Raw genomic sequence first — 44,233 nt, 5'->3', positions numbered from 1 at the left:
TGTAGGGCCGGCAGGGCCGGGTAGGGCCGGCAGGGCCGGGTAGGGCCGGCAGGGCCGGGTAGGGCCGGCAGGGCCGGGTAGGGCCGGCAGGGCCGGGTAGGGCCGGCAGGGCCGGGCGGTTTTAGGCTTGGGTGCGGGACTGGGCGAAGGTTGCGAAGGCGTTCAGGGACTCGGGGTTCGCCAGCGCACCCTTGGCCGCGGCGCGGTCGACCGGGACACCGGTGAGGATTTTCTTGACCGGGACTTCCAGCTTCTTCGCCGACAGGGTGCGGGGCACTGCGCGTACCTGGTGGATCTCGTCGGGCACGTGCCGGGGCGAGAGGGCGGTACGCAGCTCGCGGCTGATCTTTGCGCGCAGCGCGTCGTCCAACTGCAGACCCTCGGCCAGCACCACGAAGAGCAGCAGCTCGCCGGCGCCGCCCTCGTCGTCCTCCAGGTGCACGACGACCGAGTCGACCACCTCGTCGAGCCCTTCGACCACCGAGTAGAACTCGGCGGTGCCCAGCCGCACCCCGCCCCGGTTGAGGGTGGCGTCGGAGCGGCCGGTGATTACGCAGCCGCCCCGCTCGTTGATGGTGATCCAGTCGCCGTGCCGCCAGACGCCCGGGTAGACGTCAAAGTACGCCTCGGAGTAGCGGGTGCCGTCCGGGTCGTTCCAGAAGCCCACCGGCATGCTCGGCATCGGCTCGGTGATGACCAACTCGCCCAGCTCACCGATCACCGGGGTGCCGTCGGCGGAGCGGGCCTCCACCTTGGCGCCGAGCGCCCGGCAGGCGATCTCACCGGCGTACACCGGCAGCAGCGGTACCCCGCCGACGAAGCCGGTGCACACGTCGGTGCCGCCGGAGAGCGACTGGAGTTGGACCTGGTCGCCGACAGTCTCGTACACCCATCGGAAGCCCTCGACGGGCAGCGGCGCACCGGTGGAGCCGACGCCGCGCAGCGCGGACAGGTCGGCGAAGTCCCGGGGCACCAGGCCGGCCTTGCGGCAGGCCAGCAGGAACGGCGCGGAGGTGCCGAAGTACGTGGTGCCGGTCTCGGCCGCCAGCCGCCACAGCCCACCGAGGTCGGGGTGGCCCGGATTGCCGTCGAAGAGCACGATGGTCGCGCCCACCGCCGGGCCGGAGACCAGGAAGTTCCACATCATCCAGCCGGTGGTGGTGAACCAGAAGAACCGGTCGGCCGGGCCCAGGTCGTGGTGCAGGGCCAGCATCTTCAGGTGCTCCAGCAGGATGCCGCCGTGGCCGTGCACGATCGGCTTCGGCAGCCCGGTGGTGCCCGAGGAGTAGAGCACGTACAGCGGGTGGTCGAACGGCACCGGCGTGAACGTCAACGGCTCGGCGGTGGGCGCGGCCAGGTCGGCCCAGCTCAGCGCGCCCTCCGGCGGGGGGCCAGCCGGGTCCAGGTAGCCGATGCTGACCGTGTGCCGCACTGACGGCAGTGCGGCGCGGATGGCGGCGACCTCGGCGCGCCGGTCCACCGGCTTGTCGCCGTACCGGTAGCCGTCCACGGCGACCAGCACGGTCGGCTCGGTCTGCTGCCAGCGGTCGGTGACGCTGCGGCTACCGAACTCCGGTGCGCAGGACGAGAAGATCGCGCCGAGGCTGGCGGTGGCGAGCAGCAGGACGTACGTCTCGGGAATGTTCGGGGCGTACGCCGCCACTCGGTCACCGGCCGTGACGCCGAGCCGGCGCAGCCCGGCCGACACCCGGCGGACCTGCTCGCGCAGTTCCCCGGCGGTCAGGGTGACCGGCGCGCGGGTCTGCCCGTGCGCGATCACCACCGGGTCGTCGTCGGCGCGCCCCGGCATCCGCAGCACGTTCTCGGCGTAGTTGAGCGTTGCCCCGGGGAACCAGCGGGCTCCGGGCATGCCCCGCTCGGCCAGGGTGGCGGTCGGCGGGGTGTGCGCCACGACCTCGAAGTGGTCCCAGATCGAGCGCCAGAACCCGTCCAGGTCGGTGACCGACCAGCGCCACAGCGCGTCGTAGTCGGCGAAGTCCAACCCACGGTGCTCCCGCAGCCAGCGCAGGTAGCCGCCGATGCGGGACCGATCGAGTACGTCCGCCGGCGGCGTCCACAGCACGTCACCCACTGCTCAACCCTCCCCCTGGCCCGGCACGCCAATGTGTTTGGGCCGTGGCGCCATCTTGCCCTACCTCGAAGCGTCATTCTTCGCAGCGGGTACGGTCACCGACGCGTGCCCGGCCCACACTCCAGCCCAGCCGCCCATGTGGATCAGCTGGCGCGGTGGGCCTGGATGGCGCGGCGGCGGGCGAGACGGTGCGCGCGACGGATCTCGGCCTCCTTGTAGCGACGCTCGTCCTCGGGTGTCTCCGGCAGCACCGGGCGGACCGTGCGCGGCGCGCCGCCGACGTCCACGCCGACGAAGACCAGGTACGCGGTGGCCACCCGGACCGGCGCGTCCTCGGCGGAGTCCCAGCGCTCGGCGACGACCCGGACGCCCACCTCCATCGAGGTCTGGCCGGTCCAGTTGACCTGGGCGTGCGCGTGCACCAGGTCGCCGACCCGGACGGGCTCGGAGAAGACGATCTCGTCGATCGCCGCGGTCACCGCTGTGCCGCCGCTGTGCCGGGCAGCAGCGGCGCCCGCCACGTCATCGACGAACTTCATCAGAACCCCGCCGTGCACGGTGCCATGGAGGTTCACGTCGACGGCGGTCATGATCTTGCTCAGGGTGACCCGCGAGTACGAGGTCGGCTTGCCCGTCGGAGCGTCGGAGAGGTGCTCGGTCATGCCGGAAACGGTACGGTGCGCGGATGCGACATCTCTGGAGCTTCCTCGCCGGGCTGGTGGTGGCACCCATCACCTGGGTGCTCGTCACACTGGGGCAGGACGGGTCGAGCCGGACGGTCGACCGCTGGGTGGAGATCGGCACATTCAACACGGCCAACCTGATCGAGCCGGCCGTGTACCTCGGTGTCGGCGGGGTCCTGCTGGGCCTGCTCGGCACACTGCGCTTCTCGCCGGCCGGCCCGCTGGTCGCCGGGCTGCTGCTGGCCACCCCGTACGTCGGGATGTTCGTGGCGCCGTTCGAGGTGCGCGACGCCATCCCGCAGGGGTGGAAGGTCTTCGGTGACCCACTGCCGCTGCAACTGCCGGTGGAGAACGGCACGCTCTTCCTGATCGGCCTGCTGCTGCTGATGGCGACGTTCAGCGGGCAGCGCTGGCGGCCCTGGCCGCAGGCGGCGACCGCACCGGCCACGGTGACGGCACCGGCGGACGGCCCGCGCAACGACGACTTCACCCTGACCGACTGGCCGGCGCCCGAGTCCGCGGAGCGCGACACCGCCCCGCTGACCCTGGGTTACCCGGCCGATCCGACACCGACCGAACCACTGCCCCGTCGGGTGGGCGGCGAGTCACCGTGGTCCGCCCCGCCGCGCGGCCAACCGCGCCCCGAGGACACCACCGAGATCCGCTGATCATCGGGCGGGCCGGTCACCCGGCCCGCCCGACCAACCCGCCGTCCGCGCTAGTGCAGGCCGACGGCCAGGTCCGGGTCGACCGTCTCGTTGAGGGCGGCGCGGGGCACGACCAGGAGCATGACCGCCAGCGCCGCGGCCATGCCACCCGCGATGACGACCGCCATCGGTACGGCTCCGGTGCCGAACAGACCCGCCAGGGGCGCCGAGAACGCGCCGATGCCGAACTGCACGGCACCGAGCAGCGCCGCAGCCGTTCCGGCGGCCTCGCTGTGCCGGCTCATCGCCAGCGCGGGGGCGTTCGGCATGGCCAGGCCCGTCGCGGCCAGCACCAGCCACAGGATCGCGAGCAGGGCACCCAGGCCACCGAAGCCGGTCGCCGCGACCACGATCAGCAGCACGCCGAATGCCGTTCCGGCGATCAGGGCGCTGGCCAGGATCTGCTGCGGCGTGAACCAGCGCAGCAACCGCACGTTGAACTGGGTGGCCGCGATCAGGCCGACCGCACCCGCACCGAAGGCGATGCCGAACTCCTGCTCGTCGAGGCCGTACTGCTCCTGCAACACGAAGGACGACCCCGAGACGTACGCGAACAGGGCGGCCATCGCCAGCCCCGCGACCAGCACCAGACCGACGAAGGCCCGATCGTTGAGCAGCCGCCGGTAGTCGCGCAGGGTCGCTCCCACCCCGCCGCGGCGGCGACGAGCGGTGGGAAGGGTCTCCGGCAGCCGCAGCGCGGCGACGATGATCAGCAGCACGCCGAGCACCGCCAACGCCGCGAAGACGCCCCGCCAGTCGGTCCAGCCCAGCATGGCGCTGCCCAGCGTCGGCGCGAGGATCGGCGCGATCCCCATCACCAGCATCAGCCGGGAGAAGATCCGGGCGAAGGAGGAGCCGCTGAACAGGTCGCGCACGATGGCCGTGGCGACCACGGCGGAGGCGGCGACGCCGAGCCCCTGCAGGACGCGCAGCACGCCGAGCACGGCGATGTCGGGTGCGAAGACGCACAGCACGGAGGCCACGATGTGCAGGACCAACCCGGCCAGCAGGGGCTTGCGCCGGCCGATCACGTCGGAGAGCGGCCCGAGCAGCAACTGGCCCAGCGCGAGGCCGACCAGCGTGCCGGTCAGCGTCAACTGGACAGCGGTCTCGGTGGTCTCCAGGCCGGACGTGATGGCGGGCAACGCCGGCAGGTACATGTCGATGGTCAGCGGGCCGATCGCGACCAACGCGCCGAGCACCAGGACGAGCTGCGCCCGCTGGCGATTGGTCATCAGGTCACCCGGCAGGACTTCTTGCTCGGCGGCGGTCTTCTCCACCAACTGCTTCATCATCTCGATCTCTCTGCGGGTGTTCGTACGTCGTGGTGCATGCCCGACGGTGGGCTGCGAGGGGACGAGGCAGGGCGGTGGTGGCGGGTGGGTGTCCTGTGAGTCTGCCTATCCAGCAACGTCGCGGGCCCGTCCGCCATCGCGACTGTGCGCGGATTCACGCGCAGACGCCGGCTGCCCCACCGCCGGGTGGCGATGGGGCAGCCGGGTTCGATCAGGTGACGGTCAGACCGTGTCGGCCAGCAGCTGACGCGCCATGACGATGCGCTGCACCTGGTTGGTGCCTTCGTAGATCTGGGTGATCTTGGCGTCCCGCATCATCCGCTCCACCGGGTAGTCGCGGGTGTAGCCGTAGCCACCGAGCAACTGCACCGCGTCGGTGGTGATCTCCATGGCCGCGTCCGAGGCGAAGCACTTGGCCGCCGCGCCGAAGTAGGTCAGGTCGGCGTCGCCCCGCTCGGACCTGCCGGCGGCGGCGTACGTGAGCTGCCGGGCCGCCTCCAGCTTCATGCCCATGTCGGCGAGCATGAACTGGATGCCCTGGAACTCGGCGACCGCCTTGCCGAACTGCCGGCGCTCGGCCACGTACCCCTTGGCGTAGTCGAGCGCGCCCTGCGCGATCCCGACGGCCTGCGCGGCGATGGTGACCCGGGTGTGGTCCAGGGTCTTCATGGCGGTCGCGAAGCCGGTGCCCTCGGCGCCGATCATCCGGTCGGCGGGGATCCGCACGTTGTCCAGGTAGACCTCGCGGGTGGGCGAGCCCTTGATGCCGAGCTTCTTCTCCGGCGCGCCGAAGCTCACCCCGGGGTCGGACTTCTCGACCACGAAGGCCGAGATGCCCCGGGAGCGTGCAGCCGGGTCGGTGACGGCGAAGACGGTGTAGAACTCGGACACCCCGGCGTTGGTGATCCAGCGCTTCACGCCGTTGAGCACCCAGTGATCCCCGTCACGCACCGCGCGGGTGGTCATCGACGCGGCGTCGCTGCCCGCCTCGGGCTCGGAGAGGCAGTACGAGAACATCGCCTCGCCGGCGGCGACCGGGGTCAGGTAGCGGCGCTTGATCTCCTCGGAACCCGACAGCAGCAGCGGCATCGTGCCGAGTTTGTTGACCGCCGGGATGAGCGAGGACGACGCGCAGGCGCGTGCCACCTCCTCGATCACGATCGCCGTGGCCAGGGCATCCGCGCCCGCCCCGCCGTACTCCTCCGGGATGTGCGGCGCGTGGAAGTCGGCGGCCCGCAGCGCGTCGTAGGACGCCTTGGGAAACTCCCCGGTCTCGTCCGCCTCCGCGGCGTGCGGAGCCACCTTGGCGGCACAGACGTCGCGTACGGCTTCCCGGATCGCCTCGTGCTCGTCGGGCAACCGGTAGGCGTCGAAGGACTCCCCTGCGGCCATGTCGACCCTCCCTTTCACCGCTATCATGCGCAGTCTGTGACTTCCCCTGACCGCCGACCGCGCAGACTGAAGGATAGCGACTGCAGTTCAGGTGATGTTACCGGCGCGTAGGTACGGGCATGACGGAGCACCCACGCCGCCGGACGATGATGGAATACAAACAGTTGAGCCACCCCTCCGGTGCCCGCCAGGCGCCGTAGCAGAACGCGACGCGACGACGCGCCGCCAGCGCGAGTGGAGAAGACAGGCGTGACGATCCCCTACCCCACCATCCAGCCGAGCCCCGCCATCGCCGCGGTGACACCGCCGTCGGGCGCGCCTCGGCCGCGGGTGACCTTCCTGGGGACCGGCTACCTCGGTGCGACCTACGCCATCTGCTACGCGGAGCTCGGGTACGAGGTGCTCGGGTACGACGTCGACGCGGACAAGATCGCCAAACTCAACGCCGGTGCGGTGCCGATCCACGAGCCCGGCCTGGACGAGCTGCTCAAGCGCAACCTGGCCGCCGGCCGGCTGCGGTTCAGCACCGACATCGCCGAGACCGCCGAGTTCGGCGACGTGCACTTCATCTGCGTCGGCACCCCCCAGCGGGCCGACGGGATGGGCGCCGACCTGTCGTACGTCGAGGCGTCGGTGACCAGCCTGGCGCAGCACCTGACCCGCAAGGCGCTGATCGTCGGCAAGTCCACCGTGCCGGTGGGCACCGCCGAGTGGGTGGAGCAGCTCGTCGGCAAGCACACCCCCGACAACCTGGGCGTCGAGGTGGCGTGGAGCCCCGAGTTCCTCCAGGAGGGCTTCGCCGTCGACGACGTGCTGCGCCCCAACCGGATCGTGGTCGGCGTCAAGAGCGAGTGGGCCAACGGCATGCTCTACGCCGCGCACAAGGGCGTCTTCGACCTGGCCGCCACCGAGGACCGCGAGGTGCCCCTGGTGGTCACCGACTTCGCCACCGCCGAGCTGGTCAAGGTCGCCGCGAACGCCTTCCTCGCCACGAAGATCTCCTTCATCAACGCGATGGCCGAGGTCTGCGAGGCCTCCGGCGGGGACGTCACCCAGCTGGCCCGGGCAATCGGGTACGACCCTCGGATCGGCAACCGGTTCCTCCAGTCGGGCCTCGGCTTCGGCGGCGCGTGCCTGCCCAAGGACATCCGCGCCTTCCAGGCCCGCGCGCAGGAGTTGGGTGCCGGCGAGGCGCTGCGCTTCCTGCACGAGGTCGACCTGATCAACCTGCGCCGCCGTACCCGCGTGCTCCAGCTCGCGGCGGACCTGCTCGGTCGCCGCTCCGGCCCGGCCGGTCCGGATTTCTCCGGCACCCGCATCGCCGTGCTGGGCGCCACCTTCAAGCCCAACACCGACGACGTCCGCGACGCCCCGGCGCTCGCCGTCGCCGCGCTGCTGCAGAAGGCCGGCGCCGACGTGCACGTGTACGACCCGCAGGGCACCGAGAACGCCCGCCGTGCGGTTCCGGAGCTGACCTACGAGACCGGCATCAACGAGGCGGTCACCGGCGCTGACCTGGTCTGCGTCCTCACCGAGTGGGCGGACTTCCGCAACGCCGACCCGGTCGCCCTGGGCGAACTGGTCGCCGGCCGCAAGGTCGTCGACGGGCGCAACTGCCTCGACTCGGCGCTGTGGGCCCAGGCCGGCTGGGAGTACCGGGGCATGGGCCGCCCCTGACGGTCCCCACCCATCGGCCGGTCGCGGAGCACCCCTCCGGCGGCCGGCCGATGACGTTGTTTGCCCCGGACCCGCCGACAAGAGTCGAAATCCGCGCCAGCTTTGGGCATGCTGCGACAGTGGGAGTCCACAGTGCGGGTGGAGGGGTGTCGTGGCGACCTTTCAATGCTCCTCGTGCGGCCGGGAGATCAAGCCGGCCGTCCGCTGCCCGCACTGCGGTGCCGACCAGCCACAGTGGTCCGAGCACCTGGCCAACATCGAGCGCTCGATCGCGGAGATGAAGGCGCGCGACGCCGCCATCGCCCGCGAGCAGCGGCAGATCGCCGCCAAGATGCAGGCCGCCCTCTTCCAGCGGGACATCCTCGCCCACGCCGGGGAGGAACGACTCAAGCAGGCCACGCGCCCTCGCCGGGTGCTGCGCCGCCGCCCCGGTCGCCGCCCGCCGACGGCCACCACTGGCGCCCCGCCGCGGGTCCCCCGCCAGGGCACCCCAGCCGCGCCGGAGGACCCGCCACCGCCGCCTCCCCCGCCGACCTGGCTGGACGCCGACGACCCGGAGCACCCCCCGGAGGCGTCCTCCCGGGAGGTGCAGAACATCCCCCTCGGCCTGGGTGCATTGCTGCTCGGCGTGGCCGCCGTGGTCTTCGCCGCAGTGGCGACCAGCTCGATGGACGCGCTGGCCCGCCTCGGTGTCCTGCTGCTCGCCACCGTGCTGATGCTGCTCGCCCCACCGGCGCTGGCCCGGCGTGGGCTCACCTCGACCGCGGAGACGATCGCCGCGGTGGGTCTGCTGCTCGTGCCACTGGCCGGGTACGCCCTCTGGGCGGTGGACCGGATCGGCGACGGCGGCACCTCCGGCGCGATCTTCGCCGGTCTGATCTTCACCGGCACCGCCGCCGTTTCGGTCGGGTACGCCGCGTGGACCGGTCTGCGGGCACCCCGCTTCGCCACCGTGCTCGCCGCACAGCCGGTGCTGCCGCTGCTCGCGTACGACTGGCTCACGGGGCCGGGTGGCTGGGCCCTGGTGGTGACCCTGGTCGCCCTCCTCGACCTCTGGCTGGCCCGCTCCGGGCTGATGGTGGAGCGGCCCGTCCGGCAGGACCTGCCGGAGCCGAGCACCCCGGCCCCGCCCCGCCAACGCGACGCGGAGGGCCGGCCGGAGGGCGACCCGGAGGAGGCCGGCGAACTGATCGACGCCGGCGTGGGGACCGCCCAACCCTCGCCGGCCCGTCCGGTGCCCGGGGTGCGCGAGCTGACCTGGTCGCTGCACGCGGTGGCGGTCGCCGTCGCCCTGGCGTACGCGGTCACGGCCCTGCTCCGGGCGCAGACCGTGCCGACGGCGACCAGCGCGGGGCTGGTGCTGGTGCTGGCCGCGGCGGTCGGGTTGGCCGGCGCGCTGGTGCTGCGCCGCCCACCGCTGCCCGACGTCGGGGCCGGCATCCTCACCCTGGCCGTGATCGGCGCCCTCGGCCGGATCGCCTCCGTGGCCCTGCCCGGCCAGTCGTTGCTGCTGATCGCCGCGGTCATCACGGTGACCGGGCTGGCGGTACGCGCGGTCCCCGAGGCCGCCCGGCGTGGCCCGCAGGTCGCGTCGGCGGTCGCGCTGACCGTCAGCGGGATAGTGGTCGCCGGGGGCGCGCTGCGCGCCGGCGTCGCCCCGGTCCGGGCGGCGCTGCCCGCGTGGGGCGCCGACCTCGACGGGTACGCGGCCGAACTGGCCGCCGCCGTCGGCCCGAACACCTGGCAACTCGCCGCCGCCGCGTTCCTGCTCACCATCGCCGCGGTGCTGGCACTGCCACCGGACATCCGCCGTGAGTTCGCCGTCGCGGGAGCCGCGCTGACCGCGCTCGCCGTACCGGCCTCGTTCGGCCTCGGCTGGGCGGCGGCACCCTGGCCGATGGTGCTCACCGCGATCGGCATCGGGGTGATCGGCCTCTCCGCGCGGACCTCCCGGGCCGCGTTGGCACACGCCGTCGGCGCCGCCGTGGTGGGCCTCTTCGGCGTCGGGGCGGGCCTGTCCAGACCAGCGCTCACGGCTGCCGTCCTGCTCACCATCTTCGCGGCGACCGCGCTGGTCGCGCTGGCCCCCCGCGTCCGGATCGCGTCCGCCGCCGCCGACACGGTCACCGACTGGGCCGCCGGTGGCGCCGCGTTCGCGCTGCCCGGCGCGGTGGCCGCGTTCGTGGCCGCCACCGCATCCGTCGACCCGACGCCCAACTCGGCCAGCCTCCGCGAGGTGACCGTCCCGGTGCTGGCGGCGAGCTTCCTGGCGGTCTGCGTGACCCTCGGGTACGCCGCCATGGTGCAGGTCTCCCAGCGGCGCATCCCGGCGCCCCTGTCGGTCGGCACCGGGCTGGGCGCGCTGGTGGTCACCGCCGCCGCCTTCGGAGCCCCGGGGGCGACCGTCGCCGACGCCTGGGTCGGCGCGCTCCTGTTGGTCGCCGCGGTGCTGCTCTACCTGGCGCCCTCGATCGACGCCGGCCGCCGATCCGACCTCACCCTGGACGGCTCCGACCTGGCCGCCGCGGCGGTCACCACCGCGCTGATCGCCACGATGGTCCGCATCGGCGCGGTCCTCGCCCCCGGCGGGCAACTGGCGGTGGCCGCCGGCCTCGTGCTGGTGGTCGCCGTGGGTGCCCGTGCCATGCCCGAGGAGTGGCGGCGCGGGCCGATCCTCGGCATCACCGTCGGCGGCGTACTCATCGGTGTGCTCGCCGGTTGGTCGGCGCTGCGCGGCGGGGTGGGCGTGCTGGCCACGCCCGGCCCGATCTGGGACGGCGACCTGAGCGGTTGGCCGGCCGCGCCGACCGGCGGGTCGACCTGGCAGGCCCCGATCGCGCTGCTGTTGCTGGCCGTCGCCGCCGGCATCCTGCTGCCGCCACCCTGGCGGTGGGACGTGTCCGGCGCGGCCGTCGTGCTCGCCACGATCGGTGCCCCGGCCGCGTTCGACCTGCCCTGGTGGTCGCCGGTGCTGATCGGCGGCATGGTCGCCACCGTGTTCGGGATGGCCTCGGTGGCCACCGAGGAGGCCCGCGCCGGGCTGTCCCGGGCCACCGTCGCCGGGGTGGTCGCGCTGCACGCGGCCGGCGCCGGCCTGGTCCGCCCGTGGACCACCGCGTTGGCGCTGGGCAGCATCGCGCTGATCGGCGTGGTCGTGGCCGCGGTGGCCCGCGTACTGGCCGGGCCGCAGGTGACCGACCTGGAGTCCGAGGGGATGCCACCGCACCTGGCCCAGATCGGCGGTGCGGCCGCCGGGGCCGCGCTGCTGGCCCTGCCCGGCGCGGTGGCGGCGCTGGCCGTCGAGTTCCAGCACTCGGCGCAGGTGGTGCTGACCGCCGCGCTGGCCGCGTCCAGCCTCGGTCTCGCGGCCGTGGCCGCCGTTCGCCGGCACGTGCCGCAGTATTTGCCCTGGGTCAGCGTGGCAGTGGTCGGTGGTGCCACCATCAGCGCCCTCGCCGCCATCCCCACCGGCCTCCCCGCCGGGGTCTACGCGGCCGCCGCCGCCCTGCTCGGCGTCCTCGCCGAACTGGTCCGGGCGGCGACCGCGCCGCCCACCGACTCGGCCCAGCCGGTCCGGCGGTGGGCCGTGCTCCTCGACGGTGCGCTGCGACGGTTGCCGGACGACCCGGAACGGCGGCAGTGGCGGGTCAGCCCGTCCGCCGGCGCCCTCGCCGCAGCCGCCCTGCCGACCGTCCTGGCACTCGTGTCGATCGGGCCCGCCCTGTACACCGCCCTCGTCGAGCCGCACCGCACGTTGACCCGGATCTGGCAGGGCCCGCCCCCAGAGCTGCTCACCCCACCGTCAGACGTGGTCAACCCGACCCACGTGCTTACCGCTCTGCTGCTCACCGCGACCGCCGCGCTGGCCGCCACAGGGTTCAGCGGCGGGCGGCGGTCCCGTGCCGTGCCGGTGGTGCTGCCCGGCGCGGCCGTCACACTGCTGATCGCACCCATCGCGCTGGGCCGGGGCTGGCCCGCGAGCACCGTCGCCGCGCTCGCCGTCTTCACCATCGCGATACTCGGCCTCGCGCTGACCCCACCGCCCGCGCTCGTCGAGCCGGCCCGTTCGCTGCGGCTGGCCCGGGTGCTGGTGTTCGTCATCGGGCTGGCCGGCGGCAGCGCCGGGCTCGCCGGCAGCCTGGCCGATCGGCAGCTGACCCTGTTCACCCTCGGCAGCGCCGTCGGTGTGGGCGCGGTGGCGGCGCTGTTCGGCATCACACAGCGGGCGCGCATCCTCGGCTGGCTCTTCGCATCGCTGATGGCGCAGCTCTTCGTACTCACCGCCGGCCTGGTCGCCGGGCTGGCCCCGGTCTGGTCCGCGTTCGGCGTCCTCGCCGTCGGCGCGGTCCTCCAGGTGCTCGCCGCGACCCTGCCCCGGCTGCGCCGCCCCGAGGCTCAGCGCGAAGCGTCCACGGTGGAGTGGAGCGGGTACGCGGCGGCACTGATCGCGCTGGCCCTCGCCTTCGACTCGCCCCGCCACATCGCCGCCCTGCTGGCCGCATGGGGCGCGGTCCTCGGCGTGGCGGCCACCCGGCCCGGTCGCCGGCCGGTGGAGCGCCGCATCCTCTTCTGGGCGGTGGTGTTCTGCGAGATCACCGCCTGGTGGATCCTGATGCGCGTCGCCGACGTGGCGCTGCCCGAGGCGTACACGCTGCCCTTCGCCGTTCTGGCCCTGCTGGTCGGGGTGCTGGAGTTGCGCCACCGTCCGGACATGAGCAGTTGGGTGGCGTACGGGCCGGCGCTGGTCGCCGCGTTCGTGCCGACACTGGCGATCGTGCTGGCCACCGACACCAGCACGCTGCGGCAGATGCTGCTGCTACTCGGCGCGGTGGCGGTGCTGATCTTCGGATCGTCCAGCCAGCAGCAGGCACCGGTGATCGTCGGCGCGTCGGTCACCGCGATCACCGCGATCCACGCGCTGTTCAGCTTCGGCCCGTGGCTGGCGCTGATCCCCGTGGGCTTCCTGCTGCTCGTCCTCGGCGCCAGCAACGAACGCCGCCGCCGCGCCCAGGAACGCCTACAGACCGCCCTGCGCTCCATGAGATGAATCTGAGGAACAAGCGGCGTGAGTGAGTGGGCACGGTGAGCGTGCCGGGTCCGCCCGTCCCCTCCCCCGCGATCTTGCACTTCCTGCCCGGACTAAAGGGGCACATCTGCCCCTATCGGTGACCGAAAGTGCAAGATCGCCTGGGGGTGGGGGCGGTTACAGGGTTTCTTGGAGGGCGGCGTCCTTGGTTTTGATGAGCTGGTCCAGGTTCTGCTGGTAGGTCGTCATTCGGGCGCGCAGGGGCTCGTCGCTGGCACCGAGGATTCGTACGGCCAGCAAACCGGCGTTGCGGGCGTTGCCGATCGACACGGTGGCGACCGGGATGCCCGCCGGCATCTGCACGATGGACAGCAGCGAATCCATGCCGTCGAGGTGCTTCAACGGCACCGGCACGCCGATCACCGGCAGCGGCGTCACCGAGGCCACCATGCCCGGCAGGGCGGCTGCCCCGCCCGCACCCGCGATGATCACCTTGAGGCCCCGGTCGGCGGCGTCCTGGCCGTACTCGATCATCGCGACCGGGGTCCGGTGCGCCGAGATCACCCGGACCTCGTACGACACACCGAATTCGTCCAGCACCTCGGCCGCGGCCCGCATGGTCGGCCAGTCCGAGTCACTGCCCATGATCAGCCCGACCGTGCTCACACCGACCCCCTCATCGTTCATGTGGCTCACTCGTGCCCCTCGCGCAGCCAACGCGCGGCCCGCGCGGCCCGCGCCCGTACGTCGTCCAGGTCGTCACCGAGCACGGTGACGTGCCCCACCTTGCGGCCGGGCCGGACCTGCTTGCCGTAGAGGTGCACCTTCGCGCCCGGCTCGGCGGCGAAGAGGTGGTGCAGCCGCTCGTCGATCGACATTCCGCCCGGCTCGCCGCCGAGCACGTTCGCCATCACCACCACCGGCGCGGTCAGCGCGGTGTCGCCCATCGGGTAGTCCAGCACCGCCCGCAGGTGCTGCTCGAACTGGGAGGTCCGGGCGCCCTCGATGGTCCAGTGCCCCGAGTTGTGCGGCCGCATCGCCAGCTCGTTGACCACGATCGCCGGCCGTCCGGCCTCGTCACGCACCTCGAAGAGTTCGACGGCGAGCAGGCCGACCACGCCGAGCGCGGTGGCCAGGTCGATGGCGAGCTGCTGGGCGGCGACGGCAAGCTCTTCGTCCAGGCCGGGCGCCGGGGCCAGCACCTCCACGTTGATGCCGTCCCGCTGGACCGTTTCGACCACCGGGTACGCGGCCACCTGGCCGAACGGCGACCGGGCCACCTGCACGGCCAACTCCCGGCGCAGCGGCACCCGTTCCTCGACGATCAGCGGGGTGCCGCCGGCGAGCAGCATCTCTGCCAGCTCGGTGGCCTGCGCGGCGTCGTCGACCATCCAGACGCCCCGGCCGTCATAGCCGCCCCGGGCTGCCTTGAGCACCACCGGCCAGCCGACCTGCTCACCGAAGCCGACCAGGTCCGCGGGTTGACCGACCGGCCGCCACGCCGGGTTGGGCGCACCCAGCTCGGTGAGGCGTTCCCGCATGACCTGCTTGTCCTGGGCGTGCAGCAACGCGTCCGCCGGCGGGTACAGGGTCGCCCCTTCCGCCGCCAGAGTGCGGATGTGCCCGGTGGGCACGTGCTCGTGGTCGAAGGTGACCACGTCGCAGCCCTTGGCGAAGGTACGCAGGGCGGCCAGGTCGGTGTGATCGCCGTACTGGACGTCGGCGGCGACAAGCGCCGCACCGTCCTCCGGGGCGGTAGCGAGCACACGCAGTGACTGGCCGAGGGCGATCGCGGCCTGGTGGGTCATCCGGGCCAACTGGCCGCCACCCACCATGCCGACAACAGGCAGTCCGGTACGGGAATCCATAGCGCGGCCAGCCTATCCGGGCCGTCGGCGGGCCCACCCGGAGGGCCGGCGCCCACGCTTTCGCGAGGCGCCGACCACCACCGGGCCCGGGTCGCGGGCAACTACCGGGCGCTACGTCGGCCGTTGCGCTCAGGCGAGCTGGGCGACCAGCTCCTCGACGGAGGTGACCGGCCGTTGGCAGACGAAACCCCGGCAGACGTACGCCGCAGACCGCCCGTCGACCAGCGGCCGGTCGGCGAGCAGCGGCACCCCCGGCTGGTCCGGGGCCCCGGCGACCACCACCGCCCCGGGCGGGGCGTGCCGGCGGGCCGCGGCCACCAGCGGATCGCCGGCCGGGTCGTCGGTCACCACGGCGATCTCGTACGGCCCGGACAGCAGCGCCTCACCGACCGTGGCCGCGTACCCGGTGAACCGGGCGTGCCGCCCGACGAGCGGGGCCACGGTGGCCAGCGCCGCCTCGGCGGCCTCCCGGTACCGCGTCTCGCCGGTCAGCGCGGCGTACGCCACCAGCCCGGCCACCAGCGCCGACCGGCCCGACGGGGTGGCGTTGTCGGTCGGGTCGGCCGGGCGGGTGACCAGCTGCTCCGCATCGTCAGCGGTGTCGTAGTAGGCGCCGCCGGACGCGGCGAAGTGCTCCAGCGCGGTGTCCAGCAGCCCGCCGGCCAGGGTGAGCCAGCGGCCCTCGCCGGTGAGCTGGTGCAGCGCGCAGAACGCCTCGGCCACGCAGCCGTAGTCCTCCAGCACCCCGACCGGCTCGCCGACCTTGCCGTCGCGGGAGACCCGGCGCAGCCGGCCGTCCACCAGGTGCACGGTCGCCAGGTGCTCGGCGGCGTCGCGCATCGCGCCGTCGGCGACGATGGTCACGCCGTCCATCAGGTTGGCGTCCTTGTCCTGCGGCGACGCGTACAGGGCGGCGACCTGCTGGAACTCGGCGATGGCGGTGATCGCCAGGCCGTTCCACGCGGCCACCACCTTGTCGTCACGGGCCGGCTGGGGACGCGCGTCCCGGGCGGCGAGCAGCTGCCCCACCACCTGCTGCCAGCGGGCGCGGACCTCGGGCGCGGCATCGTCGACGTCCCGGGCGAGCCGCAGCACGCTCATGCCGTGCTCGAAGGTTCCCTCCTCGGTCACGGCGAACAGGTCGGCGGCCCAACGGCCGTCCTCCTCGCCGAGCACCTCGACGAGCTGGGCGGGCGTCCAGGCGTAGGTGAGCCCCTCGACGCCCTCCGTGTCGGCGTCCAGCGCGGACGCGAACCCCTCCCCCGGCCGGTGCAGCTCGTCGGCGAGGAACCGGGCGGTGTCCCGGGCGATCCGGCGGGCCAGCGGATCGCCGGTCAGCCGCCAGAGCTGCGTGTAGACCCGCAGCAGCAGCGCGTTGTCGTAGAGCATCTTCTCGAAGTGCGGCACCGTCCAGTGCGCGTCCACCGAGTACCGGGCGAAGCCGCCGGCGAGCTGGTCGTAGATGCCGCCCCGCGCCATCGCCTCACCGGTGTGCCGGGCGATCTCCAGGCTGCGCGGGTCGCCGGTGCGCTGGTGGTGGCGCAGCAGGAAGAGCAGGTTCATGTGCGGCGGAAACTTCGGGGCGCCCCCGAAACCGCCGTTCGTCCCGTCGTACTCACCGGCCAGGTTGGCGGCCGCGGCGTCGAGCAGCGGGGCGTCCAGCGGCGCGGTGGGGCCACCCACGGCCTGCGCGCCGCCGATCGCCTCGACCACTGCGGCACCCTGGCGCAGCACCTCCGCACGCTGGTCGCGCCAGGCGGTGGCGACCGACTGGAGCAGCCGGACGAAGTTGGCGCGCGGGAAGTAGGTGCCGCAGAAGAACGGGGTGCCGTCGGGGGCGGCGAAGACGGTCATCGGCCAGCCGCCCTGACCGGTCATCGCCTGGGTGGCGGTCATGTAGACCGCGTCGACGTCCGGGCGCTCCTCGCGGTCCACCTTGATCGACACGAAGTCGTCGTTCATCAGGGCGCCGACCTGCTCGTTCTCGAACGACTCGTGCGCCATCACGTGGCACCAGTGGCAGGCGGCGTAGCCCACCGAGATGAGCACCGGGACGTCGCGCCGTTTCGCTTCGGCGAACGCCTCGTCGCACCACGGCCACCAGTCGACCGGGTTGTCGGCGTGCTGGAGAAGGTATGGACTGGTGGCGTTGGCGAGTCGGTTCACCCGACGACCATAACCAGCACCGACGGGCCGCGCCCGGCCGTCAGGAGGCGCCGTCGGCGCGGAGCCGGAAGACGTTCGACTCCGCCGAGTCGCGCAGCGACCCCAGCACCGCGCCGATCTTGTCCGCCGGCATCGGCTTGAAGAAGTGGTAGCCCTGCGCGGACGTGCAGCCCAGCTCGGCCAGGGCCAGCCGCTGCTCGGCGGTCTCCACCCCCTCGGCGACCACGCGCAGCCCCAGCTCGTGGGCGAGCCCCACGGTGGTCCGCACGATCGCCGCAGCCTCCGGTGAATCGGCCATCCGGATCACGAACGAGCGGTCCACCTTCAACTCGTCCACGGCGATCCGGGTGAGGAAGGTCAACGAGGAGAAGCCGGTGCCGAAGTCGTCCACCGCGAGCTGCACGCCCATCGACCGGAGCGTGGCCAGCACCTCGTCGATGACCTCCAGCTCGCTCATCACCACCGTCTCGGTGATCTCCAGGACCAGGCGGTGCGGCGGCACCTGATGCCGGCGCAACGCCTCGGCGATCTCCGCCGGCAGGCGCGGGTCGAGCAGGCTACGCGCGGACAGGTTGACCGAGATCGGGACGTCGAGCCCCTCGCGGGCCCAGCCGGCGGCCACGGCGAGCGCCTTGTTCAGCACGTACCGGGTGAACGTGCCGAGCTGCTCGCTGTTCTCCACCGGGCGGATGAAGTCGACCGGGTTCAGCCAGCCCCGCCGGGGATGCTGCCAGCGGATCAACGCCTCCACACCGGTGGGCGCGCCGGTGGCCAGGTCGACCGCCGGCTGCAACGCCAGCACGAGCTGGTCGTCGACCTCCAGCGCCTCGCGCAGCTCGGCCAGCAGAGCGAGCTGGTCGGTGCTGGCCGCGTCCCGGGTGCTGTCGTACGCGGCGACGCTGCCGCCGCCCTCCTTCGCCTGGTACATCGCGATGTCGGCCCGGCGCAGCAGCTCGGTCAGGTCGGCGGCGCCCGCGTCGGCGACCACCACACCGACGGATACCTCGATCGACATCCGCACCCCGGCCACCTCGGTCGGCGCGGCCAGCCGCTCGGCGATCTCCCGGGCCTGCCGCAGCGCGTACGCCATCGGGGCGGTCCGGTCACCCAGCACAGGAACCGAGGTGAGCAGCAGCGCGAACTCGTCACCGCCGAGCCGGGCGAGCAGATCGCCGGGGCGGGCCAACGCGCTGAGCCGGTTGGCGGTCAGCCGCAGCAACTGGTCGCCGGCCGCGTGCCCGAGGGTGTCGTTGACTTCCTTGAACTGGTTGATGTCCAACAGGAGCAGGGCCACCGGGTGCTCGTGCGCGAGCTGCCGCAGCGACTGGTCGCCCTTGCCGAGCATCGCCGTCCGGTTGGCCAGCCCGGTGAGCAGGTCGTGCACCGCCTCGTACGACGATCGGGCGGTGACCAGTCGCAGCTCACGGTGCGTCGCGGCGTCGTGCAGGGCGGCGGCGAGGGCATCGCCGAACGCGGCCACCGCGTCGCGCTCCCGGGTCGTGGGCGGGGCGGATCGGGGGAACCGGACACGCAACCGGCCGACCGGCGCGGCGCCCACCGACAGGGGACGGATCAGCTCGTGCTCGTCGGCCTCCGACCGGCCCGGTGGGCTCACCTCCCGGTCGATCAGTTGGCCGCCGGCGTCGCCCCGGTACCGGCGCCACCTGCCATCGGCCCGGGCCACGTCGACGTCGACCAGTTCGGCGTTGAACAGCGTCAGCGCGCCGCTCACCGCGGCGCTGGCCACGCCCCTCTCGTCGAGCTGGTTGAGGGCCGCGGTGGCCTCGGCGAAGGCCCGCCACGTCCGGCGTTCCTGGTCGGCGCGCAGCCGGTAGCGGTAGGTCTGCTGGAGCAACCACAGCAGCGGCGGAAGCAGCAGCAACCAGCGCGCGTCCAGCTCCAGCAGCGCGACGACCACCAGGCCGACCGCCACGTTGCCCACGAACATCAGCAGCTTGCCGCGCAGCGCGGCGAGGAGCGGCGGCCCGATCGGCAGCCCGTGCCGCAGACCCAGGGTGACCCCACCGAGCCAGGCGGTCACCAACAGGTAGGTCACCGAGCCGGCGATCACGGCCAGCGCCAACATCGGGGTCGGCGGAGCGAGCAGCGGCTGCCCCAGGGCCGTCGTCACGGACACCGCCAGCGCCGACGCGGCGGCCAGCGACGCGGCGATGCGGACGATCTCCAGTGGTGGACGGTGGTCGCTGTACAGCGAGAGCGCCGTCCAGGCCAGGCCCGCACCGAGCAGGGTGGCTGCGGGCAGCCAGCCGGCCGGCGCGAGGTAGAGGCAGACGATCAGCGCCGCCTCGCCCCAACTGATGCTGACCATGCCCGCGCCCGCGCGGAACCGCAGTCGGGCGAGTTGGGCGACGGCGAGGACGGCCACGGCGATGCCGAAGCGGGCCGGAGCGCCGAGCGGATCGTCGGCCGGCAGCCGGGTCGGGAGGGTCAACCCGACAGCGGCGGAGACCAGAGCGGTAAGCGTCACCGCGCCGGTCAGCACGAGCAGCCGGGCCGGCATGCGGCGCGCCCCGACTCGGTCGGACGGGTCGGCGGCCGGGCCGGAGGTCATCGATCGCCCTCGTTGGACGGCCGACCGACGCGACGACGGGCCACCGGTGCTGTGTCGGTCATCGGCGCCCCCTTCCGCGCACGGCTCGGAGACTTTTGGTCCCCCCGGCGGAAGGCTAAGCCAAACCGGGTGGTCGCAACAGGGGCCGACCACCCGGTTCGGCGTGAATCATGCGCGGACTACCCGTTCCGGTGCTGCTGGTGCCCGTTGGGAGCGGGCGTGGATGAATCACGCGCTCCGGTCCCATCTGTCGGATCGACGACTGACGTGTCCGCCCTGGTCGGGTCGGCAGGCCGCCCCTGTTGCGGGAACCGGTCCGGCAGCCGGCGCAGGCGGGCGTTCATGTTGCGGATCAGGAGGATGGTCGCGGTGGCCAGCAGCAGGATGAGGAAGAGGCCCATCGGCCCGGCCAGACCACCCGTGCGGGTGTCCCCGAAGTTGTTCTCCGCGAGCACCTGGGCAGCGGTCAGCATGGCGTTCCTCCGATGTGCGGTTGGTTACCAGGGTAGACCCGGCGGAAATCAGCGCGCGTGCGCCGTCTCCCGCACGCCGGCGAAGAGGTCGGACTCGGGCAACGGGCTGTCCACCACGGTGCGGGCCAGCTCGAAATCCTCGGTCGGCCAGGCACGCTGCTGCAGCTCCATCGGCACGTGGAACCAGAAGCCGTCCGGGTCGACCTGGGTGGCGTGGGCGCGCAGCGCGTCGTCGCGGACCGGGAAGTATTCGCCGCACTCCACCCGGGTCGTGATCCGAGGGCCCTTGTCGGGTCGCTCGTCCCAGCGCTTGAGCCACTCTTGGTACGGAGAGTCGCCGCCGGTGGCGAGCATGGCCTCGTGCAGGGCCATGATCTTGGCCCTGGAGAAGCCGATGTCGTAGTAGAGCTTCAGCGGCTGCCAGGGCTCGCCCAGCTCCGGGTAGCGCTTCGGGTCGCCGGCGGCCTCGAAGGCGGCCACGCTCACCTTGTGGCACATGATGTGGTCGGGGTGGGGGTAGCCACCCTCCTCGTCGTACGTGGTCACCACGTGCGGACGGAACTCGCGCATCAGCCGCACCAGCGGGCCGGCGGCCACCTCGACGTCCTGGAGGGCGAAGCAGCCCTCGGGCAGCGGGGGCAGCGGGTCTCCCTCGGGCAGGCCGGAGTCGACGAAGCCGAGCCAGGCCTGCTCGACGCCGAGGATCGCCCGCGCGGCGTCCATCTCGGCGCGCCGGATGTCCGCGATGTTGGCCCACACGTCGGGCCGGTCGAGCTTGGGGTTGAGCACGCTGCCGCGCTCACCGCCGGTGCACGTCACCACCAGCACGTCGACGCCCTGGGCGACGTACTTCGCCATGGTCGCCGCACCCTTGCTCGACTCGTCGTCCGGGTGCGCGTGAACGGCCATGAGACGCAGTTGCTCTGCCAACTTCGGCGCTCCTCGTCTGTGCCGACCGGGTGGACCCGACCGGTATCGACCGGCTGACCTGCCGGGATCTTCCGCACTCCGCCGCCGGTCGGCGCTGCGGCCCCGACCCGGCCTGCCATTGCGGCCGTTGGGCCGGGTGGGAGGATGGACCCTGTCATTCTTGCTGATGCCGCCGACAACAACGCCAGGAGATACCCGCCGGTGACCGAGACGCACGCCACAATTTCACCGGGCGCGCCGGTTTTTCCGGCCGGGCGCTACGGCCGCCGCCGGGCACCCGGCGGAGGCCGCCGTCGTACGCTGCTGGCCGCGCTGGCGCTGCTGGTGCTGGCGGGCGCGCTGAGTCTGATCTCCGTGCGGCTCTACCAGCAGTACGGTGATCCGAACTACAGCGCCCAGGTGATCACCTACACCGACATCACGGACAACCAACTGCTGCTCGACTTCCGGGTGACCGTGCCGTCGGGCGGATCGGCGGTCTGCGTCCTGCGTGCCCGTGACCGCGCCGGTGCCGAGGTCGCCCGCGAGCAGATCACGGTGACCGCGGCCCCGGGCGATCGGCACGTCACCACCCGGCATCGCCTGACCACCACCGCCCGGCCGTTCATCGGCGAGGTGCTGCGCTGTCGTCCGCCCGCCTGAGCTGCGCAACCACGTCTGCGAGCAGCTCGCGAGCGCCCTTACCACCGGTTGCCCGATCCGGACAGCGGTGATGATCGCCGACACGCTGTGTCGTACCGCACTGGTAACTTGGTAGTTCACCTGTCAGCCAGCCACGCACATCTGAGGAGACCGCCTGTGTCCACTGGCAACGAGGCGCCCGCCACCTGGCTGTCCCAGGACGCGTACGACCGCCTCCAGGCCGAGCTCGACGAGCACATCGCCAACCGCCCGGCGATCGCGGCCGAGATCAATGCCCGGCGCGAGGAGGGCGACCTGCGGGAGAACGGTGGCTACCACGCCGCCCGCGAGGAGCAGGGCAAGGCTGAGGGGCGCATCCGCTACCTGCAGGAGCTGCTGCGCACCGCCAAGGTTGGCGAGGCGCCGACGACGGACGCGGTGTCGCCCGGCATGGTCGTGACGATCTACTTCGACGACGACACCGACGACACCGAGACCTTCCTGCTCGGCTCCCGGGAGATCGCCGCCACCACCGATCTGACCGTCTACAGCCCCGAGTCCGCGCTCGGCAAGGCGATCCTGGGCGGCCGTCCCGGGCAGACCTGCACCTACACGGCACCGAGCGGCGCCGACATCAAGGTGACCGTGGTCAGCTTCGAGCCGTTCTCCGGCTGAGCACCGGCCCCCGGCCGTCTGAGGCGTACCGCCGCCGAGGTGTGGCACCCGCCGTGTCACCCCTCGGCGGCGAAGACCACCTGGTAACCGCTGGCCCGCAGCGCGCTGATCAGCGTGTCCGAGTGCTCCACTCCACGGGTCTCCACCGACAGCGCCACCTCCACCTCGCCGAGGCCCAGGTGGGGGTTGGCCCGCTGGTGCTCCACGTCCACCACGTTGGCCCGGTGCTCGGCGATCTGGCTGAGCAGCGAGGCGAGCTGTCCGGGCCGGTCGGAGCACCGCACCGTGACCCGCAGATAGCGGCCCGCGGCGGCCAGGCCGTGCTCGATCACCCGCATCATGAGCAGCGGGTCGATGTTGCCGCCGGACAGCACCGCGACCACCGGCGTCTCGACCTGCACCACACCGGCCAGCAGCGCGGCCACACCGACCGCGCCGGCCGGCTCGACGACCTGCTTACCCCGCTCCAGCAGCATCAGCAGCGCCCGGGAGATGTCCTCCTCGGAGACGGTGACGATCTCGTCGACAAGCTTGCGGACATGGTTGAAGGTGATCTCCCCCGGGCGCCCGACCGCGATGCCGTCCGCGATGGTGGCGAACGTGGGCAGCCGAACCGGCTCCCCCGCCACCAGCGAGGGCGGGAACGCCGCCGCGCCGGCCGCCTGCACACCGATGATGCGGACGTCCGGTCGCAGCGCCTTGGCGGCGACTGCCATGCCGGAGATCAGACCACCGCCGCCCACACCGGTGATGATCGTCCGCACCTCGGGGCACTGTTCGAGGATCTCCAGCGCCACCGTGCCCTGGCCGGCGATCACGTCCGGGTGGTCGAACGGGTGGATGAGCACCGCGCCGGTGCGCTCGGCGTACGTCTGCGCGGCCACCAGCGACTCGTCGACGGTGTTGCCGGCCAACTCCACCTGCGCGCCGTACCCCTTGGTGGCGGCGACCTTCGGCAGCGGCGCGTTGACCGGCATGAAGACCGTCGCGTGCGTGCCGACCAGACCGGCGGCCAGCGCGACACCCTGGGCGTGGTTGCCGGCGCTCGCCGCCACCACGCCGCGTTCCCGCTCCGCCGCCGACAGCCGGGAGATCCGCACGTACGCGCCGCGCACCTTGTAGGAGCCGGCGCGTTGGACGTTCTCGCACTTGAGCCAGGTCGGCCCGCCCAGCGCCGCGCTCAGCGGCCGCGAGGGCTCCAGCGGGGTGACCCGCACGACGTCGGCGAGCAGTTCCCGCGCGGCCCGTACGTCGTCGAGGCCGACCAGTTCCGTCATGCCCCGATCGTGCCATCCGGGCCGGCGGCCCTCTGCGCCGACACCGGGTCGAGAGGCTCCCACCCCGATAGATCCACTCGACATCCCCGATCTGGGGGTATCAACCTCGCCCCGTTGGCGCGATATCCGCGATCCGGAGTGGATCATCCGCTGGATCAGCAGGACCAGCGACGATCACGCGGCGGCCGGCGACCCCGTGCCGACGCGGGGATAGCCGGGCGCGTGCCGTGACCAGGGGGCGGCCATCTCGAACTGGCCGGCCACACCGAGCAGCAGCAGCTCCGAACCGGGTGGACCGACGATCTGCACGCCGACCGGCAGACCGTCCGGGCGGCGGCCGACCGGCACCACGACCGCCGGGAGGCCGGCGATGTTCCACGGAGCGGCGTACGGGGCGTACCGGATGCTGGCCGACATGTTCGACCGCCAGGACCGCTCGGACCAGCGCCCGGCCTCCGGCGGGGCGCTGGCCAACGCGGGCGTGAGCAGCAGGTCGACCGAGTGGTCGGTGAAGAAGTCGATCGACCGCTGCCGCCAGGCGGTCCGGTCGGCTTCCCGGACGTACCCCCGACGCTGCGCCCATTCGCCAAGCGCGACGTGCCGACGGGTACGCCGTTGCAGGCCACGCCGGTCCAATCCGGAGGCCCGAACGTCGGTGGCGGCGGCGGCGAACCAGGTGGCGATGCCCTGCAGGCCCAGCGCGGTGGGGTAGACCGGGTCGGCCGGCACTGTGTCGTGCCCGGCGGCGGCGAGCAGCCGGCCGGCGACGGCGACGGCGTCCCGGTTGGGCGCGTCCGGCGAGACGCCGCGCACCGGGGAGCGCAGCGAGACGCCCACCCGCAGCCGCTGCGGCGGGACCAGCTTCTCCGGACGCCGACCCGCAAGCACCGAGAAGCCGACCGCCGCGTCCGCGACAGTGCTGGTGAGCATCCCGTGCTCGGTGAGGCCGAACCAGTCGTCGGCGCCGAGCTGGCAGGGCACCACGCCCCGGCCGGGCTTGAGCCCGACCAGGCCGCAGCAGGCCGCCGGGATCCGGATCGACCCGAGGCCGTCGTTGCCGTGCGCGATCGGCACCAGCCCGGCCGCCACCGCCGCGGCGGCGCCACCGGAGGAGCCCCCGGGGGTACGCGTGCTGTCCCACGGGTTACGCGTCACCGCGCTGTCGTCGTCGGTGAGCGCCCACAGGCCCAGCTCCGGCATCCGGGTCACGCCCAGGATCACGGCCCCGGCACCGCGGAGCCGGCGAACCACCTCGTGGTCGGCCTCCGCGACCTCGGTACGCGCTGCGGGCGACCCGTTCCAGGTGGGCAGGCCGGCGACCGGGGTGTTCTCCTTGACCGCCACCGGCACCCCGGCCAGCGGCAGGTTGGCCAGGTCCTCCTGCTCGTCGACCTTCTCCGCCTCGGTGATCGCCTCGCCGCCGCGAACGGCGCGGAACGCCGCCAGATCGCGGTCGGCGGAGGCGATGTACTCGAGGTGGTCGGCGACGACCTGTGTGGCCGAGACGTCACCTCGGCGTACGCCCCGGGCGATCTGCTTGGCAGTCGCCCCGACCCAGGTCGCCATGATGTCCTGCACGGCCATCCTCCCCAGCGGTCAGCCCAGTGCCTGCTCCAGATCGGCGAGCAGGTCGTCGACCGTCTCGATGCCGACAGACAGTCGCACGAGATCCCCGGGAACTTCAAGCGGCGAGCCGGCAGCACTTGCGTGTGTCATCCGACCCGGGTGCTCGATCAGGGATTCCACGCCGCCGAGCGACTCCGCGAGCACGAAGAGCTTGGCCCGGTTGCAGATCTCCACGGCGTGGTCCTCGCCGCCGGACGCACGGAACGAGATCATGCCGCCGAACCGGCGCATCTGCTTGGCGGCCACCTCGTGACCGGGGTGCGAGGGCAGCCCCGGGTAGATCACCTGGGCCACCTTGGCGTGCCCGTCGAGGTACGCGGCCAGCCGCTCCGCGTTGTCGCAGTGCCGGTCCATGCGTACCCCGAGGGTCTTGATGCCGCGCAGGGTGAGCCAGGCGTCGAACGGTCCGTTGATCGCGCCCATGGCGTTCTGGTGGTAGCGCAACTCGTCGCCGAGCGCGGCGTCGGAGACGACGAGCGCGCCACCCACCACGTCGGAGTGCCCGCCGATGTACTTGGTGGTGGAGTGCACCACCACGTCGGCGCCGTGCGCGATGGGCTGCTGGAGGTACGGCGAGGCGAACGTGTTGTCGACCACCAGCAGAGCGTCGACGTCGTGCGCCACACCCGCCAGGGCGGCGATGTCGGCGATGCCGAGCAGCGGGTTGGTGGGCGTCTCCACCCAGACGATCTTCGTCTGGCCGGGCCGCACGGCGGCGCGGACGGCGGCCGGGTCGGAGACCTTGGCCGGGGTGAACTCGATCCCCCAACGCTGGGCGACACGGGCGAAGAGCCGGTAGGTCCCGCCGTACGCGTCGTCCGGGATCACCACGTGGTCGCCCGGCTGGCAGACAGCCCGCAGCAGGGTGTCCTCGGCCGCCAGGCCGCTGGCGAAGGCGAGCCCGACCGGGCCACCCTCCAGCGCGGCCAGGCACTCCTGGAGGGCATCGCGGGTGGGGTTGCCGGAGCGGCTGTACTCGTAACCGAGCCGGGGCGCGCCGACGGCGTCCTGGGCATAGGTGCTGGTCTGGTAAATCGGTGGGATAACCGCGCCAGTGCGGGCCTCAGGGTCCTGACCGGCGTGGATAGCGAGCGTCTCAAAGCCGTGGTTCATTCTGTGAGGCTAGTGCCCCCGTCCCACGCGCTGGAACGGAACCTGCCCTGCCGGGCGACCAGGTTGGCTACGCACGCAGCATCCAGGCAGACAAATGGACAGACCAATCGATATGTACGCGGGGGCGCCGGCATAGCCTGCAGGGATGAGCGGGTGTGTGTTCTGCGGGATCGTGGCGGGTGAGGTTGCGGCGTTTCGGGTCGCCGACGAGCCGGACGGGGTGGCGTTCCTGGACACCCGTCCGGTCTTCGCGGGGCACGTGCTGGTGGTGCCTCGGGTCCACCTGGTGACCCTGGCCGAGTTGCCGGCCGACCTGCTGCCCGGCTACTTCGCCCTGGTTCGGCGGCTGGCGGTGGCGGTGGAGACCGCACTGGGCGCCGGTGGGACGTTCGTGGCGATGAACAACAAGGTGTCCCAGTCCGTCCCGCACCTGCACACCCACGTGGTGCCCCGGACCAAGGGCGACGGGCTGCGGGGCTTCTTCTGGCCCCGCACCCGCTACCAGGACGACGCCGAGGCCCAGACCTACGCCGACCGGATCGCCGCCGCACTCTGAGCGGGCCTGAGTCACAATCACGCGGGTAAGGAAGGAAGACCCACCGGTGTTACACGCTGGGAGAGGTACGAGAGGAGTCCCACCGTGTTCCTGCGCCGTATGAACGCCGAGATGATTTCGCCCGAGCAGGCCCTGCCGGGCCGCCCGATAGCCATGCCGGTCGCCGACCGGCACGAGGTGCTGGGTACGCCGCTCAAGGGCCCGTTCCCCGAGGGGCTCCAGGTCGCCGTCTTCGGCATGGGCTGTTTCTGGGGTGCCGAGCGGCTGTTCTGGACGCTGCCCGGCGTGTTCACCACCTCCGCCGGCTATGCGGGTGGCATCACCAAGAACCCGACGTACGAGGAGACGTGTTCCGGGCGGACCGGGCACGCCGAGGTCGTCCAGGTGGTGTACGACCCCAGCAAGATCACGTACGAGGACCTGTTGAAGGTCTTCTGGGAGAACCACGACCCGACCCAGGGCATGCGCCAGGGCAACGACGTGGGCACCCAGTACCGGTCGGCGATCTACACGACCACCGACGAGCAGCGCGCCATCGCCGAGTCGTCCCGGGACGCCTTCCAGCCGATCGTGACCCGCGCCGGCAAGGGTGAGATCACCACCGAGATCGCCCCACTCGGCAGCTACTACTTCGCCGAGGACTACCACCAGCAGTACCTGGCCCCGACGAAGAACCCGAACGGGTACTGCAACCACGGCCCGAACGGACTGAGCTGCCCGGTCGGCGTGGCCCGTACCGCCGGCTGACCCGTCACCACCTGCACGAAACCGCGATGCCCGGCCACCCACGAGGTGGCCGGGCATTCCCGTCTGGCCGTGTGATCGAAATCCGTTGCCGAGCCCGGCGGGGACTCGATAGCGTGCAGGTACACGTGAAAGGAGGTGGTCCAGACTTGTATAGCAATCGGACTCGTGAGGTGGCTGTCCGCTAGCCGCTGTCCTCGACAGTGATCGGTTCGCCAACAGGCGGGCACCAGCACCATCGTCGAGACCGTGTGGCAGCGGTGCGGCGAATCCACGACAGCCACCCGACCCCCGGGGTGCCGGCCTCAGTCCAGCCGGCCCGCGCGCAAGCGTGGAGCACCCCGGGGGTCGCTTCATATCCGGAGGACCGGCGATGTCGATGCGCGAGCTGGTGGTCCTGGGAACGGCCAGCCAAGCGCCGACCCGGCAGCGCAACCACAACGGGTACGTGCTGCGCTGGGACGACGAGGTGATCCTCTTCGACCCGGGTGAGGGCAGTCAGCGTCAACTGCTGCACACCACGGTCACCGCCACCGACCTGACCCGGATCTGCGTAACGCACTTCCACGGCGACCACTGCCTGGGCCTGCCCGGGACCATCCAGCGGCTCTCCCTGGACCGGGTGGCCCACCCGGTCGCCGTGCACTTCCCGGCCGGTGGCGCCGAATACTTCGCCCGGCTGCGGCACGCCACCTCGTTCTACGAGACGGCGGAGCTGGCCGTCACCCCGATCGAGGCCGACGGGCAGCGGATCGCCCTGCGCTGCGGCACGCTGGAGGCCCGCCGGCTGCGGCACCCCATCGAGACGTACGGCTATCGGCTGGTCGAGCCGGACGGCTGCCGGATGCTGCCGGAGAAGCTGGCCGCGTACGACATCGCGGGGCCGGCCGTCGGTGAGCTGATCCGCGTCGGGCACCTGGACCTCGACGGGCGTCGCGTCACCCGCGACGAGGTGAGCGTGCCCCGGCCGGGGCAGCGGTTCGCCTTCGTGATGGACACCGGCCTCTGCGACGGGGTCTACGCGCTCGCCGAGCACGCCGACCTGCTGGTCATCGAGTCGACCTTCCTGGAGTCGGAGGCCGCGCTCGCCGCCGAGGTCGGCCACCTGACCGCGGCGCAGGCCGCGCGGGTGGCCACCGAGTCCGGGGTACGCCGGCTGGTGCTCACGCACTTCTCCCAGCGCTACCCCGATCCGCGCCGGTTCCACGACGAGGCCCGCGCGCACTTCGACGGGGATCTGATCATCGCCGAGGATCTGAGCACCGTGCAGGTGCCGCCGCGCCGGGTAGCCTCGGCCGGGTGACCGTCACGCTCCGTCCCACGACCGGTGATGACCTGATGGGGGTGGGCGCCCTGCACCAGCGCTCCCGGGTCGCCGCCTACTCCTCGTTCGTTCCGGCCGAGGCGCTGGCCGACCCGACGGCCGAGGCGATGGGGGCGTACTGGGCCGAGCGGTGGAGGTGGGAGCGGGACACCCACCGGCTGACGGTCGCGGAGCGGGCCGGGGCGCTGGTGGGGTTCAGCTACCTGGGCCCGGACGACGAGGACGACCCGGCGACAGGGCTGCTCAACGCCATCCACCTGGACCCGGCCGAGCAGGGCCGGGGCACCGGCCGCCTGTTGATGGTGGATGCCCTGGACGCCATGCGCACGCTGGGCTGGCGCCGCGCCGCGCTCTGGGTGCTTCGGGACAACGCCCACGCCCGCGCCTTCTACGAGAGCGGCGGCTGGACTCCGACGGGAATGCAACGCGACGAGTTCATCGGCGCTGCGCCGACCCCCCAACTGCGCTACACCCGCCTCCTCTGACGCCCCGCCCCGGCGCTCGTGCGGTGCGTGGGGCGCGCCCACCCACCCCTACTTCAGCGCCCTTTGCTCTGCTTCAACATACGCAACACCGAGTGTCCGGTAATCGGACACTCGGTGGTGCGTGGAGTGAAGCAGAGCAAAGGGCACGGCAGAGATATCCGGTGCCGCCCGCCCCGAGGTGGGCAGGGCAGGCGACGGCCCGGGGAGAGAACTAGTGGGCGCCGAGGTGCGCCAGGAGGTCCTGACGGGTGAGGACGCCCCGGGGCTTCCCGTCGACGAGGACCAGTGCGGCGTCGGACTTCTCCAGCAGCCCGACGGCCTCGCTCACCGGCTGGCCACCACCGATCATCGGCAGCGGGTCGCCCATGTGCCGCTCGATCGTGTCGTGCAGGTGGGCCTGACCGGTGAACAGCGCGTCGAGCAGGTCCCGCTCGGCGATGGAGCCCGCGACCTCACCGGTCACCACCGGCGGCTCGGCCTTGAGCACCGGCAGCTGCGAGACGCCGTACTCGCGCATGTAGTCGATCGCGTCGCGGACCGTCTCGGTCGGGTGGACGTGCACCAGCTCGGGCAGGCCGCCCGGCTTGCTGGCCAGCGCGTCGGCCACCGTCGGCTCGGCGCCGGAGTTGTCGAGGAAGCCGTACCGGGCCATCCACGAGTCGTTGAAGATCTTCGAGAGGTAGCCCCGGCCGCCGTCCGGCAGCAGCACCACCACCACGTCGTCCGGCCCGGCCCGGCGGGCCACCTCCAGTGCAGCGACCACGGCCATCCCGCAGGAACCGCCGACCAGCAGCCCCTCCTCGCGGGCCAGCCGCCGGGTCATCTCGAAGGACGCCTTGTCGGAGACCTCGACGATCTCGTCGGCCACACCCCGGTCGTACGTCTCCGGCCAGAAGTCCTCGCCGACGCCCTCCACCAGGTACGGCCGGCCGGTGCCGCCGGAGTAGACCGAGCCCTCCGGGTCGGCCCCGATGACCTTCACCCGGCCGTCGGAGGCTTCCTTGAGGTACTGCCCGATGCCGGAGATGGTGCCGCCGGTGCCGACGCCCGCCACGAAGTGGGTGAGCCCGCCCTCGGTCTGCTTCCACAGCTCGGGGCCGGTGGTCTCGTAGTGCGAGCGCGGGTTGGCCGGGTTGCTGTACTGGTTGGGCTTCCAGGCGCCGGGGATCTCCCGGGTCAGCCGGTCGGAGACGTTGTAGTAGGAGCGCGGGTCCTCCGGGGCGACCGCGGTCGGGCAGACCACCACCTCGGCGCCGTACGCCCGCAGCACGTCCTGCTTGTCCTGGCTGACCTTGTCGGGGCAGACGAAGACACACTTGTAGCCCTTGAGCTGGGCCACCAGGGCCAGCCCGACGCCGGTGTTGCCGCTGGTCGGCTCGACGATGGTGCCGCCGGGCCTGAGCAGGCCCGCCGCTTCGGCGTCCTCCACCATCCGCAGCGCGATCCGGTCCTTCACCGAGCCACCCGGGTTGACGTACTCCACCTTGGCGAGCACGGTGGCCTGGATGCCCTCGGTGACGTTACGCAGACGTACCAGCGGGGTGTTGCCGATCATGTCGACGACGTTGTCGTAGAACTGCACGGTGTGCCCTTCGTCGCGGCACCGGCAACGGCGGCCGGGCAGAATTATCCTCGCCGCCCAGCGTACGTGCTGTCAGGGCACCAACCCGCCGGGGATGACCGAGCTGCGACGGGCCTCCCACTCCAGGAAACGCTCGGTCTCGGCGAGCACGCTGCCGGCCAGCCAGGTGACCATGACCGCGTCGTCGGCCAGCCCGAAGATCGCCAGCGGGATCTCCGGCAGCAGGTCGAAGGGCGAGACGATGTACGCCGTCGCCGCGGTCATCAGGGCCAGTCGGAGGCCGCCGTCGTACTCGCCCTTGGTGGTGGCGCGGATCATCCGGGGCAGCGCTGCCAACCGGGTCCCCAGCGAGGGTCCGCCGCGCGCCCCCGCCGTCAGTGCCCGGGCCAGGGCCGCGAACGCCGCGCTGCGCTTCAGTGTCTTACCCATGGTTGCGCTCCTCTCCGCCGGATCAGCGTGGCGGGTCGGCGCAAGTATGGCCGGCCTCCACCGGACAGATACCCCGTCGCGTCGGGTTCCAGGCATCCGCCAGCCGTGACGACGACAGCGGCGTGTCGGGCCGGCGCGATAATGTCGCTGTATGGGGGTGGCTGGTTCTGTCGTGCCCGTTGGTCCGCGCTGGCGACACGCCTGGCGGATCGCTCGCCTGGCGGCCATCGGCACGGGCGCCACCGCGGCGGCCGTGATGGCGACCGGCGGGGTGCTGCTCGGCCAGGCCCGGCAGGCCCGGCGCACCATTCCGATGGCCGAGGCGCCCCCGCCGCGCTGCGACGGGATGTACGGCGCGAAGTTCCCCGGCCCCGCGCTCACGGTGGTCGTGCTCGGTGACTCGTCGGCGGCCGGTTACGGCGTGCACCGCCGCCGCGAGACGCCCGGCGCGCTGCTCGCCACCGGCCTGTCCCGCCGGCTGCACCGTCCGGTTCTGTTGCGCCGTTTCGCGGTGGTCGGGGCCATCTCGTCGGCGCTTCGGCACCAGGTGGAGGCGGCGCTGGAGTGTGAGCCCGACATCGCGGTGATCCTGATCGGCGGCAACGACATCACCAACCGCACCCCGCGCGGGCTGGCCGTGCGATACCTCATCGAGGCGGTCCAGACTCTGCGGGACGCGGGTTGCGAGGTGGTCGTCGGCACCTGCCCCGACCTGGGTGCGATCCGGCCGATCCAACCACCGCTGCGGTGGCTGGCACACCGGTGGAGCCGCCAGCTCGCCGCCGCCCAGACGGTCGCGGTGGTCGAGGCGGGCGGCTGGACGGTGTCCCTGGGCGACCTGCTCGGTCCACGGTTCGCCGCCGAGCCGCACCGGATGTTCGCCTGGGACCGGTTCCACCCCTCCGCCGAGGGGTACGCGGTCGCCGCCGCAGCCCTGCTGCCGACGATGCTCTCCGCGCTCGGCACGGGGCAGGAACGACGGGCCACCACGGCACGGGGTGAGGGCGTACGGTCGCTGCCTAAGGCCGCGCAGGAGGCGGCCCGGCACGCCGGCACCGAGGTCAGTGGCGTCCAGGTCCGGGGCCGCGACCGAGGGCCGGCCGGCCGGTGGGCGCAACTGCGCCGCCGGGCGTTCTTCGGTGTCAACGCGGTGCCGCAGCACGGCGCCGCACCGGACACGTCGACAGTGGAGGGACTGGCATGAACCAGCGCAGCGAGCGGCACGTGACCGCCGGCCTTCCCGGCCGACTGGGTCGGGCGGCGGCGCTGTCGCTGCTCGCCGGCACGGTGGGCAGCGCGGCCGTCCTCGCCGGTGAGGCGTTCGTCGCGCGCCACCGGCGGTACGCCCAGCCGGAGTTGGGTCTGGCGCTGCGCGCCACGGTCGGCCGGGCCGGCGCGACGCCGCTGCGGCTGGTGCTGCTCGGCGACTCGTCGGCGCTGGGTGTGGGCGTCGACCGGCTCGACGACACCATCGGCGGGCAGTTGGCCAACCTGCTCGCCGAGGGCCCGGCCGGCCGTCGGGTGCACCTGTCCAGCGTCGGCGTCTCCGGCTCCCGCTCGACCGATCTGGCGACCCAGGTGGCCCGGGCCCTGCTGGGCGAGCGACCCGACGTGGCGCTGATCCTGATCGGCGCGAACGACGCCACCGGGATGCGCCGGCCCGCCGACGCGTCGGCGTACCTCGCGGCGGCGGTGCACCGGCTGCGGGAGGCCCGCGTCGAGGTGGTGGTGGGCACCTGCCCCGACCTCGGCGCCGTACGCGCCATCGCGCCCCCGCTGCGGCAGCTGGTGGGCTGGTCCGGCCGGAGGATGGCACGCGCACAGACCGCGGCAGTGCTGGAGGCCGGCGGCTCGGTGGTCGATCTCGCCACCGAGACCGGGCCGGTGTTCCGGGCCGACGCGGGGACGCTCTGCCACGACGGCTTCCACCCCTCCGCCGACGGCTACCGGGTGTGGGCGCACGCCCTGCTGCCGGCGGTCGCGGCCGCCGCGGCGGTCGCCTCCCGACGCTAGATCAGACCCGCTCAGGGTGACATTTCCCGCCGTCTCTGCTTCTTCCGCGCCATGTTACCGCCGCGTTAACGTTGGGCCCATGCCGATTGAGTCGTCCCGCGACGCCGTCATCGTCGCTACCGCCCGCTCCCCCATTGGCCGGGCGTACAAGGGGTCCCTGCGCGATGTCCGCTCCGACGACCTCGCCGCGACCATCGTCCAGGCCGCCCTGGCCAAGATCCCCCAGCTCGACCCGACCACCATCGACGACCTCTACCTCGGGTGCGGCCTGCCCGGCGGTGAGCAGGGCTTCAACATGGCCCGCGTGGTGACCACCCTGCTCGGGCTCGACACCGTCCCCGGCGCCACGCTGACCCGCTACTGTGCCTCGTCACTACAGACCACCCGGATGGCCCTGCACGCGATCCGGGCCGGCGAGGGCGACGTGTTCGTCTCCGCCGGCGTCGAGATGGTTTCCCGGTTCGCCCGGGGCAACTCCGACGGTCTGCCGCCGGAGGCTCAGGCGCTGGTCGGCGGCGGCTGGGAGAATCCGCGGTTCGCCGCGGCCCACGACCGCTCGAAGCGCCGCGCGCAGGGCGGCGCCGACGTGTGGACCGACCCGCGCGAGTCCGGCGACCTGCCGGACATCTACCTGAGCATGGGCCAGACCGCCGAGAACCTGGCCCAGGTGCACGACGTCTCCCGCGCCGACATGGACGAGTTCGGCGTTCGCAGCCAGAACCTCGCCGAGAAGGCCATCGCCGACGGCTTCTGGGCCCGGGAGATCACCCCGGTCACCACGCCGGACGGCACCGTGGTCAGCACCGACGACGGTCCGCGCGCGGGCGTCACCCTGGACGCCGTGGCCGGGCTGAAGCCGGTGTTCCGCCCCGACGGTCGGATCACCGCCGGCAACTGCTGCCCGCTGAACGACGGCGCCGCCGCCGTGGTGGTGATGAGCGCCCAGCGGGCCGAGGAGTTGGGGCTGACCCCGCTGGCCCGGATCGTCTCGACCGGCGTCACCGCCCTGTCACCGGAGATCATGGGCCTCGGCCCGGTCGAGGCGTCCCGGCAGGCGCTGAAGCGGGCCGGCATGACGATCGACGACGTCGACCTGGTGGAGATCAACGAGGCGTTCGCCGCCCAGGTGATCCCCTCCTACCGGCAGTTGGGCATCCCGGAGGAGAAGCTGAACGTGATGGGCGGCGCGATCGCGGTCGGCCATCCGTTCGGCATGACCGGCGCCCGGATCACCGGCACCCTGCTCAACGCGCTGGAGTGGCACGACAAGACCATCGGCCTGGAGACGATGTGCGTCGGCGGCGGCCAGGGCATGGCCATGGTCCTCGAGCGGCTGAACTGAGCTGACGTCAGAGCGCCGCGCGGGTCGCCGTCACCTCGGCGGCGGCCCGCGCCAGCGCCTCGGCATCAGCCCCGGCGGCCAGCAGGTCCGCCGTCACCACCCGCAACTGGTCGGGCAGCGCCAGGTCGTTGACCAGCCGAGGGACCGTGCGGCGAGGTCCGCCCTCGGCGTCGGCGGCCAGGTTGGCGACCTCCTGCACGAGCCGGTGCATCAGGTCGGCGCGGGACATGTTCGCCGTCGTCGCTGCCGCCGCCCAGCGCGGCTGCTGCCAGTGCCCGACCTGACGGACCAGCAGTCGAACGGCCTCATCCAACTCCGCTGCGCTCATCGCCGCCGAGTCTACGGCCGGCGTCGGCCCCGACACCCCCGGCCGGTCACCGGCGCAGGTAGCTGAGCAGCCGCAGCAACTGCCAGTAGAGGAAGACCAGGCCGGTGACCAGGCCGAACGCGCTCAGCCACGCGTACCGGCGGGGTCGGCCGTCGCGCACCGAGCGCTCAACGAGATCGAAGTCGAGGATGAAGCTGAACGCGCCGGCGATGATCGCCACCACCGAGAAGGCGTACGCGAGCCAGCCGACCTCCCCGCTGACGCTGTACGTCGCCAGCCCCGGTCGCCCGGAGATCAGGTACGACACCAGGTTGACCACGCTGAGCACGGCGATGCCGAGCAGCGTGCCGATCACCAGGCGGGCCAGCCGGGGCGTCGCCCGGATCACCCGGGCCCGGTACAGCGCCGCCATGCCGAGGAAGACGCCGAAGGTGCCGGCCACCGCCTGCGCCACGATGCCCGGGTAGATCTGCTCGAAGGTCCGGCTGGCCACCCCCAGCAGCAGTCCTTGCAACAGCGCGTAGCCGGCGATCGGCACCGGGTTGGTGATCCCCCGCAGCGAGATGACCAGGACCAGCGCGATCGAGGCCAGAGCGCTGCCGGCCAGCGCGGCGCCCAGCCAGGCCGCCTCCGGCACCACCACCCAGGACACCGCCGCGGCCACTCCGGTGAGCAGGAGCAACCCGACGGTACGGACCACCACGTCGTCGACGGTCATCGGCTCGACATCCCGGGAGCCGAGCACCCGGCTCTCGAACCGGCCGGTCTCGTCCAGCCGGTTGAGCACCGGATTGTTGCTGCGCACCGTCGCCTCCCTCACCCGCGTACCCCTCGCAGTCACTCTGCCCCGGGCGGCCCGGCGGCGACGGCGAAACGGCGCGGACGACGGCGCCCGCCCTCACGGAAGCGGGGGCGGGCGCCGGTCGACAGAGCGGACGAGGTCAGTCGTCGCCCTGGAAGTAGCTCAGCAGACGCAGGATCTCGATGTAGAGCCAGACCAGGCTGACCAGGATGCCGAACGCGGCCACCCAGGAGTAGCGCTGGGGAAGGCCCATCCGGACGCCGTCCTCGACCTCCTTGAAGCTGAGCACGAAGCTCAGCGACGCGACCACGATGCAGACCAGGCTGAAGCCGATGGCCAGCGGGCTGCCGTCGCGCAGGCCGGTGTTGACGCCGAACAGCGACAGCACCAGGTTGATCATCATGACGGCGAAGAGGCCGACCATCGCCGCGATCATGCCCTTGACGAAGGCCGGGGTGGCCCGGATGACCTTCGCCTTGTAGAGCATCGCCATCAGGAAGAAGATGCCGAAGCTGGCGACGGCGGCCTGGAGCACGATGCCGTCGTAGCGCGTCTCGAACGCCTTGCTGACCATGCCGACGAAGACACCTTCGACGACCGCGTACGCGATGACCAGTGCCGGGTTGGCCATCCGGGAGAACGAGATGATCAAGCCAAGGGCCAGGCCGACCACTGCCGCGCCGATCCAGGCGACCCCGACCAGCGAGTCGGGCACGAGCACCCAGGCGGCCGCGGCGGTGATGCCGAGGATGCCGAGGAGAGCGACCGTCTTGACGACCACGTCGTCAACGGTCATGGGTGCCACGGCGGGCGGTGCGACCGGGTAACCGGCCTGGGACGGGTACTGCTGGGGAATGCCGGGCTGTCCGTACGGCCCGGTCGGTGCGTACCCGGCGGAGCGCTCCCGCTCGGCCGCCTGGCCGAGCCGGGCGAGCACCGGGTTCGAGGTCTTCACTTTCTGGCCTCCCTCAGGGGGTCGTTTGCACGTGAACGTGCCCTCCAAGAGTAAACGGCCCAGCCAAGTCCTGGTGATCACGAATGAGAATGTGTGCGAGCCGACCGGTGCCCGGGGCGGGGGTCGAACCCGCACGCCTTGCGGCAGCCGCTTTTAAGGCGGCCGTGTCTGCCTTTCCACCACCCGGGCGGGTGGCACCGGCGCGCCGACACGCGCGGGTGCAGTGTCACCGTAGCCGGTCGTCGGCAACCCGGCGTACCCCGACGGGCAGGCCACATTAGGGTCGATGCCGTGAGCAGCGCAGCCCCCACGGCCCCCGACGCCGCCCCTGACCAGGCGTTGCGCCTCGTCGATCAGGTCGACCGCCGAACCCGGGCCGTCCGGCTGCTGGCCGCCGTGCGCCGCCACCGGGCTGACCTGCTGGTCGCGCTGATCTGGGTGGTGCTGGCCGGCTGGTTGACCCACGGGCTGTGGCCCGACCCGGGCGGGCGGACGCTAGCGCTCAACCCCGAGGACCAGGCCCTCTACGAGTGGTTCCTGGCGGTCGACGCGAGGGCGCTGCTCGGCGACTTCAGCCTGCTCACCGACCGGCTCAACGCCCCCGACGGTGTCAACCTGATGGCCAACACCACGGTCATCGCGCTCGGCATCGTCTGCGCGCCGCTCACCCTCCTGTTCGGTGCGCCGGTCACCTTCGCGCTGCTCGCCGCCGCCAACCTGGCCGGCACCGCCCTCGCCTGGTACCTGCTGTTCCACCGGACGCTGCGCGCCCGCCGGCTGGCCGCCGCGCTCGGCGGCGGGCTCTGCGGCTTCGGCCCGGGCATGGTCTCGCAGACCAACAGTCACCTGCACATGACCGCCCAGTGGCTGGTGCCGGTGATCGTCTGGCTGGTGGTCCGGCTGCTGCGGGCCGCCGATCCAGGCCCCACGCCGGCCGGCTCCGTGGCTGCCCTGCCCACCGGGCCGGACCGGCGACGGATGGTCAGCTCAGCCGCCGGGCTGGCCGCGGCGGTCACCGCGCAGGTCTTCATCGGCGAGGAGGTGCTCTTCCTCGCCGCCGTCACCCTGCTGGTGATGGCGATCGGCTACGCCGTGGCGGACCGGGACCTGGCCCGACGGGCTCTGCCCGGCTTCGCCGGCGGACTGGCGATCGCCGCCGGCCTGGCGCTGATGGTGCTCGGATACCCGCTGTGGTTCCAGTTCGCCGGGCCGCAGGGCGTCGCCGACGGCATGTTCAGCCCGGCCTACTTCTCGGCCGACCTGAGCAGCTGGTGGGCGATCTCCCCGCTGTCGGTCGCCGGCAGCGACCAGGCGTCCCGGCTGACGACCGGCCCCGCCGAGTACAACACGTTCCTCGGTTGGCCGCTGCTGCTGGTCACCGCGGTCTGCGCGATCTGGGCCGGCCGACGCCGGCTGGTGTTCAGCTGCGTGGTCGCCGCGCTGGTGATGGGCGCGCTCTCGCTCGGCCCGGAGGTGGTGCTCGGCGGCACCCGCACCGCGCTGCCCGGGCCGTACGCCCTGCTGGCCGGGCTGCCGGTGGTGGACGGCGCGCTGCCGATGCGGTTCGCCCTGGCGCTGCTCCCGATCATCGCGACACTGCTGGTGCTGGCGGTCGACCGGGCCCTGCGTACCACCGGACGCGCGCGACGGCTGGTGCCGCTGGCGGTCGTCGCGGCGCTGCTGCCGATCTTTCCGACTCCGCTGCCGACCGCCGAGCGGCCCGAGGTTCCCGAGTTCATCACCGGCGGGCACTGGCGGCAGTGCGTACGCCCCGGCGGGGTGCTCGTCCCGGTGCCGCTGCCCACGCCCAAGGAGCCCTGGCCGATGCGCTGGGCAACCGCCGCCGACGCGGGATTCGGCCTGCCCGAGGGCTTCTTCATCGGCCCGTACGGGCGGGGCGGCACCGCGGCCATGGGCACCTTCAAGCAGCCCACCTCCGCCCTGCTGGCCGACGTCGCCCGGCGCGGCGACCAACCGGCCATCGGCGACGAGCAGCGCCGGCAGGCCGCCCGCGACGCGGAGTTCTGGGGTGCCTCCTGCGTGGCGCTGACCGACGACGCCCCCCACGCCGAGAGCCTCCGCGCAACCCTGGAGCAGCTCTACGGCCCGGCAACCCGCATCGCCGACGCCTGGACCTGGCGGGTCTGACCACGCCGACCCGCCCGACCACGCCGACCCGCCCGCCGATCTTGCACTTGCTGCCCGGACAATACGTGCCAAAAGACGCGTATCGGCGTCCGGAAGTGCAAGATCGGCGAGGGTGGGTGACGGGGTTAGACCCGCGGGGCGCCGACGGGCTGGGACGCCTCGACGAACTCCTCGCGCGGATCGTGCAGCTGACCCAGGGCGACGACCTCACGCTTGAGGAAGAACGCCAACGACCAGTCCACCACGACCCGGACCTTGCGGTTGAACGACGGGATACGGCTCATGTGGTACGTACGGTGCATGAACCACGCCGGCCAGCCGGTCATTTTGATGCCGTACACCTGGGCGACGCCCTTGTGCAGGCCGAGGCTGGCGACGCTGCCCGCGTGCTTGTGCTTGTAGTCGACCGGCTCTCGGCCCCGGACCACCGCCGCGATGTTGTCGGCCATCCGGGCGGCCTGACGCACCGCGTGCTGCGCGCTCGGCGAGCAGAAGTTGCCCGGCTCCTTCGTCAGGTCGGGAACGGCGGCGCAGTCGCCGGCGCTCCACGCACCTTCGACCACCCGATCGCCGTCGACGACCTGGAGGGTCGGCAGGCAGGTGACCCGCCGCCGCTCGTCGCGCGGGAAGTCGGTCGCGTCCAGCATCGGCGACGGCTTCACGCCAGCCGTCCAGACGATCGTGTCGGACCGGAAGCTGTCACCGTCGGAGAGCTTGACCACCCCGTCGACGCAGGACTCCAGGCGAGTGTCCAGCCGGATGTCCATGTTCCGCTTGAGGAGCTGCTGCACCGTGTAGGCGCCCATGTCCCGGTCCACCTCGGGCAGCACCCGCTGGGTGGCCTCGACGAGCACCCAGCGCATGTCCTCCGGCTTCAGCTCCGGGTAGTAGCGCAGGGCGTCGCGGGCCATGTCCTCCATCTCGGCGAGCGCCTCGATGCCGGCGTACCCACCACCGACGAACGTGAAGGTCAGCGCCGAGCGGCGAACGTCCGGGTCCGGGGTGACAGCCGCCACGTCCAGCCGGTCCAGCACGTGGTTGCGGAGGTAGATCGCCTCACCGATCGTCTTGAACCCGATGCCCTCTTCGTGCAGGCCCGGAATCGGCAACGTACGGGACACCGAACCCGGCGCCACGATCACGTGGTCGTACGCGATCTCCCGGGCCGGGCCGGCGATCGGCTGCACGGAGGCCACCTTGCGGTCGTGCTCGATACGGGTGACCGTGCCCGCCACCACCGTGCATCGGCGCAACTCCCGACGCAGCGGCACCACCGCATGGCGTGGGGAGATGTTGCCCGCCGCCGCCTCGGGCAGGAACGGCTGATAGGTCATGTGGGGCTGAGGGTCCACCACAATGACCTCAGCCTCACGGGAGCTGAGCTTCTTCGACAGTCGCAGGGCGGCATAAAGACCAACATGCCCGGCACCCACCACAAGGATCCGCTTCGGATTCACGCCATCTATCTTTCCCCGGCCGGCTCAGGTAATCCCGCTCGCGCCCCCCATCTGTGACGGAGCACAACCCGTGTGACCTGGGTAACCCAGCCGCCCCACCGGTCTACTTGCGCCGCAGCAACCAACCCAGCAGCCCGACCAGACCCACCGCCACCAGCAGCCCCAGCACCGTCACCCACTGGTAGCCGACCTCACCACTCAGGCCCGCCACCTGCAACAGCAGCACCGCCAACACGGACGTACCCAGCAGCACCGCCGCCGCCCGCAGCAACCACCGGCTGATCAGGTCCGGATCCACCACCCCGTCGTACGGCAGCAACGCCGCCAACGCGCAGAGCGAGTGCGACAGATACAGCAACGCGGCGACGGCCAGCAGCCGCCACAGCGCCACCGGCCGGCCGTACCCGTCGGTGGCGAGCAGCCAACCACCTACCGTGACCAGGGCCACGAAGGTCGGCCACGGCCGGCGCGGGCCCACCGCCGGCAGCAGCGCGGCCACCGCCAGGAACAGCAACGGCCGACCGGGCAACACCTCGGCGGGAAACGCCAGCGCGAACCCGGCCAACACGGTGACGAAGATCCCCGCCCGGACCAGGAGCGGAACGGCGCTGACCCGGGCCACGGCGTTCTGCGCCGCCCGGACCCGCCCAGTGACCGCGTCGATCATCTGCACCCACCCTGCTCACTCCTCGCGCTCACCGGGCCACAATTCGTTCGCGGCTGCGGGGCTCGCAAACCCGGCTCACTCCTCGCGCTCACCGGACCGCCCTGGGCTCGCGACTGCGGGGCTCGCAAAACCGGCTCACTCCTCGCGCTCACCGGGAACCGACCCTTGGGGCCGTTGCCAGCCGCGCCACATCCCGCAACACCTGGTCCAGGCTGCCGGCGCCGGCCCAGCGCACGACGGGCACGCCGTGCTCCCGAAGCTGCCCGATCATGGTGTCCCGATCCAGCCGCCACAGCCGGTACGCCACCTCGGCCCAGCCCCGGTCCTTCGGCGGCGCCAGGTCCGTCGGCAGCGTGTCGACCGCCACCACGAACCGCCCGGAGCGGGCCAGCCGGGCCAGCATCTGCGCCGACCGCTCGTCGAGCAGCGGGGTGAGGACCACCACCAACGCGTCCGAGGAGAGCATCTGCGGGCCGAAGACCTGGTCGTACGGCTCGTGCTGGGAGGCCTCGGCCCGTACGTCGAGCAGCCACTCCAGGACGGTCAGGTACTGCCGGCGGCCGGCGGCCGGGCGCAGCCGCCGAGCACCCGGCCCGTACTCCAACAGCGAGACCCGGTCACCGCGGTGCAGGTAGTGCTCGGCGATCGCGGCGGTCGCCCGCACGGTGGTGTCCAGCACCGAGGCGGCACCGCCCACCCCGCCGGAGCGCCCAGCCTCGGCGAGTACGTCGAGCAGCACCACCACCTCGGCGTCCCGGTCGGACAGGGTCGCCGCCACGTGCAACTGTCGGGCGCGCAGCGAAACCCGCCAGTCGATGCGGCGCAGCCGGTCGCCCGGGGCGAAGATCCGCACGCCGGCCAACTCGCCGCCCTCACCGGGCCGGCGGGAGTGGTGCGCGCCGACCAGGCCGGCGGCACGGGGCATCGCCTCCACCGCCTCGAACGGCTCGGTACGCGGGTAGACCCGCACCGCCTCCGGCTCGACGATCACCGACCGGGAGACCAGCAGACCACCGGCCGCGGCGACCCGGGCACCGGCCGGGCCGACCGGGTGTCGGCCCCAGCGCAGAGCCCGGCCGGCCAGTTCCAGATCCACCACGGCGGCCACGGGCACCGAGGTCACGAACGGCCGGTCGGCGGCGGAACGACCCGTGCCGTCCGCCGGCTCGCCGGTGGGTGCCGCACCCGGAGGAGCAGCACCGTCTGCGGGTTCGGCACCGGCGAAGCCCGCCCGTGTGATCCGCAGCCACGGAGAGACCCGGGACCGGACCACCACCAGGTCGTAGCCAACCGTGTCGGGGTTGCCGACGCTGACCGTCGCCGCTACCGCACCGCCCTCCACCAGCGGCCCGTCGTCACCAGCGGTGACCCAGACCTGCGGCAGCGCGGTGGGCCGGCGACGCAGCGCGTACGCGGTGCCCAGCGCGAACGGGGCGGCCAGCACGACGAGGTCGATGCGCCCCAGCAGCACCCCCGCCACCAGCAACAGGCCGGCGAGCAGCACCGCGCGGGCGAGCGCGGGGGTGGGGGCCCAGCCGGCGGTCGAGTCCGGCTCGGTAGATCGCGGCACGGGCGCGGTCGGTCCGGTCATCAGCGTCGGAGCCCACCGGCGGCGTAGCTGGGCAGGGCGCCACTGGCCGGGGCGGGCGTCGCCTCCAACACCTCACCGACCACAAAGGCCGGGTCGACCCGGCGCAGCCACATCTCCGGGCGCAGGGTGATCCGGTGGGCGAGCGCGGGCGCCGCCACCTCCTTGACGTCCTCCGGCACCACGTAGTCCCGACCACCGAACACCGCGCGGACCCGGGCCAGCAGCAGCAGCGCCAGCGAGCCGCGCGGCGAGGCGCCGACCAGCACCGACGGGTGTTCCCGGGTGGCCGCGGTGAGGGACACGATGTAGCGGCCGATGGAGTCCTCCACCACCACGTCCTCCAGAGCGGCCTGCATCGCCCGCAGGGTGGCCGCGTCGACCACCGGCTTGATGTCCGCCTCCTCACGGCGACGGCCCATCCGGCGGCGCAGCACCTCCCACTCCTCCTCGTGCTCCGGGTAGCCGAACGAGACCCGCAGCAGGAACCGGTCCAGTTGCGCCTCGGGCAGCGGGTACGTGCCCTCGTACTCGATGGGGTTGGCGGTGGCCAGCACGTGGAACGGCTCGTCCAGCTTGTACGTGACGCCCTCCACGGAGACCTGCTTCTCCTGCATGGCCTCCAGCAACGCGGACTGGGTCTTCGGTGGCGTCCGGTTGATCTCGTCGGCGAGGAGCAGGTTGGTGAAGACCGGCCCCGCCCGGAAGGCGAAGTCACCGCTGCGCTGGTCATAGAGGAACGAGCCGGTGACGTCGGCGGGGAGCAGATCCGGGGTGAACTGGAGCCGGCGGAAATCCAACCCCAACGCCTGGGCGAAGGACCGCGCGGTGAGCGTCTTGCCCAGGCCCGGCAGGTCCTCCAGGAGCACGTGCCCACCGGCCAGGATGCCGGCGAGGACCAACTCCAACGCGTCCCGTTTGCCGACCACGACGGTGCCGACCGCGTCCAGGACCGCCCGGGCCAGGCGGCCAACCTCGGCGGCGGGCATGCTCCGGTCCACGTCGTTCATCAGATCTTCTCCAGTTCGGCGACGATCACCGCGAGATCGCGCGGCGACGGGGGGCGTCGGGGCGGGCTTTCCAGGAACGTCCACAGCCGGTCACCCAGCAGGGCACGAGCGCGGGCTGGGTCCGATTCACGGGTCACGGCGTGCTTCAGGCGCAGCCGCTCGTCGGCCAGCTCCGCGAGCCGAGGCAGGATCACCCCGCTGAAGCGTTCGGGCCGTGTCGTGGACCAGTCCAGCGGCAGTTCCCAGCCGTTGATGGCGGCGCGCAGCGCGTCCCGCGCGCCCCAGTTCCAGGCGCCGTCGTCGTAGCGGATGGTCGGAGGCCGGGACCTGCCCGCCGCCGGCGGTGCCACGGCGGCGGCGACCCGGCGCACCGCGAACACCGCGAACACCCCGGCGACCAGGATCACCAGCGAGACCTTCAGGCCGACCGCGCGGAGGCCGACGATCAGCACGACGACCACCGCCGCGTTGCCGGCCAGGGCACGCAGCACCCGCCCGGCCCGGCTGCCCCCGTTCCGGTCGTCGCGCCTCGCCGGCTCCTCCTCGAAGGTGAGCAGGTCGTCGATGCTGGCGCTGCCACTCACAGTGACACCTTCATTCGCGACTGCGT

Annotated in this window: 36 protein-coding genes and 1 tRNA gene; 13 read left to right on the top strand and 24 right to left on the bottom strand. The window is 72.6% G+C overall.

The annotated features are described in order from the left end of the window. Positions 1 to 121: 121 nt before the first annotated feature. Both ABZ780_RS08750 and ABZ780_RS08745 read right to left on the bottom strand, forming a co-directional pair. Positions 122 to 2,092 carry an acetoacetate--CoA ligase gene (locus ABZ780_RS08750; protein ID WP_357485298.1) on the bottom strand — a complete coding sequence of 657 codons (1,971 nt, stop codon included), beginning with the start codon at positions 2,090 to 2,092 and terminating at the stop codon, positions 122 to 124. Positions 2,093 to 2,235: 143 nt separating this feature from the next. Then, positions 2,236 to 2,754, bottom strand: coding sequence for a hotdog domain-containing protein (locus ABZ780_RS08745; RefSeq protein ID WP_357008877.1), 519 nt, complete (start codon positions 2,752 to 2,754; stop codon positions 2,236 to 2,238). Positions 2,755 to 2,777: 23 nt separating this feature from the next. Here ABZ780_RS08745 and ABZ780_RS08740 point away from each other — a divergent pair, with 23 nt between their 5' ends. Then, the gene (locus tag ABZ780_RS08740; protein WP_357008880.1) at positions 2,778 to 3,443 is read left to right on the top strand and encodes a hypothetical protein; all 666 of its coding nucleotides are present in this window, start codon (positions 2,778 to 2,780) and stop codon (positions 3,441 to 3,443) included. 50 nt (positions 3,444 to 3,493) lie between these two features. Here the strand turns inward: ABZ780_RS08740 and ABZ780_RS08735 are convergent, their stop codons facing one another. Beyond that, positions 3,494 to 4,777, bottom strand: coding sequence for a multidrug effflux MFS transporter (locus tag ABZ780_RS08735; protein ID WP_357485297.1), 1,284 nt, complete (start codon positions 4,775 to 4,777; stop codon positions 3,494 to 3,496). Positions 4,778 to 4,999: 222 nt separating this feature from the next. Further along, entirely contained in the window at positions 5,000 to 6,169 is a 1,170-nt protein-coding gene (locus ABZ780_RS08730; protein ID WP_357485295.1) for an acyl-CoA dehydrogenase family protein, read from the bottom strand. A gap of 249 nt (positions 6,170 to 6,418) precedes the next feature. On the opposite strand from ABZ780_RS08730, the gene ABZ780_RS08725 reads away from it, so the two are divergent. Together ABZ780_RS08725 and ABZ780_RS08720 are read left to right on the top strand one after the other, a co-directional pair. Next, the gene (locus tag ABZ780_RS08725) at positions 6,419 to 7,846 is read left to right on the top strand and encodes a UDP-glucose/GDP-mannose dehydrogenase family protein (RefSeq protein ID WP_357008886.1); all 1,428 of its coding nucleotides are present in this window, start codon (positions 6,419 to 6,421) and stop codon (positions 7,844 to 7,846) included. A 151-nt stretch (positions 7,847 to 7,997) separates the two neighbouring features. Further along, positions 7,998 to 12,893 carry a permease gene (locus ABZ780_RS08720; protein ID WP_357485293.1) on the top strand — a complete coding sequence of 1,632 codons (4,896 nt, stop codon included), beginning with the start codon at positions 7,998 to 8,000 and terminating at the stop codon, positions 12,891 to 12,893. Positions 12,894 to 13,049: 156 nt separating this feature from the next. Here ABZ780_RS08720 and purE read toward each other — a convergent pair whose 3' ends face one another. The 6 genes from purE to mca form a co-directional block, all read right to left on the bottom strand. After that, positions 13,050 to 13,538 carry a 5-(carboxyamino)imidazole ribonucleotide mutase gene (purE, locus tag ABZ780_RS08715; RefSeq protein WP_357009548.1) on the bottom strand — a complete coding sequence of 163 codons (489 nt, stop codon included), beginning with the start codon at positions 13,536 to 13,538 and terminating at the stop codon, positions 13,050 to 13,052. Positions 13,539 to 13,564: 26 nt separating this feature from the next. Next, complete coding sequence (locus ABZ780_RS08710; RefSeq protein ID WP_357008890.1) at positions 13,565 to 14,740, bottom strand: 5-(carboxyamino)imidazole ribonucleotide synthase; 1,176 nt, start codon at positions 14,738 to 14,740, stop codon at positions 13,565 to 13,567. A gap of 129 nt (positions 14,741 to 14,869) precedes the next feature. Continuing rightward, the gene (locus ABZ780_RS08705; protein ID WP_357485292.1) at positions 14,870 to 16,906 is read right to left on the bottom strand and encodes a thioredoxin domain-containing protein; all 2,037 of its coding nucleotides are present in this window, start codon (positions 16,904 to 16,906) and stop codon (positions 14,870 to 14,872) included. Between the two features lie 40 nt (positions 16,907 to 16,946). Next, on the bottom strand, positions 16,947 to 19,427 hold the full coding sequence (locus tag ABZ780_RS08700) for a bifunctional diguanylate cyclase/phosphodiesterase (protein ID WP_357009551.1): 2,481 nt from the start codon (positions 19,425 to 19,427) through the stop codon (positions 16,947 to 16,949). A gap of 230 nt (positions 19,428 to 19,657) precedes the next feature. Next, a complete protein-coding gene (locus ABZ780_RS08695; protein WP_357008895.1) occupies positions 19,658 to 19,951 on the bottom strand; it encodes a hypothetical protein in 294 nt (97 codons plus the stop codon). A gap of 48 nt (positions 19,952 to 19,999) precedes the next feature. Then, the gene (mca, locus tag ABZ780_RS08690) at positions 20,000 to 20,881 is read right to left on the bottom strand and encodes a mycothiol conjugate amidase Mca (RefSeq protein WP_357008900.1); all 882 of its coding nucleotides are present in this window, start codon (positions 20,879 to 20,881) and stop codon (positions 20,000 to 20,002) included. A gap of 201 nt (positions 20,882 to 21,082) precedes the next feature. Between mca and ABZ780_RS08685 the strand changes: the two genes are divergently transcribed. Further along, entirely contained in the window at positions 21,083 to 21,523 is a 441-nt protein-coding gene (locus tag ABZ780_RS08685; RefSeq protein ID WP_357009554.1) for a DUF4307 domain-containing protein, read from the top strand. 156 nt (positions 21,524 to 21,679) lie between these two features. After that, positions 21,680 to 22,177 (top strand): transcription elongation factor GreA, encoded by a 498-nt coding sequence (gene greA, locus ABZ780_RS08680; protein WP_053655285.1) that lies wholly within the window; start codon positions 21,680 to 21,682, stop codon positions 22,175 to 22,177. Positions 22,178 to 22,233: 56 nt separating this feature from the next. Here the strand turns inward: greA and ilvA are convergent, their stop codons facing one another. The 3 genes from ilvA to ABZ780_RS08665 all read right to left on the bottom strand — a co-directional run bounded on the left by ilvA (position 22,234) and on the right by ABZ780_RS08665 (position 26,193). Then, positions 22,234 to 23,454: a threonine ammonia-lyase gene (gene ilvA, locus ABZ780_RS08675; protein ID WP_357485290.1), complete on the bottom strand. Its 1,221-nt coding sequence runs from the start codon at positions 23,452 to 23,454 to the stop codon at positions 22,234 to 22,236. Between the two features lie 174 nt (positions 23,455 to 23,628). Next, on the bottom strand, positions 23,629 to 25,038 hold the full coding sequence (locus tag ABZ780_RS08670) for an amidase (RefSeq protein ID WP_357008906.1): 1,410 nt from the start codon (positions 25,036 to 25,038) through the stop codon (positions 23,629 to 23,631). Between the two features lie 12 nt (positions 25,039 to 25,050). Continuing rightward, a complete protein-coding gene (locus ABZ780_RS08665) occupies positions 25,051 to 26,193 on the bottom strand; it encodes a cystathionine gamma-synthase (protein WP_357485289.1) in 1,143 nt (380 codons plus the stop codon). Between the two features lie 145 nt (positions 26,194 to 26,338). Between ABZ780_RS08665 and ABZ780_RS08660 the strand changes: the two genes are divergently transcribed. The 4 genes from ABZ780_RS08660 to ABZ780_RS08645 all read left to right on the top strand — a co-directional run bounded on the left by ABZ780_RS08660 (position 26,339) and on the right by ABZ780_RS08645 (position 29,302). Then, positions 26,339 to 26,749, top strand: a complete 411-nt coding sequence (locus ABZ780_RS08660; RefSeq protein WP_357485286.1) for an HIT family protein — start codon at positions 26,339 to 26,341, stop codon at positions 26,747 to 26,749. An 84-nt stretch (positions 26,750 to 26,833) separates the two neighbouring features. Continuing rightward, positions 26,834 to 27,496 carry a peptide-methionine (S)-S-oxide reductase MsrA gene (gene msrA, locus ABZ780_RS08655; RefSeq protein WP_357485284.1) on the top strand — a complete coding sequence of 221 codons (663 nt, stop codon included), beginning with the start codon at positions 26,834 to 26,836 and terminating at the stop codon, positions 27,494 to 27,496. Between the two features lie 370 nt (positions 27,497 to 27,866). After that, entirely contained in the window at positions 27,867 to 28,796 is a 930-nt protein-coding gene (locus tag ABZ780_RS08650) for a ribonuclease Z (protein ID WP_357008917.1), read from the top strand. Continuing rightward, positions 28,793 to 29,302, top strand: a complete 510-nt coding sequence (locus ABZ780_RS08645; protein WP_357485281.1) for a GNAT family N-acetyltransferase — start codon at positions 28,793 to 28,795, stop codon at positions 29,300 to 29,302. Before ABZ780_RS08650 ends, ABZ780_RS08645 begins: the two co-directional genes overlap by 4 nt. 211 nt (positions 29,303 to 29,513) lie before the next feature. Here ABZ780_RS08645 and ABZ780_RS08640 read toward each other — a convergent pair whose 3' ends face one another. After that, a complete protein-coding gene (locus tag ABZ780_RS08640; RefSeq protein WP_357008921.1) occupies positions 29,514 to 30,884 on the bottom strand; it encodes a cystathionine beta-synthase in 1,371 nt (456 codons plus the stop codon). A gap of 72 nt (positions 30,885 to 30,956) precedes the next feature. After that, entirely contained in the window at positions 30,957 to 31,313 is a 357-nt protein-coding gene (locus tag ABZ780_RS08635; protein ID WP_357008924.1) for a YkvA family protein, read from the bottom strand. A 151-nt stretch (positions 31,314 to 31,464) separates the two neighbouring features. On the opposite strand from ABZ780_RS08635, the gene ABZ780_RS08630 reads away from it, so the two are divergent. From ABZ780_RS08630 to ABZ780_RS08620, 3 genes are all read left to right on the top strand, one after another. Then, entirely contained in the window at positions 31,465 to 32,517 is a 1,053-nt protein-coding gene (locus ABZ780_RS08630) for an SGNH/GDSL hydrolase family protein (protein WP_357008926.1), read from the top strand. Then, complete coding sequence (locus tag ABZ780_RS08625) at positions 32,514 to 33,326, top strand: SGNH/GDSL hydrolase family protein (protein WP_357008929.1); 813 nt, start codon at positions 32,514 to 32,516, stop codon at positions 33,324 to 33,326. Before ABZ780_RS08630 ends, ABZ780_RS08625 begins: the two co-directional genes overlap by 4 nt. Positions 33,327 to 33,405: 79 nt before the next feature. Continuing rightward, a complete protein-coding gene (locus tag ABZ780_RS08620; protein WP_357008932.1) occupies positions 33,406 to 34,668 on the top strand; it encodes an acetyl-CoA C-acetyltransferase in 1,263 nt (420 codons plus the stop codon). Positions 34,669 to 34,675: 7 nt separating this feature from the next. Here the strand turns inward: ABZ780_RS08620 and ABZ780_RS08615 are convergent, their stop codons facing one another. The 4 genes from ABZ780_RS08615 to ABZ780_RS08600 all read right to left on the bottom strand — a co-directional run bounded on the left by ABZ780_RS08615 (position 34,676) and on the right by ABZ780_RS08600 (position 36,942). After that, the gene (locus ABZ780_RS08615; protein ID WP_357485278.1) at positions 34,676 to 34,996 is read right to left on the bottom strand and encodes a hypothetical protein; all 321 of its coding nucleotides are present in this window, start codon (positions 34,994 to 34,996) and stop codon (positions 34,676 to 34,678) included. A gap of 46 nt (positions 34,997 to 35,042) precedes the next feature. Further along, positions 35,043 to 35,801, bottom strand: coding sequence for a Bax inhibitor-1/YccA family protein (locus ABZ780_RS08610; RefSeq protein WP_357008938.1), 759 nt, complete (start codon positions 35,799 to 35,801; stop codon positions 35,043 to 35,045). A 136-nt stretch (positions 35,802 to 35,937) separates the two neighbouring features. Then, the gene (locus ABZ780_RS08605; protein WP_357008941.1) at positions 35,938 to 36,753 is read right to left on the bottom strand and encodes a Bax inhibitor-1/YccA family protein; all 816 of its coding nucleotides are present in this window, start codon (positions 36,751 to 36,753) and stop codon (positions 35,938 to 35,940) included. Positions 36,754 to 36,861: 108 nt separating this feature from the next. Further along, a tRNA-Leu gene (locus tag ABZ780_RS08600) sits at positions 36,862 to 36,942 on the bottom strand. Positions 36,943 to 37,044: 102 nt separating this feature from the next. Between ABZ780_RS08600 and ABZ780_RS08595 the strand changes: the two genes are divergently transcribed. Then, the gene (locus ABZ780_RS08595) at positions 37,045 to 38,901 is read left to right on the top strand and encodes a hypothetical protein (RefSeq protein WP_357485276.1); all 1,857 of its coding nucleotides are present in this window, start codon (positions 37,045 to 37,047) and stop codon (positions 38,899 to 38,901) included. 125 nt (positions 38,902 to 39,026) lie between these two features. Here ABZ780_RS08595 and ABZ780_RS08590 read toward each other — a convergent pair whose 3' ends face one another. From ABZ780_RS08590 to ABZ780_RS08570, 5 genes are all read right to left on the bottom strand, one after another. Beyond that, complete coding sequence (locus ABZ780_RS08590; RefSeq protein ID WP_357008947.1) at positions 39,027 to 40,358, bottom strand: NAD(P)/FAD-dependent oxidoreductase; 1,332 nt, start codon at positions 40,356 to 40,358, stop codon at positions 39,027 to 39,029. A 103-nt stretch (positions 40,359 to 40,461) separates the two neighbouring features. Then, on the bottom strand, positions 40,462 to 41,025 hold the full coding sequence (locus ABZ780_RS08585; RefSeq protein WP_357008949.1) for a hypothetical protein: 564 nt from the start codon (positions 41,023 to 41,025) through the stop codon (positions 40,462 to 40,464). Positions 41,026 to 41,173: 148 nt separating this feature from the next. Then, a complete protein-coding gene (locus ABZ780_RS08580; RefSeq protein ID WP_357485273.1) occupies positions 41,174 to 42,616 on the bottom strand; it encodes a DUF58 domain-containing protein in 1,443 nt (480 codons plus the stop codon). Further along, a complete protein-coding gene (locus ABZ780_RS08575) occupies positions 42,616 to 43,623 on the bottom strand; it encodes a MoxR family ATPase (RefSeq protein WP_357008955.1) in 1,008 nt (335 codons plus the stop codon). The genes ABZ780_RS08580 and ABZ780_RS08575 overlap by 1 nt, the downstream gene beginning before the upstream one ends. Beyond that, positions 43,623 to 44,207 (bottom strand): hypothetical protein, encoded by a 585-nt coding sequence (locus tag ABZ780_RS08570; protein WP_357008958.1) that lies wholly within the window; start codon positions 44,205 to 44,207, stop codon positions 43,623 to 43,625. The genes ABZ780_RS08575 and ABZ780_RS08570 overlap by 1 nt, the downstream gene beginning before the upstream one ends. Positions 44,208 to 44,233: the final 26 nt, after the last annotated feature.

Origin of the sequence: Micromonospora sp. NPDC047467 (assembly GCF_040643095.1) — a bacterium.
Lineage (GTDB): Bacteria > Actinomycetota > Actinomycetes > Mycobacteriales > Micromonosporaceae > Micromonospora.
The sequence above is the reverse complement of the archived record's forward strand: the minus strand, read 5'-3'. Positions and strand labels throughout refer to the sequence as shown.

Coding starts and splice junctions, on each gene's coding strand:
- ABZ780_RS08745 (WP_357008877.1), bottom strand. CDS start 2,754: ATGACCGAGCACCTCTCCGACGCTCCGACGGGCAAGCCGACCTCGTAC.
- ABZ780_RS08740 (WP_357008880.1), top strand. CDS start 2,778: ATGCGACATCTCTGGAGCTTCCTCGCCGGGCTGGTGGTGGCACCCATC.
- ABZ780_RS08735 (WP_357485297.1), bottom strand. CDS start 4,777: ATGATGAAGCAGTTGGTGGAGAAGACCGCCGCCGAGCAAGAAGTCCTG.
- ABZ780_RS08730 (WP_357485295.1), bottom strand. CDS start 6,169: ATGGCCGCAGGGGAGTCCTTCGACGCCTACCGGTTGCCCGACGAGCAC.
- ABZ780_RS08710 (WP_357008890.1), bottom strand. CDS start 14,740: ATGGATTCCCGTACCGGACTGCCTGTTGTCGGCATGGTGGGTGGCGGC.
- ABZ780_RS08700 (WP_357009551.1), bottom strand. CDS start 19,427: ATGCCGGCCCGGCTGCTCGTGCTGACCGGCGCGGTGACGCTTACCGCT.
- ABZ780_RS08695 (WP_357008895.1), bottom strand. CDS start 19,951: ATGCTGACCGCTGCCCAGGTGCTCGCGGAGAACAACTTCGGGGACACC.
- ilvA (WP_357485290.1), bottom strand. CDS start 23,454: ATGACGGAACTGGTCGGCCTCGACGACGTACGGGCCGCGCGGGAACTG.
- ABZ780_RS08670 (WP_357008906.1), bottom strand. CDS start 25,038: ATGGCCGTGCAGGACATCATGGCGACCTGGGTCGGGGCGACTGCCAAG.
- ABZ780_RS08665 (WP_357485289.1), bottom strand. CDS start 26,193: ATGAACCACGGCTTTGAGACGCTCGCTATCCACGCCGGTCAGGACCCT.
- ABZ780_RS08660 (WP_357485286.1), top strand. CDS start 26,339: ATGAGCGGGTGTGTGTTCTGCGGGATCGTGGCGGGTGAGGTTGCGGCG.
- ABZ780_RS08650 (WP_357008917.1), top strand. CDS start 27,867: ATGTCGATGCGCGAGCTGGTGGTCCTGGGAACGGCCAGCCAAGCGCCG.
- ABZ780_RS08635 (WP_357008924.1), bottom strand. CDS start 31,313: ATGGGTAAGACACTGAAGCGCAGCGCGGCGTTCGCGGCCCTGGCCCGG.
- ABZ780_RS08630 (WP_357008926.1), top strand. CDS start 31,465: ATGGGGGTGGCTGGTTCTGTCGTGCCCGTTGGTCCGCGCTGGCGACAC.
- ABZ780_RS08625 (WP_357008929.1), top strand. CDS start 32,514: ATGAACCAGCGCAGCGAGCGGCACGTGACCGCCGGCCTTCCCGGCCGA.
- ABZ780_RS08620 (WP_357008932.1), top strand. CDS start 33,406: ATGCCGATTGAGTCGTCCCGCGACGCCGTCATCGTCGCTACCGCCCGC.
- ABZ780_RS08615 (WP_357485278.1), bottom strand. CDS start 34,996: ATGAGCGCAGCGGAGTTGGATGAGGCCGTTCGACTGCTGGTCCGTCAG.
- ABZ780_RS08585 (WP_357008949.1), bottom strand. CDS start 41,025: ATGATCGACGCGGTCACTGGGCGGGTCCGGGCGGCGCAGAACGCCGTG.
- ABZ780_RS08580 (WP_357485273.1), bottom strand. CDS start 42,616: ATGACCGGACCGACCGCGCCCGTGCCGCGATCTACCGAGCCGGACTCG.
- ABZ780_RS08575 (WP_357008955.1), bottom strand. CDS start 43,623: ATGAACGACGTGGACCGGAGCATGCCCGCCGCCGAGGTTGGCCGCCTG.